The organism is Nocardia carnea (assembly GCF_029868325.1).
In the GTDB taxonomy this organism is placed as follows: domain Bacteria; phylum Actinomycetota; class Actinomycetes; order Mycobacteriales; family Mycobacteriaceae; genus Nocardia; species Nocardia carnea_C.
Genome location: NZ_JARWNW010000192.1, coordinates 55,387 through 106,995, shown reverse-complemented (window position 1 = coordinate 106,995; position 51,609 = coordinate 55,387). Strand labels below are relative to the sequence as shown.

The 51,609-nt window shown below is 66.7% G+C and carries 52 protein-coding genes and 1 pseudogene (1 of these 53 only partly in view); 21 read left to right on the top strand and 32 right to left on the bottom strand.

Translation table 11 applies throughout. The annotated features are described in order from the left end of the window. A pseudogene (locus tag QH196_RS15875) lies at positions 1-132 on the top strand (succinate dehydrogenase/fumarate reductase iron-sulfur subunit); the annotation flags it as partial. Positions 133-421: 289 nt separating this feature from the next. On the opposite strand, the gene QH196_RS15870 reads toward QH196_RS15875, so the two are convergent. The 7 genes from QH196_RS15870 to QH196_RS15840 all read right to left on the bottom strand — a co-directional run bounded on the left by QH196_RS15870 (position 422) and on the right by QH196_RS15840 (position 5,759). After that, entirely contained in the window at positions 422-871 is a 450-nt protein-coding gene (locus QH196_RS15870) for a VOC family protein (RefSeq protein ID WP_280416563.1), read from the bottom strand. A gap of 62 nt (positions 872-933) precedes the next feature. Further along, a complete protein-coding gene (locus QH196_RS15865) occupies positions 934-1,851 on the bottom strand; it encodes a biotin-dependent carboxyltransferase family protein (protein ID WP_280416562.1) in 918 nt (305 codons plus the stop codon). Further along, on the bottom strand, positions 1,848-2,480 hold the full coding sequence (locus QH196_RS15860; protein WP_280416561.1) for a 5-oxoprolinase subunit B family protein: 633 nt from the start codon (positions 2,478-2,480) through the stop codon (positions 1,848-1,850). Before QH196_RS15860 ends, QH196_RS15865 begins: the two co-directional genes overlap by 4 nt. Next, positions 2,477-3,259, bottom strand: a complete 783-nt coding sequence (locus QH196_RS15855) for a LamB/YcsF family protein (protein WP_280416560.1) — start codon at positions 3,257-3,259, stop codon at positions 2,477-2,479. Before QH196_RS15855 ends, QH196_RS15860 begins: the two co-directional genes overlap by 4 nt. Then, positions 3,259-3,951 (bottom strand): GntR family transcriptional regulator, encoded by a 693-nt coding sequence (locus QH196_RS15850; RefSeq protein ID WP_280416559.1) that lies wholly within the window; start codon positions 3,949-3,951, stop codon positions 3,259-3,261. Before QH196_RS15850 ends, QH196_RS15855 begins: the two co-directional genes overlap by 1 nt. 414 nt (positions 3,952-4,365) lie before the next feature. Further along, positions 4,366-4,863, bottom strand: a complete 498-nt coding sequence (locus QH196_RS15845) for a MarR family winged helix-turn-helix transcriptional regulator (RefSeq protein ID WP_280416558.1) — start codon at positions 4,861-4,863, stop codon at positions 4,366-4,368. Between the two features lie 569 nt (positions 4,864-5,432). Then, positions 5,433-5,759 (bottom strand): hypothetical protein, encoded by a 327-nt coding sequence (locus QH196_RS15840; protein WP_280416557.1) that lies wholly within the window; start codon positions 5,757-5,759, stop codon positions 5,433-5,435. Between QH196_RS15840 and QH196_RS15835 the strand changes: the two genes are divergently transcribed. Continuing rightward, positions 5,752-6,117: a hypothetical protein gene (locus QH196_RS15835; protein ID WP_280416556.1), complete on the top strand. Its 366-nt coding sequence runs from the start codon at positions 5,752-5,754 to the stop codon at positions 6,115-6,117. The genes QH196_RS15840 and QH196_RS15835 overlap by 8 nt on opposite strands. Positions 6,118-6,490: 373 nt before the next feature. Here the strand turns inward: QH196_RS15835 and QH196_RS15830 are convergent, their stop codons facing one another. After that, positions 6,491-7,111 (bottom strand): hypothetical protein, encoded by a 621-nt coding sequence (locus QH196_RS15830; protein WP_280416555.1) that lies wholly within the window; start codon positions 7,109-7,111, stop codon positions 6,491-6,493. A gap of 340 nt (positions 7,112-7,451) precedes the next feature. On the opposite strand from QH196_RS15830, the gene QH196_RS15825 reads away from it, so the two are divergent. Further along, a complete protein-coding gene (locus QH196_RS15825; protein ID WP_280416554.1) occupies positions 7,452-8,783 on the top strand; it encodes a M20/M25/M40 family metallo-hydrolase in 1,332 nt (443 codons plus the stop codon). Between the two features lie 240 nt (positions 8,784-9,023). Here QH196_RS15825 and QH196_RS15820 read toward each other — a convergent pair whose 3' ends face one another. From QH196_RS15820 to QH196_RS15810, 3 genes are all read right to left on the bottom strand, one after another. Beyond that, positions 9,024-9,956: a DUF5996 family protein gene (locus QH196_RS15820; protein WP_280416553.1), complete on the bottom strand. Its 933-nt coding sequence runs from the start codon at positions 9,954-9,956 to the stop codon at positions 9,024-9,026. 96 nt (positions 9,957-10,052) lie between these two features. Continuing rightward, the gene (locus QH196_RS15815; protein WP_280416552.1) at positions 10,053-10,493 is read right to left on the bottom strand and encodes a DUF2267 domain-containing protein; all 441 of its coding nucleotides are present in this window, start codon (positions 10,491-10,493) and stop codon (positions 10,053-10,055) included. Between the two features lie 106 nt (positions 10,494-10,599). Then, entirely contained in the window at positions 10,600-11,361 is a 762-nt protein-coding gene (locus QH196_RS15810; protein ID WP_280416551.1) for a DUF1542 domain-containing protein, read from the bottom strand. A 208-nt stretch (positions 11,362-11,569) separates the two neighbouring features. Between QH196_RS15810 and QH196_RS15805 the strand changes: the two genes are divergently transcribed. Both QH196_RS15805 and QH196_RS15800 read left to right on the top strand, forming a co-directional pair. Then, complete coding sequence (locus QH196_RS15805) at positions 11,570-12,325, top strand: class I SAM-dependent methyltransferase (protein ID WP_280416550.1); 756 nt, start codon at positions 11,570-11,572, stop codon at positions 12,323-12,325. A 120-nt stretch (positions 12,326-12,445) separates the two neighbouring features. After that, positions 12,446-13,420: a DUF2804 domain-containing protein gene (locus QH196_RS15800; protein WP_280416549.1), complete on the top strand. Its 975-nt coding sequence runs from the start codon at positions 12,446-12,448 to the stop codon at positions 13,418-13,420. A gap of 13 nt (positions 13,421-13,433) precedes the next feature. Here QH196_RS15800 and QH196_RS15795 read toward each other — a convergent pair whose 3' ends face one another. From QH196_RS15795 to QH196_RS15780, 4 genes are all read right to left on the bottom strand, one after another. Further along, on the bottom strand, positions 13,434-14,798 hold the full coding sequence (locus QH196_RS15795; RefSeq protein WP_280416567.1) for an MFS transporter: 1,365 nt from the start codon (positions 14,796-14,798) through the stop codon (positions 13,434-13,436). Positions 14,799-14,912: 114 nt separating this feature from the next. Next, positions 14,913-15,119 (bottom strand): heavy-metal-associated domain-containing protein, encoded by a 207-nt coding sequence (locus tag QH196_RS15790; RefSeq protein ID WP_280416548.1) that lies wholly within the window; start codon positions 15,117-15,119, stop codon positions 14,913-14,915. A gap of 39 nt (positions 15,120-15,158) precedes the next feature. Then, the gene (locus tag QH196_RS15785) at positions 15,159-16,571 is read right to left on the bottom strand and encodes an MFS transporter (RefSeq protein ID WP_280416547.1); all 1,413 of its coding nucleotides are present in this window, start codon (positions 16,569-16,571) and stop codon (positions 15,159-15,161) included. Positions 16,572-16,651: 80 nt separating this feature from the next. Further along, positions 16,652-17,575, bottom strand: coding sequence for a hypothetical protein (locus QH196_RS15780; RefSeq protein WP_280416546.1), 924 nt, complete (start codon positions 17,573-17,575; stop codon positions 16,652-16,654). 498 nt (positions 17,576-18,073) lie between these two features. Here QH196_RS15780 and QH196_RS15775 point away from each other — a divergent pair, with 498 nt between their 5' ends. From QH196_RS15775 to QH196_RS15760, 4 genes are all read left to right on the top strand, one after another. Then, positions 18,074-19,462 carry a hypothetical protein gene (locus tag QH196_RS15775; protein ID WP_280416545.1) on the top strand — a complete coding sequence of 463 codons (1,389 nt, stop codon included), beginning with the start codon at positions 18,074-18,076 and terminating at the stop codon, positions 19,460-19,462. 225 nt (positions 19,463-19,687) lie between these two features. Beyond that, on the top strand, positions 19,688-20,932 hold the full coding sequence (locus QH196_RS15770) for an AAA family ATPase (RefSeq protein WP_280416544.1): 1,245 nt from the start codon (positions 19,688-19,690) through the stop codon (positions 20,930-20,932). Next, on the top strand, positions 20,929-22,164 hold the full coding sequence (locus QH196_RS15765; protein WP_280416543.1) for a vWA domain-containing protein: 1,236 nt from the start codon (positions 20,929-20,931) through the stop codon (positions 22,162-22,164). The genes QH196_RS15770 and QH196_RS15765 overlap by 4 nt, the downstream gene beginning before the upstream one ends. A gap of 215 nt (positions 22,165-22,379) precedes the next feature. Beyond that, the gene (locus QH196_RS15760) at positions 22,380-23,441 is read left to right on the top strand and encodes a fatty acid desaturase family protein (protein WP_280416542.1); all 1,062 of its coding nucleotides are present in this window, start codon (positions 22,380-22,382) and stop codon (positions 23,439-23,441) included. Positions 23,442-23,487: 46 nt separating this feature from the next. Here the strand turns inward: QH196_RS15760 and QH196_RS15755 are convergent, their stop codons facing one another. Further along, the gene (locus tag QH196_RS15755) at positions 23,488-23,976 is read right to left on the bottom strand and encodes a nuclear transport factor 2 family protein (protein WP_280416541.1); all 489 of its coding nucleotides are present in this window, start codon (positions 23,974-23,976) and stop codon (positions 23,488-23,490) included. 193 nt (positions 23,977-24,169) lie between these two features. Here QH196_RS15755 and bphC point away from each other — a divergent pair, with 193 nt between their 5' ends. Next, the gene (bphC, locus tag QH196_RS15750; RefSeq protein WP_280416540.1) at positions 24,170-25,081 is read left to right on the top strand and encodes a biphenyl-2,3-diol 1,2-dioxygenase; all 912 of its coding nucleotides are present in this window, start codon (positions 24,170-24,172) and stop codon (positions 25,079-25,081) included. A 174-nt stretch (positions 25,082-25,255) separates the two neighbouring features. Here the strand turns inward: bphC and QH196_RS15745 are convergent, their stop codons facing one another. After that, entirely contained in the window at positions 25,256-26,800 is a 1,545-nt protein-coding gene (locus QH196_RS15745) for an acyl-CoA carboxylase subunit beta (RefSeq protein WP_280416539.1), read from the bottom strand. 200 nt (positions 26,801-27,000) lie between these two features. Between QH196_RS15745 and QH196_RS15740 the strand changes: the two genes are divergently transcribed. After that, positions 27,001-28,494, top strand: coding sequence for an alpha/beta hydrolase (locus tag QH196_RS15740; protein WP_280416538.1), 1,494 nt, complete (start codon positions 27,001-27,003; stop codon positions 28,492-28,494). A 57-nt stretch (positions 28,495-28,551) separates the two neighbouring features. Next, on the top strand, positions 28,552-29,274 hold the full coding sequence (locus QH196_RS15735) for a MerR family transcriptional regulator (protein ID WP_280416537.1): 723 nt from the start codon (positions 28,552-28,554) through the stop codon (positions 29,272-29,274). 179 nt (positions 29,275-29,453) lie between these two features. Here QH196_RS15735 and QH196_RS15730 read toward each other — a convergent pair whose 3' ends face one another. The 7 genes from QH196_RS15730 to kdgD form a co-directional block, all read right to left on the bottom strand. Further along, the gene (locus QH196_RS15730; protein WP_280416536.1) at positions 29,454-29,918 is read right to left on the bottom strand and encodes a RidA family protein; all 465 of its coding nucleotides are present in this window, start codon (positions 29,916-29,918) and stop codon (positions 29,454-29,456) included. 80 nt (positions 29,919-29,998) lie between these two features. After that, positions 29,999-31,648 carry a M24 family metallopeptidase gene (locus QH196_RS15725; RefSeq protein ID WP_280416535.1) on the bottom strand — a complete coding sequence of 550 codons (1,650 nt, stop codon included), beginning with the start codon at positions 31,646-31,648 and terminating at the stop codon, positions 29,999-30,001. Positions 31,649-31,702: 54 nt separating this feature from the next. Beyond that, positions 31,703-32,482: an ABC transporter ATP-binding protein gene (locus tag QH196_RS15720; protein ID WP_280416534.1), complete on the bottom strand. Its 780-nt coding sequence runs from the start codon at positions 32,480-32,482 to the stop codon at positions 31,703-31,705. Between the two features lie 19 nt (positions 32,483-32,501). Continuing rightward, positions 32,502-33,527 carry an ABC transporter substrate-binding protein gene (locus tag QH196_RS15715; protein WP_280416533.1) on the bottom strand — a complete coding sequence of 342 codons (1,026 nt, stop codon included), beginning with the start codon at positions 33,525-33,527 and terminating at the stop codon, positions 32,502-32,504. 20 nt (positions 33,528-33,547) lie between these two features. Next, positions 33,548-34,405 (bottom strand): ABC transporter permease, encoded by an 858-nt coding sequence (locus QH196_RS15710; protein ID WP_280416532.1) that lies wholly within the window; start codon positions 34,403-34,405, stop codon positions 33,548-33,550. A 223-nt stretch (positions 34,406-34,628) separates the two neighbouring features. Next, positions 34,629-36,203: an aldehyde dehydrogenase (NADP(+)) gene (locus tag QH196_RS15705; protein WP_280416566.1), complete on the bottom strand. Its 1,575-nt coding sequence runs from the start codon at positions 36,201-36,203 to the stop codon at positions 34,629-34,631. A 77-nt stretch (positions 36,204-36,280) separates the two neighbouring features. Next, complete coding sequence (gene kdgD, locus QH196_RS15700; protein ID WP_280416531.1) at positions 36,281-37,207, bottom strand: 5-dehydro-4-deoxyglucarate dehydratase; 927 nt, start codon at positions 37,205-37,207, stop codon at positions 36,281-36,283. A gap of 115 nt (positions 37,208-37,322) precedes the next feature. On the opposite strand from kdgD, the gene QH196_RS15695 reads away from it, so the two are divergent. Next, positions 37,323-38,231, top strand: coding sequence for a LysR family transcriptional regulator (locus QH196_RS15695; RefSeq protein WP_280416530.1), 909 nt, complete (start codon positions 37,323-37,325; stop codon positions 38,229-38,231). Positions 38,232-38,247: 16 nt separating this feature from the next. Here QH196_RS15695 and QH196_RS15690 read toward each other — a convergent pair whose 3' ends face one another. Beyond that, the gene (locus QH196_RS15690; RefSeq protein WP_280416529.1) at positions 38,248-39,192 is read right to left on the bottom strand and encodes an SDR family oxidoreductase; all 945 of its coding nucleotides are present in this window, start codon (positions 39,190-39,192) and stop codon (positions 38,248-38,250) included. A 285-nt stretch (positions 39,193-39,477) separates the two neighbouring features. On the opposite strand from QH196_RS15690, the gene QH196_RS15685 reads away from it, so the two are divergent. Beyond that, positions 39,478-40,317, top strand: a complete 840-nt coding sequence (locus tag QH196_RS15685; RefSeq protein ID WP_280416528.1) for a helix-turn-helix transcriptional regulator — start codon at positions 39,478-39,480, stop codon at positions 40,315-40,317. Between the two features lie 38 nt (positions 40,318-40,355). On the opposite strand, the gene QH196_RS15680 is transcribed toward QH196_RS15685, so the two are convergent. Then, a complete protein-coding gene (locus tag QH196_RS15680; protein ID WP_280416527.1) occupies positions 40,356-40,514 on the bottom strand; it encodes a hypothetical protein in 159 nt (52 codons plus the stop codon). Between the two features lie 423 nt (positions 40,515-40,937). Between QH196_RS15680 and QH196_RS15675 the strand changes: the two genes are divergently transcribed. Together QH196_RS15675 and QH196_RS15670 are read left to right on the top strand one after the other, a co-directional pair. Next, positions 40,938-41,675, top strand: coding sequence for a hypothetical protein (locus tag QH196_RS15675; RefSeq protein WP_280416526.1), 738 nt, complete (start codon positions 40,938-40,940; stop codon positions 41,673-41,675). Positions 41,676-41,831: 156 nt separating this feature from the next. Then, positions 41,832-42,707, top strand: a complete 876-nt coding sequence (locus QH196_RS15670) for an alpha/beta fold hydrolase (RefSeq protein WP_280416525.1) — start codon at positions 41,832-41,834, stop codon at positions 42,705-42,707. An 86-nt stretch (positions 42,708-42,793) separates the two neighbouring features. Here the strand turns inward: QH196_RS15670 and QH196_RS15665 are convergent, their stop codons facing one another. Then, complete coding sequence (locus QH196_RS15665; protein ID WP_280416524.1) at positions 42,794-42,949, bottom strand: hypothetical protein; 156 nt, start codon at positions 42,947-42,949, stop codon at positions 42,794-42,796. Between the two features lie 137 nt (positions 42,950-43,086). Here QH196_RS15665 and QH196_RS15660 point away from each other — a divergent pair, with 137 nt between their 5' ends. The 3 genes from QH196_RS15660 to QH196_RS15650 all read left to right on the top strand — a co-directional run bounded on the left by QH196_RS15660 (position 43,087) and on the right by QH196_RS15650 (position 45,802). Further along, the gene (locus QH196_RS15660; protein WP_280416523.1) at positions 43,087-44,604 is read left to right on the top strand and encodes an FAD-dependent monooxygenase; all 1,518 of its coding nucleotides are present in this window, start codon (positions 43,087-43,089) and stop codon (positions 44,602-44,604) included. Further along, the gene (locus QH196_RS15655) at positions 44,601-45,164 is read left to right on the top strand and encodes a TetR/AcrR family transcriptional regulator (RefSeq protein ID WP_280416522.1); all 564 of its coding nucleotides are present in this window, start codon (positions 44,601-44,603) and stop codon (positions 45,162-45,164) included. Before QH196_RS15660 ends, QH196_RS15655 begins: the two co-directional genes overlap by 4 nt. 197 nt (positions 45,165-45,361) lie before the next feature. Continuing rightward, entirely contained in the window at positions 45,362-45,802 is a 441-nt protein-coding gene (locus QH196_RS15650; protein WP_280416521.1) for a DUF6069 family protein, read from the top strand. Positions 45,803-45,882: 80 nt separating this feature from the next. Here the strand turns inward: QH196_RS15650 and QH196_RS15645 are convergent, their stop codons facing one another. The 4 genes from QH196_RS15645 to QH196_RS15630 form a co-directional block, all read right to left on the bottom strand. Next, positions 45,883-47,115 carry an MFS transporter gene (locus QH196_RS15645; protein ID WP_280416520.1) on the bottom strand — a complete coding sequence of 411 codons (1,233 nt, stop codon included), beginning with the start codon at positions 47,113-47,115 and terminating at the stop codon, positions 45,883-45,885. Positions 47,116-47,457: 342 nt separating this feature from the next. After that, positions 47,458-47,946: an FBP domain-containing protein gene (locus QH196_RS15640; RefSeq protein ID WP_280416519.1), complete on the bottom strand. Its 489-nt coding sequence runs from the start codon at positions 47,944-47,946 to the stop codon at positions 47,458-47,460. A 100-nt stretch (positions 47,947-48,046) separates the two neighbouring features. Beyond that, the gene (locus tag QH196_RS15635) at positions 48,047-48,616 is read right to left on the bottom strand and encodes a VOC family protein (RefSeq protein ID WP_280416518.1); all 570 of its coding nucleotides are present in this window, start codon (positions 48,614-48,616) and stop codon (positions 48,047-48,049) included. Then, positions 48,594-49,559: an AraC family transcriptional regulator gene (locus QH196_RS15630; protein WP_280416517.1), complete on the bottom strand. Its 966-nt coding sequence runs from the start codon at positions 49,557-49,559 to the stop codon at positions 48,594-48,596. Before QH196_RS15630 ends, QH196_RS15635 begins: the two co-directional genes overlap by 23 nt. Before the next feature lie 113 nt (positions 49,560-49,672). On the opposite strand from QH196_RS15630, the gene QH196_RS15625 reads away from it, so the two are divergent. Both QH196_RS15625 and QH196_RS15620 read left to right on the top strand, forming a co-directional pair. Next, positions 49,673-50,074: a nitroreductase family deazaflavin-dependent oxidoreductase gene (locus QH196_RS15625; protein ID WP_280416516.1), complete on the top strand. Its 402-nt coding sequence runs from the start codon at positions 49,673-49,675 to the stop codon at positions 50,072-50,074. A gap of 166 nt (positions 50,075-50,240) precedes the next feature. Continuing rightward, positions 50,241-50,792: a hypothetical protein gene (locus QH196_RS15620; protein ID WP_280416515.1), complete on the top strand. Its 552-nt coding sequence runs from the start codon at positions 50,241-50,243 to the stop codon at positions 50,790-50,792. A gap of 491 nt (positions 50,793-51,283) precedes the next feature. Here the strand turns inward: QH196_RS15620 and QH196_RS15615 are convergent, their stop codons facing one another. Next, positions 51,284-51,609 carry the 3' portion of a hypothetical protein gene (locus QH196_RS15615; RefSeq protein WP_280416514.1) on the bottom strand. 43 nt of this gene lie beyond the right edge of the window, so only the last 326 of its 369 coding nucleotides appear in the window; its start codon lies beyond the right edge, outside the window; its stop codon occupies positions 51,284-51,286.

Here is a 51,609-nt window from a genome sequence, read left to right as displayed (position 1 = left end):
GGCTACTGCAATATCACCAAATGCTGCACGGAGGTGTGCCCGGAGCACATCAAGATCACCGACAATGCGTTGATTCCGATGAAGGAACGGGTCGCCGATCGTAAGTACGACCCGATCGTGTACGTCTCGAGCATGACGGCCCTGTGGCATCCGCGGTGCCCGCTGGTGCACGCCGACCTGCCACCGGCGGGCGGTAACGACGGCTACGTTCTCGGCGAGGCCGCCACCGAGGCGGGTCTGCCGCCGGGCGTGCTGAACATCGTGGTGGCGGGGCGGCGGGGTGTCTTCTATTGCTTATCGATTCCCGGTTCCACCCCCGTGCGGGTCATCGGCTGTATTGCGACTCCTCCCTATGACCACGGCGGACGAGGCACCACATGGATGGTGCCGCACAGGACTGTCCGGAAGCGAAGCCCGTGGGTCAGACAGCGAACAGTTGTTCGAGATCGGCGAAGGCCTTGAACTCGAGCGCATTCCCGGCGGGATCGAAGAAGAACATCGTCCACTGCTCGCCCGGTTCGCCTTCGAACCGGACGTAGGGCTCGATGACGAATTCCGTGCCGATCGAGGTCAGTTTGTCCGCGAGAGCTTTGAATTCCTCCACGGGGAGTACCAGCCCGAAATGCGGGACCGGTACATCGTGTCCGTCCACCGGGTTCGTCCCGGCCACCCCGTCGCGGGCGGTCTCCGGCTTCCCGTCACCTACCTGATGGGTGACGACCTGGTGGCCGCGGAAGTTCCAATCGATCCACCTGGTGTCGGATCGACCTTCGGCGAATCCGAGGACGCCGCCGTAGAACTTGCGGGCAGCCTCGATATCGTCGACGGGAATGGCCAGGTGGAACGGGACGAGGTCGGTCTGAGCGGTCATGGAGATACCTTTCTCGGCGTATAGATGCTCTGTTCGGGGCGGGTATTCGAGTCGTGTCCGGGTCAGGCGCCCCCTCTGGGTAGGGCGGAGAATCGCACCGGGGTGCCCGGCCGGGCCTGGGCGAGCCGGTCGACGGCGCGTTCGGTGACCACACCGATCACCGGGTAACCCCCGGTGACCGGATGATCGGCCAGGAACACGATGGGCTCACCCCCGGGCGGCACCTGAACAGCTCCCAGTGCCATTCCTTCGCTCGGGAGATCCACCGACCCGATGGTCAGCGGGCTGCCGGCGAGGCGGACCCCGACACGGTCGCAGGAGTTGCTGACCGACCACCGCCGCGTGGTGAAGGCCGCGCGGTCCTCGGGCGAGAAGAGCCGATCGCGGGGCCCCCAGTGGAAGTCCAGGACCAGCGGCCCTGGATCCGCCCGGGGGGTGACCAACTCCAGCGGCACCTCCGGCGGTGCTCCGTACGGCTCGCCCAGCGCCAGACGATCCCCGGATCGCAGTGGCCGAGTGCCCAGTCCGGACAGGCAGTCGGCGGAGGCAGACCCGAAGACGAGGTCTGCCTCGAAACCGCCTTGAACAGCCAAGTAGGTACGCAATCCCCAGGTCGAAAGCCCCAGGCGGAGTCGTTGCCCGGCCCGCAGCAGGGCCCGGGGTTCGGCCAGCGGCCGGTCGTCGATCCGCACGTCCGCCGGCGCTCCGGCCACCGCGACCATCCGGTCGGCGGACAACACCACGGTCAGCCCACCGAAGGTCGACTCGATCACCGGCACCCCGCCGGGATTTCCGACCAGGCGATTCGCCAGCGTCAGACTCGACCGGTCCGCGCCACCCGATGTCGTGATGCCGAGGTGTGCGAAACCGGGCCGGCCGAGATCCTGCAGAGTGGCTGCCGGGCCGGGGTCGAGGATCGTCACCACTGCGGAACAGTCCGCGGGAGGTGAGCCGGCGTGGTCGTCCAGGACGGCGGTCATCGCGTCACCGGCCGGAAAATCACCCGGTCGCCCACCGACAACCGGCTCGGCTGATCGGACTTCGGATCCCACAGGATCTCCGATGTCGACCCGATCAGGTGCCAGCCGCCCGGCGTTCCGCCCGGATAGACGACGGTCTGTGTTCCGGCGATCGCGACCAGTCCACGATCGACTCGGGGACGCGGCGAACTGCGGCGCGGGAGTTTCAAGGATTCGGGCAATCCATCGATATAGGCGAACCCCGGTGCGAATCCGAAGAATCCGACGCGATGTTCCGCATCCACATGCGCCGCGACGACCTCGTCAACGGTGCGGTCGAGGCTTCGTGCGACACCGGGCAGGTCCGCACCGTCGTAGCGCACGGGGACGATCACCGGATCGCGGTCGGACACCACCCCGGGTTCGGTACCGGCGGAGTCGAGCAGATATCGGATCCGGGTCGCCAGGCGGTCCATATCTGCGGAATCATTCGCGCAGAAAAGGATCGACCGTGAGGCCGGGATGATGTCCTGTACCAGGTACGACCAGTCCTGAACGCGCGCGGACCGCACCACGGGGGCGACCCGCTCCGGCTCCAGATCCACCATCCAGCCCCGGTCACCGGCACGCAGCAAGGCCGGGCCGGTCATCGCGCCGGTCCGATCGGGGCCGGCGAGGAACCATTGCGTTCGAGTACCTTCCGGGTTTCGCGGGCGATCTCCACGGCGCCGGGAGTATCGCTGTGCACACAGAGCGCCACCGCCGGGGCCTGCTCGGGTAGCACCGTGGTCCGGACGCCGCCGACCGAGACCACGCTTGCGGTGCTGACGATCTCCCAGGCTCGCGCCGCGGCCACGCCCGGATCGGTGAGCAGGGCATCGGGATGACTGCGCCCGACGAGCAGTCCCTCGTCGGTGTACCCGCGATCGACGAATACCTCTGCGTGTGGCTGCAAACCGGCGGATAGCGCGAGTTCCCACACCTGGGTTCGGTATTGGCACAGCACCGGTAATGCCGGGTCGACCAGTCCGACCGCCTCGACGATCGCCCACGCGTGTCCCTCGTGGCGGGCAGCGGCGTTGTAAAGGGCACCGTGCGCTTTGACGTAGGTGACCTCCGTACCGGAGATCCGCGCGAACGCCTGGAGAGCCCCGATCTGGTACACGAGCTCGTTGACGAGGGTGGGTGGCGGCACCTCGATGAACCTGCGGCCGAAGCCCGCCAGGTCGCGATAGGACACCTGAGCACCGATGGAGACGCCCAGCTCGGCGGCGGTATCGCAAGTGCGGCGCAGGATATCCGGATCGCCCGCGTGGAACCCGCAGGCGACATTCGCGGCCGTGACCTCCGCCAACAAGGCCGATTCGTCCACGATGCCCCAGACACCGAAGCCCTCACCGACATCGGTGTTGATCGACAGCACGGTCATCAGGCGCGCTCCGCCCAGTAGGAACGCATCTCGTCGCGCGAGTTCTCCCAGGCCCGGTGCAGGCCGGTCTGGCCGCCCTCGATATGGGCGAGGATCTGCGTGGCCAAGGTCTCGGCGTCACCGTCCACGAGTGCCTGCACCATGGCCTTGTGCTCGTGCTGCACCCGGTCGTACGCGCAGGTCCGGTGCACATAGAACCGGGAATACGGCTCGAGCCGGTGATACATCTGGGCGATGGTCTCGTACCGCAACGGCAGCCTCGACAGTCGATACATATCCAGGTGGAACGCCAGGTTGGTGCGGGACCAGGAGTCGGCCCCGGTCTCGGCCACCCTGTCCATCTGCTCGGCCATCGCCGCGAAACGGGAAATATCCCGGCGCGATACCCGTTCGGTCACGTGCTCCGCGAAGCTGGGTTCGATCAGCCGGCGCAGATCGTAGATCTCGTCGATCTCCTCGATATCGAGTGCGGTGACGAAGGTGCCGCGGCCGGGGAGCGACCGGAGCAGCCCTTCCCCGACCAGGGTGCGCATGGCCTCGCGCAGCGGGATACGAGACACCCCGAAGCGGTCGGCCAGTTCTTCCTGCACCAGGCGGTGACCTGGAGGGTAGATGCCCTCGACGATCGACATCCGCAGGCGGGACGTCAGATCCTCGCCCTCGGCTTCGAAGTCATGTGACGTAGGCGACATATCCACTGTATACACTGAATGCAGTCGCAGAATCCAGCCCACCCGGCGAATCCACGAGATCGTTTACACGAACGACCCCGGGCGTAACACCTCGTCGCGCTCCGATGCCGGCCGGCAGGCGCCGGGCCGGTCTCTTGCCTTGGGTGGTCGATCTCCGCTCAGTCGCCGTGATGGCACCGGGCCCGATCGTCACCACGGGCCACGTGCTGAGGCCGAAGGTCGCGGTGGAATCTTCGCGGGCGGCGACGCCGAGCGGTAACGGAAGCCGCCCGACCAGCACGCAGTGAAACAGCATGGGGATGAATGCGGTCGCGATCCACTCGCGGACAAAGAATTCCACAGGCAAGTCCGGCCGGTGAATTTCGAAGCGCCTCGGATTTTCGCTCGAACTTATGTAAGGCTTCGTAAAGTTTTTCAGGGTTTCGAGTAGGGGTCCACGTCCCGCAGCCGTTGCCGGTGGATTTGTTGCAGTTCACCCGCCCGGATGAGAAAGTCGGCAATTATGTCGAGTTCGGCGGAACTGTACGTGCTCAGCAACATCTTGTAGCTTTCCACGATCATGGGTACGACGAGTTCTTGTATGCGATGGGCCGCGAGTTCGGTGGCCATCACAATCACCCGACGACGATCGGTCGGGTGCAGTGATCGGGCGATGTAGCCTTGCTTCTCGAGCCGGTTGAGCATGATTGTGACGCCGGCTGCGGTGAGGCCGAGCCGTTCGGCCAGTATTCCCGGCGTCGTGGCCTTCTTGTCCTCGAGCAGGACGATCTCCAGTGCGCGCCGATCGGTTTCGTTCACGCCCAATACTCTGATCAATTCGCGGATCAGATCCTCGACGGTTCCGTGATAGAACTCCAGGGCCCTTTTGAGCTCGACCGAGATCCGGGCGGGCTCGGTGGTTCTCAGGCACATAGGACTTCCCCTTGATCACTCGAAACATTGGACGGCTCAGCGGGATTCGCCGATCAGGACGCGCCGGCACCCCAGCGTCCTGTTCTGTCCGGGGAGTCAGGGGGATCGGTGGATTCGATGAATGCCGCAAGGGGTGGTAGCGCAGTGGAGATCGGAGGGAGCCGGTCGATCACGCGTGAATGCCGATATTTTCGCTGCGTGCGGTAGAGATTGCCGCCGAGTGTTCGAACCGGACATGTGGGCTCCTGTCAATCGATTGGCCGGCAGCTCGAACCGGGCTGACGACCATCACGAAATCGGGCACTGCTCCGGCCGTCGAAGCGACCGTGGCTGTGTGGGATATGCACTGTACGACACAGCAGCCGATGCCGTGCCGTGCTTTTCGTTTTTCGGCCGAAGTGGCTGGTAATACACCGAATTCGAAAGGATGACCGCCGGCCGGAACGGATCCGCACCCGCTCCGGCCGGGAGACCCGGACTGGGCTGCTGGGGCAGCCCGGTCCGGGCATGTTCACCACCGGCCACCGGCGCGGGCGCAGGTCATTACGCCGTGGTGCCCGTCCGCAGGCTCAGCTGACAGTTGTGGTGGTGAGGGTGGGGGACGGGTCCGGGAAGCACGAGGTCGCGACATTGCCGACCAAGGCGACGTTGGTCGTCATGGTCATGCCCGGATCGGAGTAGCTGGTTCCCGCGTACTTGCTGGTAATCGGTGTTCCGGCGGCGCCCGCGGTGACGTTGATGGTCACCGCCGGCGGGGTGAAGCTGGTACCGCCGTCGATCGGACCCGGTACGGTCAGAACGACATTCCCACCCGATGTGGAGACGGTGCCGTCCACGGTACCCCCGGAGACGTCAGCCGAGACCAGTGTCGAATTCGCCGGGGTCGGAATGGTCATCTTCAGGTTGCTGATGTTGTTCACGGTGAAGCCGGACGCCGAACTGGGAACCGACGAGACACCCGGTGTGATGGTGATTGCCACCTCGGAACCCGATGCCGCCGAGCTCGGCGCGGTGCCGGTGACCGATGTGGTCATGGTCGAAGTCTGGCCGATACCGAGGATCGTGCCCTGGCAGCTCCAGTTCACGCTGACGGGGGCGGCGTTCGCCGGTGCGGTCGAACAAAAGACGGTAGCGATGGCCACCGGGGCAAGAATGCTTGCGCGAAGCAGGGACGAGGTAGATCTCATGGCTATCTCCAGGAAATGTCGAGCAACGGTTCGACCGGATGTCGGACCCTCTGAAATGGGTGTTTAAAATATAGCCTGTTCGAATCTCTTCGTGGACGAAACCATGAAATTCGGCAGGCCCGAAATTTCATTATCTGCGATTAAATATTCGACTTCGATAGTTAAGTTCGGCAAGATTTCCTGCTCGAACAGGCAATGTCTTTGCTGCATATCGGCGGATCCGTCACGGTATCTATATGCCTGCAATTTTCTGGAATATGAGCCCGACCTGAGATTATATCCGCTTGCGCCGATCGTCAGCTTTCATATAGTTACCGTTCACGGAATTCTCACCCGCCTGGCTGTCCAGAAGTATGCTTCGCCGCGGGCAAGATGCCGACCATGGCTCAGAACTCGGCGATCGCGTCGCCGAACCCGGCGGCGCGGCTGCCCGGCAGGGGTTATGCGGCAGCCATGAGTCGGGTGCCGAGCAGATCGCGGCCCGATTCGATCAGCTGCGCCACCTCGGCAGCATCGTAGTAGACGGCGTAGGGGTGACCCGCGGCCGCAAGCTCGGCGAGCAACAGCAGATCGAGCAGAGTCCGGGACAATCGATGGCAGGCCCGTTTCGCCGAGGTTTCGGCCGCAGCGGTGGCCATCTTTCCCGGCGCGTCCGTCACCTTTTCCCGGATGAAGTCCGGGTTGTCCGCCAGACCCGGATCGCCGACGAGCCGGTCGGCCGCGGGCTGCGCCGCGGCGTCACCACGATCACGCAGCAGGCGGGCCTCCAGCGCGTTGGCTGCCGCGACCGGGCACCAGACGTTGTAGTCGATCGTGCCGTCCCGTGTCCGTGGTGGCTCGGTGATCACAGTGGTCACCGAGCGCAGGACGGCGAGAGCCTCCTCGGAACGGTCCACTGCCCACAGATAGGCGGATAGGTCGACGATCTCGTACAACTCGGTCATACGGGTCAGCGACCAACGTTCGACCAGCGACGACTTGAACTTCAGGAGGTAGCGGTTCTCCTCGCCATCCGGTCGCGCGGCGATCGGCGGTAGTACTTTCGCGGCGGTCCGGGACATCGAGGCATCGTATCGATCTGCGGCATCCTGTTGCGATTCTGTTGACAAATATGATCGCAGGCCCTCCTGTGGCGGGCGGTATCACCGCCCGAATGGTGCTGACGCATACGACCGGGCTCCCGAACCGATTATTCGAAGTTCTTGCGCGGTGCCCTACTCGCCGGCGAAGGCCTCGACCGGCCACCCGCGATGCGATGTTCACCGCGTCCGGAAGCGCGGATCACGGCGGTAGCGACCGTATAGCGATCGGTGAGGTAGCCCGATATCACGCCGCGCGGGCGCTAGGCTGCGAACAGGGCTTCACACGCCAGCCATGCATCTTCTCCCGGGAGGAACCGGTATGCCGGACGTCGCCACCGATATCGATCTCGCAGTGCGGCGATTCGTCAGCCTGCTGCAGATTCCCACGGTGAGCACACCGGACGGCAGCGACACCGATTGGGCCCGGTTCGCCGCCTTTCGCGATGCCCTGGACAATCTGTATCCCCTGGTAGCCGCGAAATTGCAGAAGCAGATCTTCGCCGGCCACACCCTGCTCTACCACTGGGCGACCGGATCCGCCGACGATCCGATTGTGCTCATGGCTCATCAAGATGTCGTTTCGCCCGGGGATCCCGACGGCTGGGCCCATCCGCCGTTCTCGGGCGCCGTCGCCGACGGGGAGATCTGGGGCCGGGGCGCCATCGATGACAAAGGCCCACTGGTGTGCATTTTCGAGGCGGTCGAAAATCTGCTGGCACAGGGTTTCACACCCGACCGTGATGTTTATCTGTTGTTCGGTCACAACGAGGAAGTCGCGGGTGACGGGGTTCCGGCTGTTGTCGACTATTTCCGGCAGGAAAAGATCGTGCCCGGCCTGGTCGTCGACGAGGGCGGCGGGGTGGCCGGCGATATCTTCCCGATCCGGGAGAAGGTCGCCGTGATCGGCACGGCCGAAAAGGGCATACTCGACCTGCAGTTGACCGCCGTCGACCCGGGCGGCCACGCCTCGATGCCGGGGAAGCATCCGGCCACCACTCGTCTCGCGCGTGCCCTGGCGAAGGTCGGCGACGGCGGTTTTCCGGCCACTGTCACCCCGCCCATCATGGATATGCTCACAACCATCGGCGCCCAGGCGGGTGGTCCACTCGGTGCGGTTCTTTCCCGCGCAGACAGTTTGCAATGGCTGATCACAACCCTTATGCGCCGTTCCGGGCCACTGTTGAACGCGATGGTCCGCACGACCGCGGTGCCCACCGTGCTCGAAGGTAGTAAGGGCAACAACGTCATGGCCGAATCCGCGCGTGCGGTCATCAATATCCGCATTCTCACCGGCGAAACGGTCGCCGGAACCGTCGAGCGCATCCGCAGGGCCATCGATGATCCCGAGGTCCGGCTCGAAATCCTCACTTCCTCCGAGCCGACCCCCGTATCGCCCGCGGCGGGCCCCGCGTTCGCCCGAGTCGAAAAGGCCGTCGCCGAAACCTTTCCCGGATCGATCACCTCGCCTTATCTCGTCGTCGGCGCCAGCGATGCCCGCCACCTCGCGCAGATCAGTGACCACGTCTACCGCTTCTACCCGTTCGAGATGAACGCCGAGGCGCGCGGTCTGCTGCATTCCACCGACGAGCGGCTCGGTATCGACGATCTCGAACGCGGAATCCGCTTCTACACTTCTGTATTACGCGGATAGCGTCGACCCGGACGGCGCCGATCCAGCGTTGTCGCCTATGCGACATTCGACGAGGTCTGCCGGTGTGTGCGCCACTATTCCTGCGTCGACCTGAATATCGGCGGCGACGGCGCCGCAACGACACCGACCACCACCACGACCCCCGCACCGGCCACACAGGGTCGCGGCGCCGGGAGTATGGGAGTGGTAGCGCGGTGCGATACCACCCTCACCCGGGCGCCCGCCGTGCGTTCGGTGTGGTCAGCGGGCGCTCGCGCCGCGGGTGGGGTGCACTTCCAGGTTTCCCCGGTCCCAGCCGCCGGCGGCGGCTTCGTAGGTGGATTGGAGGAACTCCAACACGGTGGCTTCGGGTTCGTCGGCGGTGCGCACAGCCTCGTAGGGAAGCAGGAACTCGTGGATCGAGGCCTCGTAGTAGCCCGCCGGTGGCCGGATCGCGGTATCCGCGTAGCCGTCGGGTTCGGGGTAGGCATAAGCGTAGAAACTGCCCTCGGCCGAGCCGCCGGGCCAGAAGCCGGCACTGGCCAATTCGTGTGAGTAGCCCTCGACCATGACCCAGTCGGCGCAGTTCGGGGCCCCGCCGGGATGAGGTGGGGCGGGGCGCCCGGAAAAGCGGGTATAGGCCAGGTCCATCGCCCCCCAGAAAAAGTGCACCGGGCTGGCTTTGCCGACGAACTGCCCGCGGAACCGGTTCAGGACGCGGTCGGCCGCCACCAACTGGCGCCAGAAGGCGTGCGCGTGGTCCCGGTTGTAGGAGGCATGTGTGGTGTCCTCGGCGAACGGGATCGCGGTTTCGACTTCGACCGGTCTGGCCAGGATCGTGATGTCGATACCCAATGCATGCAGCGCCGCCATGACTTCGGCATAGAAGGCGGCCACCGACTTCGGTTCCAGATTGATCCGGTGCCGTGCGCCGGTACTGGAGCGGATGTGGAGCTGGTGGTCTATGAAATCGAACTCGATATCGAGGACGCCCCGATCGTAGGGAATGGCCGAGGTCGTCAAACCGTGCGCGGAAACGTACAGGGGGACATGCCACCAGTGATTGGCCCTCGGAGCCTGGGCCAGCCGTAGTTTGCCCACGATCTGTGTCCACATGTGCAGGGTGTCGCGGCTCTCGGTCCACTCGTCCACTCGTAAGGCCGGCCAGAGTTCGTTCCGGGATGTGCTGGGCATACTGCTCCCTTCGGCCGTGGTCCTCGGTCGGCGAAACTCGCCCGGAGAGAACCATGGGACGGTCGGTTCGATTCCGGACCACAGAACTCCGGCGTCTCAGGCTCCGGCGAGCAACTCCTTACCGCGGAGCACGCTGGTCAACCGGTCCGGGAACACGGCGAACACGTGGTCGAGCTGGCCGGGTGACATCATCCGGTCCAGCGTGGAGGTCACGCAACCTGCCGTGAACGCGACATCGCCGACGGAGATACCGGCCCGTTCCGCGAACTCTTCGACGAAGTCCGCGATACCGTGTCCTCCCGGTACCCGACTCGGTACCCAGCCCTCGTACCAGATGCCCCGCAGGAAATCAGGTAGCTGAGCGGTGAGATGTGCGGAATTGGCCACGCTTATCCGGTCGCGGACAGTGTGCATCCAGGCGCGCAGTGCGCGCAGGGCGAACGTGAGATCTTCGGTGCCCAGATCGTCGGCAACCGCATGCAGCCAGGTATGGGCGTTGTGGGTGCCGGCGGCGAGGGGATCATGGTGGTGCGTCATTGGTTTGCCTGCCTTCCAGGTGGCCGGTCCGATGCGCTGGTGTATGCCACAATTCTACGGCCGTAGCCGCACCCGTCACCATCGTTCGAACGCCGGGCAGGGCCGGTCAGAAGTCGAATCCTCCGGCGTCGAAACCACCCCAGTCGCCGCCTGTGTCGCCGCCCCAGCTGTCACCCCCGCCGGCGTCCGCGCCCTGGTCACCTGCAGAGAGTCCGTCCTGAAAACCTTCGCCGTAGCCGTTCTCGAAACCCTGGGCGCCGTAGCCGACGCCGGCCATCCCGGTGAACAACGACGTGAACAGCAGTGTCGAGCCGATCCCCCAGGCGCCGGCGATCATGGCGGGCCGCCACCACGGTTCGGAATACCAGCCGGCCGGTACCGGGCGGCCGGCCACGCGGCCGCCGGGGTAGTAGTTCGGTGTCGTGGACGAGGGGCGGGGTGAGGCAGCGATCCGGCGGTTCTCGAAGTCGATTTCCCGGTCTTCGCTCACTTCGCCCGCGCTCGCCCGGCCCTCCAGTTCGGGCACCGCGGGGCCGGGGTCCATATCCATGGCGATACGGGCGGCACGAATGTAGTACAGGCCTTCGACGGCGGTCTGTTTCGCCAGGTGCGCTTGGACAGCAGACTCGGCCTGGTCGAGCTGGCCGCCGGCGGCGTTATGGCGTTCCGCGGCGTCGGCGAGCGCCTGTTGTGCGGCGGTGTTGGTACCGGTCAGGTTGTAGATCTGCCCACCGAGGCGTTCGTTGGTGCGGCGGGCGTCGGCGAGGGCGTCGGTCAGCTCGATCGCGCGCTGTTCGCGCTGCCGGGACCGCCACACGAGGATCAACGCCACCGCGACGACCGCCACGGCAAGGAGAAACCACTCCATCGTTGCGCACTCCTTCGGTCGACGGAGCACAGTGCTGACCAGCCTACTCGCGCCCGCGCCCGCGCCCGCCGGCGGACTCCCGGAAGTCAGCGGGTGCCGAACGCCCTGGACGCGATCGCGTCGTGAGTCTCCAGCCAACTGTCCGGTGTTCACTCGGAGGTCGGAAATCGGTGGATTTCGGACAGCCCGGCAGGAAGGCTCGTCCCCTATGGATCGCACCTATCAGGACCTCGTGGAGGAGGCGGCGTCGGTATCGGTGGCGGGCTGGGATTTCTCCTGGCTCGACGGGCGGGCCACCGAAGCGCGGCCGTCGTGGGGTTACCAGCGGCTCATGAGTGCGCGGTTGAAATCCGCGACCGCGGCCTTGGACATCCAGACCGGTGGCGGTGAAGTCCTCGCCGGAGCCGAGACCTTCCCGCCGACCATGGTGGCCACCGAATCGTGGCCGCCGAATATCGCGAAGGCCACCGCGCTGTTGCATCCGCGGGGCGCGGTCGTCGTCGCCACCCCCGACGAGGCTCCGCTGCCGTTCGCCGACGCGGCGTTCGACCTGGTCACCTGCCGGCATCCGGCGACCATCCGGTGGGACGAGATCGCCCGGGTGCTGCAATCGGGCGGGACCTACCTCGCCCAGCACGTCGGGCCGGCGAGCGTATTCGAACTGGTCGAATATTTCCTCGGCCCGCAACCAGAAGCGCGGCGGGCCCGGGACCCGGCCGACGAGGCCGCCGCTGCGCGCGCGGCCGGGCTCGAGATCACCGACCAGCGCACCGAACGGTTGCGGATGGAATTCCACGATATCGGCGCCGTGGTGTATTTCCTGCGGAAGGTCGTCTGGATGGTTCCCGGGTTCACCGTCGAAACATACGATGACCGGCTGCGCCGGCTACACGACCGGATTCAGCAGCAGGGGCCCTTTGTCGCGTACTCCGCCCGGACCCTCGTCGAGGCCACCAAACCCTGATCACGCCGGCCGGTTCGGGAGTCATGGCACCCGTGGATCGTGTCGCCGGTGCGGCGGGCCCGGCCGAGTAGTGTCCTCTGCTGCGAATGGATGCCGAGTCGTGAGGAGCTGCGGGCAGGTATGGCAACGGAACGCGAAATCACCGAACCCGTCGACCTGTGCCGCCCGGACGGCCGGCTCGAGCCCGCCGCCGTCGGATGGACGCGGCGGCCCCTGCACCGCGGGAACCTGCGCGGGTGGGGTCGCCGGAAACGCTGGGAGTACTGGGGCATCGTCACCACGGAACATATCGTGGGGATCGTCGCTTCCACCCTCGATTACGCCGGAGTGCACGGCATCTATGTGCTGGACCGGGAAACGGGTGAAGAGACCACGCGGGACGCGGTGGTGCCGTTCGGGCGGGGAGCGGTGCTGGGGGAGCGCAGCGGAGAAGGGGTGAACTCGGTGCGTGGCGGGGGCATCGAGATCGAATTGGCGAACGACGCGGCGGGGACCGTGATCGAGGCCCGCGCGACCGGTGTGCGGATATCGGTCCGGGCGGAGCTGCCGCCGGGCCACGAATCCCTGGGGGTGGTCGTGCCGTGGAGTGCTCGGCGTTTCCAGTACACGGTCAAGGATGTGGGCCGGCCGGCTTCCGGGACTCTGACGCTGGGGTCACGGGAGTACGTATTCGACGACGCCTTCGCGGTGCTGGACCACGGCCGCGGGAAATGGCCGTATGCCATCAGCTGGAACTGGGCCGCCGGTTACAAGCCAGGGCTCGGGATCCAGTTCGGTGGTAAATGGACCGAAGGTACCGGCAGCACCGAGAACGCTCTCCTCGTGGACGGCCGGGTCCACAAGATCAGTGACGAATTGCGCTGGGACTACGACCGCGAGAATTGGTTGCGGCCCTGGCATATCACCGGTGAACGGGTCGAAGCCGAATTCCGGCCGTTCCATACGCGCACGGCCAAAACCGATCTGCTGGTGCTGGCCAACGACGTCCACCAGTGTTTCGGGACTTTCCACGGCCGCGCCCGCACCGACGAGGGCCGCTGGCTGGACCTCGACGGTGCGGTCGGCTGGGCGGAGGAGACACGTAACCGCTGGTGAGCGCGGCCTCGGGTCATGCGGCCGGCGCATGGTACCGGGCCGGCCAGCGGGGATGTTCGGCGTCGATGACGTACACGTGCGTGTGCTGGTAGAGGCGATCGTTCAGGCGGACGGCGTCGGTCAAGCGGGCGGGATCGATGGTTCCGATCTCGTGGAGGTGGGTCAGTTCGGCGGGATCGTGGCGCGGCCACAGGCGGACCGCGACGGCGGCCGCGCCGGTGGCGAGGACGGCGAGAACAACCCAGGTCGTGGTGAGCCCGGCGGTGGTGGTGAGCCAACCGGTGAGCGGGTAGGTGGCCAGCCAGGCGACGTGGGACAGCGAGAACTGGGCGGCGAAGAGGGCCGGGCGATCCGCGGGATGCGACGAGCGTCGCAGCACCTGCCCGGTCGGGGTGAGGACGGCCGCGGTGCCCGCTCCGATGATCGCCCAGACGACCGGCGCGGCCATCCGGTGCCACTCCCCGGTCTCGGTCGCGGCGAGCGCGACGGCGGCCGCGAGTCCGGTGACCAGGACGGCGGCGCCGGTGAGCATGACCGGACGGGCACCGGCACGGTCGAGGATCCGGGGTAGTACGAGCGCGACGACCATGGTGCCGAAACCGTTGGCCGCCAGAAGTTTGGCCACATCGGCCTGATCGCCACCCAGGGTGTCACGGGCGTAGTTGACGGTGTTGACCATGACGATCGACCCTGCGGCCGCGATGACAAGGTTGAGCGCGAGCAATCCGCGCAGCCGAGGTGTGGCCAGGAAGATCCGCATGCCTACCGCGATGCGTTCGCGGAAAGACCCATCCGCCGCGCCGCCGGCATCCGGGATGCGGGTACTCACCACGAGTACGGCAGAGACGACGAAACCGATCGCGGTGCCCACGAACAGCCAGTGGAAACTGATGAGGGCCAGCGCGGCAGCCGCCAGCATCGGACTGAGCAGGGTTTCCATGGTCGCGGCCAGTTGCGCGGCCGACAGTGCCCTCGTGTAGTCGCGTTCGTTCGGGAGGATATCGGGGATAACGGCCTGATAGGTGGGGGTGAAGGCGGCCGAGGCGGTTTGCAGGACCGCGATCAGCACGTAGATCTGCCAGATCTGGTCGACGAACGGCAGCACCGACACCACGCCCGCTCGAATGATGTTGAGACCCACCAGGAATGTCCGGCGCGGAATGCGATCCGCGTAGGCGCCGACGACAGGTGCCACCGTGACGTAGACGACCATCTTGATGGTGAGCGCGAGACCGAGGACGGCCGCCGCATCGGCGCCGGCGAGCTCATAGGCGAGCAATCCCAGGGCCACGGTGGTCAATCCGGTGCCGAACAGTGCCGAGATCTGGGCGATGAAGAGTCGTAGGTAATCGCGGTGGGCGAACAGTGAGGTGATCATCGGATCCTCCGGGAGGCTCGCGCCGCTCACCACGATACCTCTGTGTACGAGGCCGGCGGTTCGGGCGGACCCTCCGTGGAGGGCCCGCCCGGTGTGGTGTCGTCGCGGCGGGTGTTATTCGGTGACGGTGTATCCGGCCCGTCCGATCGCGCTCGCGATCAGGTCGGGGTCGATAGGGGTGGTGCTCTCGGTGCTGACTGTCCCGGTGCCGAGGTCGACGGCGACGGCGGTGACGCCGGAGACTCGCTCGACCTCTTTGCGCACCGAGGTGGCGCAGCATCCGCAGGTCATTCCGGAGACGGTGACGACGGTGGTGTTCATGATTTCTCCTGTTCCGATTCTTCGGTGGTGCCGAGACCGTCAGCGGGTGGCATCGGTGGCCTTCGGTGACGACATGGTGGCGGCGGCCAGTCCCGCGCCCACGAGTGCGATGGCGCCCGCGCCGAGGAACGCGGCCGAGTAGCCGTCGGTGAGTTGCGGCAGATCGGTGAGCTGGTCGGCGCCGAACGCGGCGGCCAGTGCGGTCATCGCCGCCAGGCCGATCGCCGAGCCGATCTGGTAGCTGACATTGACGATGCCGGAGGCGAGTCCGCCTTCTTCGGGCCGCGCCGCGCCGATGGCGGTACCCAGCGAGGGGATGAACGCCAGCGACATCCCACCGGCTGCGACCAGTGAGGCGGGCAGGACGTCGATCCAGAAGCTGCCGGTCGGCCGGATCAGGGACATGAGGCCCAGGCCGAGTCCGAGGACGGCCAGACCGGCCACGATCATCGGTTTGGCGCCGAACCGCTGCATCGCCCGGGGAGCGAGCACGATCATGCCGAGCATGATCAGGGTGGTCATCGGGAGCAGTGCCGCGCCGGACGGGAAGGCGCTGTAACCGAGGACCTGCTGCAGGTACAGGTTCAGGAAGAACCACATGGGCACCCATGCCGCGCCCAGGAGCAGCTGTGCGAGGTTGGCCGCGGCCAGATCCGGGGCACGGAAGATGCGCAGGGGCATCAGCGGTTCGCGGCGGCGGGCCTGCAACAGTACGAACCCGGCGAGTAGCGCGGCGGCCGCGCCGAGTACGGCCCAGGTCTGCACCGAGGCCCAGCCGACCTCGGGTGCGCGGACGATGCCGTAAACGGCGGTGGCAAGCCCGGCGGTGGCGGTGGCCGCGCCGAGCAGATCCACCGATCCCGGACGTGCCGGTGCGATGGGCATCAGAACCGGAACCGCGATCAAGGCCAGGATCGCGATCGGGACATTGATGTAGAAGACCCAGGGCCAGCTCAGGTATTCGGTGAGCACACCCCCGAGAAACACCCCGGCGGTACCCCCGGCCGGCGCCGCGGCACCGTAGACGGCCAGCGCCTTCGTCAATTCCTGTGGGGAGGACCCGAACAGCGTCATCAGCAGGGTGAGAGCGGCCGGCGCGATCAGTGCCGCACCGGCGCCTTGAACCGCCCGCCCGGCCAATTCGGTACCTACGGTGCCGGCCGCACCCGCGACGACCGATCCGGCGAGCAGGATCACCCATCCGGCGGCGAATATCCGGCGGGCGCCCAGGAGATCGGACAGCCGCCCGCCGAGCAGTAGTAGTCCACCGAATGCGATGACGTAGGCGTTGAACACCCAGGTCAGGTCTTCCGGGGAGAAGCCGAGGTCGGATTGCATGCGCGGAAGAGCGATGCCGATGATCGAGGTGTCCATGATGACCATGAACTGGGCGGCGGCGATCACCGCCAGTGCCCACCACTTCCGGGTCGTGGGACGTGTCTGCGTTGTCATGACGGTTCCTTACTCTACCCGGGTAGGGTATTGAGAGAGAGCGGTCGGCCGTAACTCCGGGCGATCACCGAGGGGGTCGGTCAGTGAGTGGCCGGTGATGCGTTCAGGGTGAACGCCGCGGTCCGCACGATCCCGCGGTGGCGGAAATCGAGGAAAAGCCGGTACGTACCCGGCCCGGGCGCCACGGTGTGGAAGTCGATTCCGGGCCCGGCCGGGGTGATCCCGTCCCCGGGTTCGCCGCTGGGATGGACGTGGACGTAGGCGAGGTCGCCGGCGCGCAGAACGACGAGGTGCCCGTATGCGCCGAGGTAGGGGTCGAGGTCGGTGACCGGTGCGCCGTCCTTGTGGATGGTGAAGTTCACAGTGCGGCCTGCGCCGGGAATCAGGTCGCCCTCGACGGTGACCTGGTAGTCGTCGACCGTGATCGTGCGCTCTGTGGTGGGGGTGTGGCGGGGGTCGTAGTTCCCCGCGACGGCGAGATCGGCGCCGAGGGTGAGAGTGCGCCCGAGTGCCCGGGGCGCTATATCGGTGAACACGCGGTACGCGCCGGGTTCGGTCAGGTCGAGGCGAATCGACCAGATGCCCTGCTCGTCACGTACCGGGTGTACGTGCTGAAAGCCGTTCAGTTCGCGGCGCGCCACGATCAGGTGTAGTTCGCGCTCGTGGATGGGGGCGAAATCGGTGACCACCGCGCCGTCCGGGCCGAGGATCCGGAACCGGAAGTCGATCTCACCGGCGTCGGCGATCGGGGTCTCGAGCGCCAGGGTGTAACCCGCTTCGGTGATCTGCAAACCGCCCGGGGTCGTACCGGTGTGCCCGCCGTGGGGGTCCGGGGCGTGGTGTGTGTGCCCGCCGGGGGTGTGCGGCGTGTGGTGGGCGGGGGTTTCCGGGGCCTGGTGTGTGTGGGCGCCATGGGCTTCTGGAGCGTGGTGGGCGTGCCCGCCGGGAGTGCTCGGGGTGTGGTGTTCGTGCGCGGTGTGCTGGGTATGGGCGGTGGCGTTCATGGCGGGCCTCCTGGGTCCTTCTCGGTTCGACATGGGGAACATTAATACCCCTAGGGGGTATGCGCAAGTGTTGATTTCTCTGGTTCGATACGAGCGTCGCGCAGCTGTCTTCGAAGTGATCGGCGCGGCGCCAGGCGGCCGGGTAGCTGCTGGGCCGGTCCGGCGCAATGGCCGCCGATGTGGTTCCGTTGCGGGTCCCGCGGCCGGGCGTAGCGCTGGTGTCGTGCGAGGTGCCGGATCGGTCGAGCCTGGGCGTCCCTCTTGATGTGGTCGCGACATGGGTGGCCGTTGTGGTGCCCCGGCTCCAGGGTGGGGCGATCTCGCGGCTACCCCCGGAGCGGGCGACCGGCCGGCTCTCGGCTGGTGGCCGGCCAGACCTCGGCTGGGCGGCCGCCCCGGATCGGAGCGTGTGTGGCCTGGGCCGGCTCCGAACGTTATGATCAACTCCGTGATGACTCGTTCCGAGCAAAGATTGGGGGTCCCCTTCGTGTCAGGTGAGTGCTGATGCGCACTCCGAACACGAATGGGAACGATTCCCGCCTTTCCTTCTGGCTGCGCGTACGTGAGTTCGCTGTGCCGCCTTCCATGATCGAAACCGCGACTGCCCGCCGGACGGCCGGCGATTGGGCAGGGGCATGTGCCGCAGCGGGTTTCGATGTCGATATCGATTTACGGACGCTTTCGCGAAGACGCGGCCGTGAGGTCGCAGACCGGGTGCGTGCGGATCTGCGCCATCTGGCTCCCGATCTGTTGCGCTGGCACCTGCCCCGGGTTGCTCCGGACGGTTTGCTCCGGCCGGGCACCACCGTCGCGCTGGCCCGATACGATCCGCCGGATTTTCGAAGCCCTTGTGGTGATACCGGTTCGGTCCATCTCGTCGCCCGGACCGCCCCGGCTTGGGCGGAGGCCGGTCAACGGATCGGTCTCGCACTGTGGGAGGGGTCCCGTGCCGGTCCCTATCCGCATCCGCGGCCCGACCGGCGTTTCCGGCTCGACCTCCACCGTCACCTGTGGGACGCACGAAGGTCGGGCGAGCTTCGAATACGTTCGGAGAACGCGGATTTCGCAGGCAGTGGACGCGTCGATCCCGAGCTGGCGGATACCGTGCCCGAAGGCTGTGCCGTGGACAGATGGGCGGCCGAGGCGGCAATACTGTTGCGCGCCGAAGGCCGGCCGGACGGACCGCTGCGGGTGCGCGCCGGTTGGCGGCGCCCACTGGTCGTCGAGCTTTCCGCGGAACCCGGCCCGCCCGCGTTGCGGATCGCGGAGTCCTACCCGCGTGGCGCGGTGTCCGCGCTGCCGGTGCTGCCCGATGCGGCGACATGGACGCTGCCCGATCTGGAACTGCTCCGGGCCGGCGCGATAACAGCGGACCGGCTGCATCCGCTGGTTGCCGCCGCACTGGTACCCCAGTGGACCCCGGCCGCACCACAGCGGTCCGCCGACCCGGCCGACCGGCCGTACTTGGTGGAGTGTCGCGGCGAGCAGCATCGCATCGGGTTGCTCGACGGTGTGCTGGCGGCGCTCGATCACGATCCCGCGGAGATCCGGCGGGAGGAACTGCTGGTCGCGCTGACCGGCACTCCGCTGCCCTGCCTGCGGGCCATCGATCGGGCCCACCGGCAACCGGATTGTCTTGCCGGTGTCCGGGAACGTCTGGATCACGGCGATACCGCCGGTGCGCTGGCCGTTGTCGAAGGTCTGCTCGGGGCCGGCGCCGTATTGCGCGACGGCCCGCTCCGCGACGCACTGGCGGCATCCGCGCAACGGCGGATCACCTATGGGTTGTTCCGGGCGGGGTTGACCGGATACGTGCCGCCACGTGGCCGGTCCGATCGCCGACCCGGTGATCGCCGCGCCCACCCCCGTAACGCAAGCCTGCGCTGACCCAACAGCATCCCATCGGCCCTGTTCCAGCCCGACGCAATCCCGGACACCGCCGGCGATAGGGGCGGCGTGCCGGTCCGCGTGGGTCCGGCCCGGCCACCGTTCGGCGCAGGTCCCTATCGAGCGGATGGCTCCGGCCCGTCCACTGCGCTCTGCCCCTATCCGCCCAGTCCTGCACATCCTCGCTCCACTGTGAATACGACGACAACACAAGGTGATTCGAATATGACTGCACTTCTTCCTGCGCCGAGCTCCGGCCGCGCCCGCCCCACCGAACTCGATATTGCCGGTGAACTACTGGCCATGCTCGGCGACGTCACGACCGAACCGCGACCCGACAACCAATTGGAGGCCTTGACGCTGGCCGTCGCCGCCGACCTTCCGGTGCTGCTGTGGGGTGAACCGGGAATCGGCAAAACCGCGGCCCTGACGCAGCTCGCCGAATCGCTGGATCTGCCGCTGACCACGGTGATCGCGAGCGTGCACGAACCGTCGGATTTCTCGGGTCTGCCGATCATCGGCGAGGATCCGGCCGAGCACGGTGTGCCGATGGCACCGCCCGATTGGGCGGTCCGGCTCGTGAAATCCGGCCGCGGGCTGTTGTTCCTGGACGAACTGTCGACGGCACCTCCGGCGGTGCAGGCCGCCTTGCTGCGCCTGGTTCTGGAACGCCGGATCGGTGCCCTGCAACTGCCGCCCGGTGTGCGTATCGTGGCCGCTGCCAACCCGCGCTCGTCGGCGGCCGACGGCTGGGAGTTGAGCCCACCGCTGGCCAACCGCTTCGTGCATCTGCAGTGGACCCACGACCATGAGGTGGTCGTGCGCGGGCTCGGCGGAACCTGGCCGCGGGCGACCCTGCCTCGGCTGGAACCGGAAAAATTCACGGAAGCAGTGGCTTTCGCCCGCCGCGCCGTATGCGGGCTGCTCGCGGCCCGCCCCGCGCTCGTCCATCAGCTGCCCGGTAGCGAGACCCGCCGCGGCGGCGCCTGGCCCTCACCGCGGAGCTGGGATATGACAGTGCGGCTGATCGCCTTCGCCACCGCGGCCGGGTCTTCGAAAGATGTGCTCTCCCTGCTGGTCCGGGGCGCTGTGGGCGACGGGCCCGGTTTCGAACTGCTGGCGAGTATGGACCGGATGGACCTCCCCGATCCCGAGATGCTGCTCGCCGATCCGGTCGCCGCCGAACTACCCGAGCGCGGTGATCTGCGGCAGGCCGTGCTCGACGCGGTGGTCGCGGCGGTGCGCCGGCAACCGTCGGAGGCCCGCTGGGATGCGGCCTGGTCGTTGCTGGTGCGGGCGGTGGAAACGGGGGCGCCGGACCTGGTGGTCGTGCCCGCGACCACTCTGGCCACCCTGCGCCGCGATGAGTGGGTGGTGCCGGCGGCTATCGAGGAGCTCGCCGGAATGGTGTCGGTATCCCAGGGAGCCGAGCGCGCCGCGGCCCGGGTCGCCACGAAGGTGGGCCGATGACCGAGGTCGCGAAACTCGATTCCGGCAAACTGTTCGCCGCCCGCCTGCAAGCAGCCCGGGCCCGGCCGTATCTGGCGACCGCCCTGTACGCGCTGCATATCGTGGAGTCACGCGAAGCGCGGACGATGGGCGTGGACCGGTACTGGCGGTGCTACATCTCGCCCGCATTCGTGGACTACACCCCCGTGGAAGAACTGGCTTCGGTACTCGTCCACGAGGTCTCCCATCTGCTCCGCGACCACCACCGGCGCAGCGACCGGTTCGCCCGCACACACGAGCTCACCGGGCCGGCGGAACGGTTGCGGATGAATATCGCCGCGGACGCCGAGATCAACGACGACGCGTTCGGCGACGGGTTGGTTCAACCGGCGGGCGCGGTCCTGCCGGAGACTCTGGGTTTGTCCCGCGGCGAACTCATGGAGGACTATCTCCGGCAATTCCGCCTCGGCCCGCGCACCCAGGAGCTGGCCTGGCTGGACTGCGGTAGCGGCGCCGACGGATCCGACCGCGAATGGGAGCTGGGCCCCGACGGTGCGGACGGTCTCAGCGAACAGGAACGCGAACTGGTGCGGTTCCGAGTGGCCCAGGGTATTACCGGCCGTCCGGGCACTGCTTCCCGAACGTGGCGCCGCTGGGCGGAGGAGGCGTTGCATCCGCCGCAACCGTGGCGGGACCTGCTGGGCGCGGCCATCCGTTCGGCGGCTTCGGCCCCCGGTATCGGCGCGGACTACACCTACGGCAGACCTGCCCGGCGCTCGGCCGGTGTCCCGGGGGCGGTACTGCCGAGCCTGCGGCGCGTACCTCCCCGGGTCAGCGTGATCATCGATACGTCGGGGTCGGTCAGCGATGCGGAGTTGGGTAGCGCGCTGCTCGAGGTTGCCGCCATCAGTCGCGCCGTCGGCGGGCGGCGCGATCTGGTGACCGTATTGTCGTGTGATGCGGCGGCACGTATCGCGCACCCGCTGTGCCGCGCGGAGGGAATACCGTTGGTGGGCGGCGGTGGTACGGATCTGCGTACGGGGTTCGCCAAGGCGTTGCGCGCGCGGCCGCGCCCCGATGTGCTGGTCGTACTGACCGACGGACAGACTCCCTGGCCGAGCAGCCGGCCGCAGTGCCGGACGGTGGTCGGGCTGTTCCGCCGGGAACGAGGCTGGAGCGAACACAGCCCGGATTACGTTCCGGACCGGCCACCGGCCTGGGCGCGGGTGGTGGAGATCGCGACGGCGGCCTGACACAGCCGCCGGCCATCTCACACCGGAGAGCTACTTCGTTCCGGTACCGCAGGGTTACCCGCAACGAGATTCCGGCCGATAGGTTCGGGGTATCGAATTCGTCACCCGTCCCGACGCACCGAGCAGTACTACCGGTTCCGAACTCCGATCGCTTGCGGCCGTTCGGAACCGGCGCAGGCGTAGGTGGGTTCCCGTTCCGACTTTCAGGAAGATCCATGACCACACCTGCCTTGGTTGAAAAACCCGCTCCACGATCATCGCGGCGCGGTGCCGACGGTGATTACGGCCGCTTGCTGCGCCGGATATCCGCCGCCGGACTGATGGAGCGGCGACCCGGCTACTACGTCGTCCGGCTCGCCGCCGTCGGATTCGCCTTCGTGGCGGGCTGGGTGGCGTTCGTCCTCGTCGGTGATTCGTGGTGGACGCTACTGATCGCGGCGTTCATGGCCGTGACCTTCGCTCAGGTCGCGCTCGTCATGCACGATGTCGCGCACCGTCAGGTCTTCCGGTTGCGGCGGCCGACGGAGATCGTTGGCCGGGTCGTCGGCAATGCCGGTATCGGCCTGGGCTACGGCTGGTGGCAGGACAAGCACACCCGCCATCACGCCAATCCCAACCACGAGGAACTCGACCCCGATGTCGCGCCCGATGTTCTTGTGTGGTCGCAGCGGCAGGCCCGGGCCAGCCGCGGGCCGGCTCGGCTCATCGGGCGGGCACAGGCGTTCCTGTTCTTCCCGCTGCTCATGCTGGAAGGCCTGAACCTCCATCTGGCAGGCGTGCGGGCGCTCAGGAATCGGTCGATCAAGCACCGCGTGCTCGAGGGCGCGCTGCTGTTCGGCCATTTCGCTGTGTACCTGGGGGCGCTGTTCGCGGTCCTGCCGGCCGATAAGGCCCTGGTGTTCTTCGCCGTCCACCAGGCGTTGTTCGGGGTGTACATGGGTTGCATATTCGCCCCGAACCACAAGGGCATGCCGACCCTGACCGGTGACGACCGCCCCGACTACCTGCGCCGCCAGGTGCTCACCTCGCGCAATGTCCGGGGTGGCGTGCTGACCGATATCGCCCTCGGCGGGCTCAATTATCAGATCGAGCACCATTTGTTCCCGAGTATGCCGTCGCCGAATCTCCGTCGCGCCCAGGTGATCGTCCGTGACTACTGCGCCGAAATCGGAGTGCCCTATCACGAGACCGGGCTGATCGCCTCGTACGGTGAGGCGTTGCGGCATCTGCACCGTGTCGGTGTACCCCTGCGTACCGGAGACCGGGCACCCGCATGAGCGCCCGGCCACGGGGGAGCGGCCATTCGCGTTCGAGGGCAGTGACCTAGTGCCGGCCGGCCCGCCTGAGCAGTTCGCGGGCGGCCGCGCTGCCGTCCAGGACCCGGGCGGTGCGACGTTCGATGAGCCATGTGCCCTCGACACGGACGAGGTCGAAACGGTTGGCGGTGACCCGCCACACCCGGAACGAGTCCGCATCGAGGTTGCGGCGCAGCAGTAGCGAATGGCAAGTGGCCACAGCGGTATCGCCGTCGACGCGGATATGCACGGGATCGAGCAGATGTCCGCAGCCCTCGGCGATGTAGTCCTGATGCGGTGCCGTGCGCACCATCTCGGTGATCGCGTCGCGGCCTTCCATCACCCGGATATCGATGTCGTATACGGCGTTCTCCGCCCACAACCGGCCGACTGCGTCGGCGTCACCGGCATCGACCGCCGGGCCGTAGGCGGACAGGACCTCCTGGATGGCGGCCTTGTCCTCGAGCACCCGCACGCGCTCGAGCAGGGAAGCCAGCAAAGCCTCGGTGTCGGTCATATCGCACCCTTCCCCTGGTTCGGGCATGTGTCTGCCGTGCCGTCGTCACTGTTCTACCGGTGCCGGGCGGTCCGGAACTCGCACGGTTCCGCTGAACGAGACCGCGGATGTATCGGCATCTCGGCACTGGGAATGTTGGTCACACCACCGCGCGCTACACGGCTGCCGAATGGCGCTTTCGAGGGAGACAACAATGACAGAACTACGTGGTCTCGGCTATCTGCGAGTGCAGACCCAGGATGTCGCGCGCTGGCGTGAGCTGCTCATCGACGGTCTCGGAATGGCCGTCGGTTCCGGCCCCGAACCGGATGCGCTGTATGCGCGGGTGGACGAACGCCGCGCCCGGCTCGCGATACTTCCCGGTGATTCCGACAGGGCGCTGGCCGTGGGCTGGGAGGTACGCGACGAGTTCGCGCTCCGGCGGGTACGTGAGGCGGTGGAGAAATCCGGGCGGACCGTCGAGGTGCTGTCGCGGAAGGAAAGCGCCTATCTCGATGTGGAGCAGGCCATCGCATTCGACGATCCCGCCGGCACCCGCCTGGAGGTGTTCTACGGCCCGGTTCTCGATCACAGCCCGCTGGTGACACCGTTCGCCGGGCGCTGGGTGACCGGTGCGCACGGACTCGGCCATGTGGTGCTGCCGAGCGCGAAGTTCGCCGAATCGTACGAGTTCTATACCGAGGTACTGGGTTTCCTGCCGCGCGGTTCGATCCGGCTCGACGAGGAAGGGGTGAACCGGGTGCGTTTCCTCGGCATCAATCAGCGCCATCACAGCCTCGCCCTGTGTCCGGCGCCGCCCACGGAGGAGCCCGGCCTGGTGCATCTGATGACCGAGGTGGACACCCTCGATGCGGTGGGCCAGGCCTTGGATCGTGTCAACCGGCAGGAGTTCTCGATCTCCTCCACGCTGGGCCGGCACACCAACGACAAGATGATCTCGTTCTACGTCCGCGCACCCGGCGGCTGGGACCTCGAGTTCGGTACCGAGGGCATGCTCGTCGACGAGCGGTATTACACATCCGAGGAGATCACCGCGGATGCCTATTGGGGCCATGACCAGTCGGGGTCCGAGCCGTTGAAGGCCTTCATCCCGCCGGCCGGCTGACCCGCGAACGCGTACACCCACACCGAGAAGCTCCGCGACACCTGTCGCGGGGCTTCTCGGTGTCTATCTCGATGATCGGATGGTGCCGCACAACCCTCGATGTGGCGGGGGCCGCGCGAATTCAGCCCAGCGGTAGGGGAATTCGTAGGCTCCTCGAGCCGGTACTCGGCCGAATCACAAGGGCAGCAGATGATGCTTACGCGGGTAGCGGATGACTTTCTTGTCGCGGAGCAGGTGCAAGGCCCGCCGGAGCTCCAGCCGCGTGGCCGACGGTTCGATCACGGCGTCGATATAGCCGCGCTCGGCCGCGATCCACGGGGTGGCGACGGTGGCGTTGTAGAAGTCGATCATCTGCTGCCGGAGCGCGGTGCGCTGATCCTCCGGGGTGGCGTCGAGGATTTTGCGCTGGGTCAGGCCGACGGCGCTTTCCGCACCCATGACCGCGATCCGGGCGGTGGGCCACGCCAGATACACATCGCAACCGAGCGCCTTGGCCCCCATCACGGCCCATCCGCCGCCGTAGGCCTTCCGCACCACCACGGTCACCTTGGGCACCGTGGCTTCCACGTAGGCGAACAGGAATCGGCCGCCGCGTTTGATGACTCCCTGCTTCTCCTGTTCCACCCCGGGCAGGAACCCCGGAGTGTCGACCACCAGCACCAGCGGGATCTCGAAGGCATTGCAGATATGGATGAAATGCGCGGCCTTGTCGCCGGCCTTGGCATCGAGTGCACCCGCCAGCACGGTCGGCTGATTGGCGACCACCCCCACCGGCCGGCCGTCTACACGTGCGAAACCGGTGATCAGGTTCGTGGTGGCGGCCGCGCCGATCTCGTGGAATTCACCGTCGTCGAAGATTCGCAACAGCACGTCGTGCATATCGTAGACAGCGTTGTCCGAGTCGGGGACCAGCGTGTTCAGCGACAGATCCGATTCGGTGACCGCCGGTTCCAGACCGGGATTCACGACCGGCGGTAGCTCGGAGAAGCTCGACGGCAGATAGCTCAGATAGTTGCGGACCCAGGCGAACGCTGCGGCCTCGTCTTCGGCGATGTGATGGATATTGCCGTACGCGGCCTGGTTGTAGGCCCCGCCCAGCTCCTCCATATCCACCTTTTCGCCGAGTGCGTCCTCGAGGACCTTGGGGCCGGTGACGAACATATGCGCGCTCTCGGTGGCGACCACGACATCGGTGCAGATCGGCTGATACACCGCACCCGCCGCGCAGTTGCCCAGGATCAGCGAAACCATCGGCACCGCACCGGAAAGCGGTTCCATCATGGTCGCCAATTCGCCGTACCAGCGCAGCGAGGTCACGGCCTCCTGGACACGCGCGCCACCGGAATCGTTGATACCGATCAGCGGGCAGCCCATCTTCCCCGCCAGGTCCATGATTGCGGCGACCTTGCGGCCGAACATCTCGCCGATGGTGCCGCCGTACACGGTTTGATCATGAGAGAACACGGCGACCGGCCGCCCGTCCACCAGGCCGCGCCCGGTGACCACACCGTCACCGTAGAGAGCTTCGGGATCGGTGGGATTGCGTACGAGAGCACCGATTTCGACGAAAGTACCCGGATCCAGCAGCATCTCGATGCGATCGCGGGCGGACGGTATGCCTTTACGCGCTCGTTTGGCCGCCCCCGCCTCGCCGGCCGGCTCCTGCGCGATCTCCAGCTTCTTACGCAGGTCGGCAAGTTTTTCGGCGGTTGAATTCATCGATGACATCCAGAGTGCTCAGCAGGAGAACCACACCGTGATCGGGGGCGATAGCCACCGTACCCGGACTCGCGGGGGTCCGGGGTTGTGAGCTTTCACCGAGGCTCGCCGCCGCGACCTTGACCCTGCCCCGAGGGCACGGTGTGCAGTGGTGGCCGGCAAGGCAGTTCTTGTCGCACCACATTCGGGGAGGTTTGGTTATGGTCCGGAAACGGAAGGTCGTCCGCGGGGCGACCCTGATGGCTGTGCTCGGTCTGACCGGCGCGCTGGTGGGGGCGCCGCCGGTGGCGGCCGAACCCGCGGCGCAGAGGCAATGGGACGCCTGTCCCGCGGACGTGCAGGCCGCCCCACCGCAGTTGGAGTGCGCCACCGTGCCGGTGCCGTTGAACTACGGCGAGCCCGAAGGTGCGCAGATCGAGATCATGATCTCCCGGCTGGCGAGTACGAAACCGGATAAGCGTCGCGGCGTGCTGTTGCTGAACCCGGGCGGCCCCGGTGGGACCGGTCTCGACCAGCCCGGTTTTCTGGCAGCCCGGGGGCTGCCGGCCGATGTGCTGGACAGCTACGACCTGATCGGAATGGATACTCGTGGAGTGGGGCATTCGGCGCCGGTGAGCTGTGGATTCACCGATGACCAGGCGTACTTCGGCAATATTCCGCCCTACGCGGTGGACGATGCGGCGGTCACCGCGCAGGCCGCAGTTGCTCGGGGAGTTGCCGAGCAGTGCGCGGCCAACGACCACGAAGGCAGACTGAGGCAGCTGTCGACGGCCAATATGGCCCGGGACCTGGACCGGATCCGTGCCGCGCTGGGGGAGGACAAGGCGAGCTTCCTCGGCTACTCCTACGGCACCGCGCTGGGTGCCGCGTACGCTTCGATGTTTCCCGAACGTGCCGATCGGATCGTGCTCGACAGCAATATCGGCGACACCTTCCTCGACCACGACGGGATGCGCAGATACGGCCGGGGTATGGAGGAGACCTTCCCGGACTTCGCGAAATGGGCTGCCGCGCGGCACGATACCTACAGGCTGGGCCGAACTCCCGAGGAGGTGCGCCGGACCTATTTCACTCTCGCCGAGCGACTGGACAAGAACCCCGTGGACGGGATGGACGGCGGTCTCTTCCGGTTCGGCACCTTCTTCACGCTCTACCGCGAGGCGTTGTACGAGCCCGCGGCGGAAAGTTGGCGGACGCTGCTCGAAACCGGGACGGCAGGGCCGGGGGCCGGCCGCCCGCCGGGTACCGGTGCGCCTTCGCCCAGCGATAACGGCTGGTCAGTCTTTCTCGCCGTGACCTGCAACGACGTCGAATGGCCCGAGGCCGTTCAGTCCTACCGCCGCGCCGTCGCCGAGGACCGCGAGAAGTACCCGCTCTACGGGGCGGCGGCGGCCAACATCACGCCCTGCGCCTACTGGCAGCTCGGGCCGTCGGAACCACCGGTGCGGATCGACTCCGCGGGCCCGGCCGATGTTCTCATCCTGCAGAACCGGCGCGACCCGGTCACCCCGCTGCGCGGCGGTGAGTTGCTCGACGAGAAGTTCGGTGAGCGGTCGCGGCTGGTAACCGTCGACGGAAGCGGGCACGGCGTCTACGTACTCGGCACCAACCCTTGCGCATCGGAGGTGGCCACTGCCTACCTGGTCGACGGCACCATGCCAGAGCAGGACGTAGCCTGCGAAAAAGCGGGCTGAGCGCTACGAGAAAAGTTCCGGAAAAGCCGCACGATCTGGTTGGACGAGGAGGTAGCAATGGCGTGGAGTACCCGCCGGCTCGCCGAACTGGCGGGTTCGACCGTGAAAGCCATCCGCTATTACCACGAGATCGGCTTGCTCGATGAGCCGGAACGCAGGTCGAACGGCTACAAACAGTACGAGGTCCCGCATCTGATCCGGCTGCTGCAGATCAAGCGATTGCGCGAACTGGGCGTCCCGTTATCGCAGATCCCGGCGGCGGGGCAGGCGGACGACGAGTCGGACCAGGCGCTGCGCGTGCTGGACGCGGAACTGGAAGCGACGGTCGACCGGCTGAACCGCATCAGGGCAGAGCTGGCAGTGCTCATGCGCCATCGCGCACCCGCCCATACGCCGCCGGCTTTCGCGCCGACGATCGCGCAAGGCGTCCCCGAGGCGCACCAGTCGATGCTCATGGTCTATTCGACCGTTCTCAGCGAACGTGCCCTGGCCGTTCTTCAGGAGATGCTCGCCGAACGCGACTCGGTCGACGTCGAATTCGAGAATCTGCCCGCCGACGCCGATGCCACCGCTATCGAATCCCTCGCCGAGCGGATGGTGCCGGCGGTCCTGCGGAGCAGGGAGAAGTATCCGGAGTGGAAGGACCTGGCAGCGGATGCGCCGGGTGGCGCGCAGAACGCCGAGGACACCATCGCGCAGGCGATGTTCTCGCTGTACAACATGGCGCAGCTCCGGGTTCTGCACGAGCTGAATATCCGGCTCGTGCAGTACTCGAAGTAGCCGACCCAGCGGTTCACCGGTCACCGTGGTCCGCCTGACCACCATCGGCCGTCGGGTGCCGGTGGCGGTACCCGACGGCCGGCGAAGAAGGCCCCGGCCGCCCTCATCCGGCCGGGACCTCGACAGGGACCCGCCACGCTCCCGGTACCTGGTCATATGCAGGTGATGCCGTGCTGCAGTCAGCCGGCCCGCACGGCCACCGTCGCGTCGAGCTCGACCAGCGCGCCCTGCGGCAGTACATGGGCCGGCAGTGCGGTGCGCGCATGCCTGCCGGCATCACCCAGCACTGTGCCCAGTAGGCGCGACGCCCCGTCGGCCACGGTCGGTTGGTCCACAAACTCCGGCGAGCTGGCGATATGGATATCCAGTTTGAGAATCTGCTGGATATTCTCCAGTCCCACGGCGTCGTTCATCCGCGCCAGCAGGTTGAGGGCGGCTGTTTCGGCGGCGGCGATACCCTCCTCGACGGTCGCGGTGTCACCGAGGCGGCCGCGCAGAATATCGCCGGTGGCGGTGCGGGAGATCTGCCCGGAGACCCAGAGCATATCGCCCCAGCGTGTAGTCGCCTCGTATGCGTAGCGGGGTGCACCGAGAACGGGCAGCTCGAGTGACAGTGTCTCGAGTCGTTGTTTCACATCAGTCATGAGGATTCCGATTCGATGAAAGGGCGCATGAAGCGCCGAAGTGTGGGAACCGTTGTGCGGGAAACGGGGCTCCGGACACGTCATCGCTTGCTGACGATGTAGGTGCGATCGCGCCCGATGTACCACAGATCCTCGGTGCCGATGGCCGCATTCTCGTAGCGCCAAGGGATCTCGGCGGCGCCGTAGGAGCCGATATCGAGCACATGCTTGTAGCCGGGCCGCAGCTCGTTCGCGAACGATTCCTGCTTGCCCATGAGATGCCCGACGTTACGTTTGCGGTATTCGGTATCGAAGTCGATATCCGTTCCCAGCATGCCGATCTCCACCATGCGGTCCAGATGCGGAGCCAGGTAGCGCAGCGTCCCTTCGTGGACGTCCTCACAGATCACACCCGGGGCCAGTTGCCCGATGATGCCTTCGCGGACCACATCGAAGAAGAAGGCATAGGCCTCCTTCGCCGCCGGAGTGCGCGGTAGCGAACGGGCCATATCGGAGGTGGCCACCGTGACTCCCTCGCAAACGATACGCACCCCGGCGTCGAGCTGGATGCAGGTCGTCTCCGCATTGATCGGGTAGTCGACGGGCGGCCCGGGGAACAGCATCCGGTTGGACGAGTGCAGATTGGTGAAATACGGTTCCACACCGACCGGGATCTCGTTCACCGTGCGGAATTCGGCGATCTTGTCCAGATAGACGGAGTAGATATCGAGTTCGGAGAACGAACGCCCCGCATCCAGGCCCGCTTCCGCCCAGGCCAGCGCCTCCTCGATCGCGAAGACGCTCGCCCGCGCGGCGATCACCTGGAACGCGAGATCTTCGTGATCGCGGATATCGCGCCAATGCCCCAGGTCACGCGATACCGGCACCAGCTCCGCCTGCTCACGTTCCAGTTCGCGGGCCAGGCCGATACCGATCCACTCGTCTTCCACACCGGTGCGCGGGCCGCGGGCGAGTTCGCGTACCGCCGCACCGACGGAGGCGAATCGCCCGATCGGTGCACCGAGTGCGGCGGCACCGCCTTCGGGAATCAGCACCAGCAGTTTCTCGGAGCCGGCCAGCCATACGGCGACCGCACCGTCCGGTTGCGCGAACCCGGTCGCTTCGGTGAAGTTCGGGGGCGCAGCGAGCAGTAGCGCATCCAGCGAGCGGTCGTCGGAAAGCGAGCGTAGCGCCGAGTACCTGCTGTCCTCGGTGGTGGTGAACTCTTTTTCCAGGCCCGCGAGATGCTCGACGCCGTCGATGAGCCGCCGTGCGGTCTCGACTCCGGTCGCGCGCCACGCCGCGAACCGGCCGAGTACTTCGTCCGTATCGATCTCGTACGCGGTTACCGGGGTGGTGGCCTGGTCGGCAACAGACAGGTCCACCGCCCCGGCCAGCGCGAGGTAGTGGCTGTAGACGACATCCGCCGCCAGCTGCACTCCCGAACCGGCTGCCAGCTCCCGGACCAGATCGGTGAGCGAGGTCGCGGCGGGAGTATCGGCGATGATCCGGGGGTCGATGGTCACCCACGGGGCGTAGAACTTGATCCGGTCCTTCGGGACCCCGGCCGATAGTGCGTTGCCCTGCTCCTGCTGGCGTACGAGCAGAAACTCCTCGTCGTCCGTGCGCGCGATCAGTGGGGCCACGAGCGGATAGGAATCGAGGCGGATCGCGGAGAAGAGCAGGCTCTTACGTGCCTCGAGCCCGTAGGTTCGCACGACCTGTCCGGCGTCGGCGGTGATACTCAGCATTGCTTCCCTCATTCTCTCGGGATTCGTTATGGGAGAAAGGTTTCGGAGCGCGGGTCAGCTGATACCGGTGGTGACCCCGATATGGGATTCGATCTCCGTGACGTAATCGGAGAAAACCGGGGAGAACCGGTGCTCTTTGCCGCGCGGCCGCGGCAGGTCGATCGCGATATCGGCGACGATCCGGCCCGGCCGTCCGCCGACGACGACCACCCGGTCGCCGAGCCAGACCGCCTCGGAGATGCTGTGCGTCACGAACAGGACGCTGCATCCGGCGGCCTGCCAGATACGCTGGATCTCGAAGTTCATCGAATCGCGGGTCATGGCGTCGAGCGCGCCGAACGGCTCGTCCATCAGCAGTAGTTCGGGCCGCGAGACCAGGGCGCGGCAGATCGCGACCCGTTGCTGCATACCGCCGCTGAGCTCGTAGGAGTATCGGGTGGCGCGATCACCGAGACCGACCATCTCGAGGAGTTCCTGGGCATAGCGGCGCGATTCGTCGGTGCGGGTGCCGCGGAATTCCAGTGGTAGCAGCACATTGTCGATGTTGTTGCGCCACGGCAGCAGTACCGGGCTCTGGAACACCATCGCGATATCTTCCAGACCGTCGTTTATCGGCCGCCCTTTGACCAGGATTTCGCCCGCGGTGGGCTGCTGGAGTCCCGAGATCGTTTTCAGCAGGGTTGTCTTCCCGCTGCCCGACTGACCGACGATCGAGACGAATTGTCCCGGCTCGACATGGAAGTCGAGTCCTTCGAGAACGGTGTTGTCGTGTCCGTCCCGGGACCGGTAGGTCATACCGATGTTGTTGACCGAGATGGCGTATTCGTTGTTCATAAGGCCCTCTGTCCGGCTGTTACGGCGCTTGAACGGTCTCGTCGCGGTGGAGCGGCGCGAGAAACTCGTTGGTGTAGATATCGGCTGGGGAGAGGTCGCTGTCGGCCGGCAGACCCAGGAACTTCCGGGAGATATCGATCATTTTCGTGACACCCGCGTCGTCCATGACCCCGAAGTTGTTCGCGGCCTCCCCGGTACCCCAGTTCAGGGAGCATTGTTCGCGGATGGCCAGGGTGACGGTCTCGGTTTCGAAACCGCTGACCTCGTTCCGGAAATCCTGTGCTGCCTCCTCCGGATGCGCGCACGACCAGAGAAAACCCTTCTGCATCGCCCGGTTGAATTTGCGCACCTGTTCGGGGTTGCCGGCTAATTTCTCGTCGGATACGACGATGCCGTTGCCGTAGAGGTCGATGCCGATATCCGCCCACTTCAGCACGACCGCTTCACGGCCGAGCGCGTCGATGGCCGGTTCGTCGGAGACATACAGAGCGAGGTTGGCATCCCACTGCCCGGCCAGCAGCCCGGGAATCTTCGACCCGCTCGAGGCGTGTACGACATTCACATCGCCTTCGGCGAATCCCAGCTTGCTCATCGCGTACGGCCACATCGCGGTCATTGCGCCTGCGCCCTCGGTGGCGAGGGTTTTACCCCGCAGGTCGTCCCAGTCGTCGATGCCGGTATCGCCCAGGGCGACGACCGCGTAGGCGGACCTGGCCTGTAGCAGGTTGACCTGTTTCACCGAAGCTCCCCGGCCCTGGCTGATGATGGTGCTGCCGAAATCGGCGAAGCCCGCATCCACCTTGCCGGTCTCGACCGAGGTGACCGTATTGGTCGAACCCGATCCCGGCATGATGGTGACGTCGAGACCTTCCGCGGCGAAGAAACCACGCTCGACCGCCGCGAAGAACGGCGCGTGCTTCGGCAGGTAGCCGACGTCCATCATGAGAGTCATCGAGTTCTCCCCACCACCGCTCGCGCAGGCCGGCAGCGTGGCGACCATGATCGCTCCGGCGATCGCGGCAAGTATTCGCCTCGAATTCCGCATCCGCATCTCCGATCCCCTGGTCACTTTGCGTGGTTCTTCCACGGGACGAGCTTTCGTCCCGCGAGATCGACGATGAAGAACAGCGCCAGCGCGATAGCGGCGAGAACGATGAACGCCGCGAACATCGAGGGCAGATCGACCTGGCTGTTGGCCAGCAGGATCACATATCCCAGGCCCTTCGATCCGGCGATGAACTCACCGACCACCGCGCCGCCCACGGCGAGTGAGATGGAGATCTTGGCGCCGGAGAAGATCGAGGGCAGCGCATAGATCATTTCGATCTTCGTCATCTTCTTCCACGAGGAGGCCTTGTTGATCCGTGCCAGTTCCTGCAGTTCGTTGGGCACCGAACCGAGTCCGTCGTAGGTATTGATCACCAAGGGAAAGAACGCGATCGCCATCGCGACGAAGGCCTTCGATTCGAAACCGAATCCGAACCACACGATGAACAGCGGTGCGAGCGCAACCTTGGGAATCGTGTCGATCGCGACGAGTGCCGGGTAGAGGAAGCTGCGAATCGTCGCGGAATAGTGCAGCGCCGCGCCGCACAGAACACCCAGCGCCGTACCGAGCGCGAAACCGGCCAGTGCTTCTTGCAGGGTGACGAAGGTGTTCGTCGCGAAGTACTCGGGGCGTTCGATCAGCTCGGCGAACGCCGAGACTGGGCCGACCAGCAGGAACTCCGGTGGGTCGAAAACGATCACCAGCAGTTCCCAGACGACGAACAGCGCGGCGATACCCGTGACCGCTTTGGCCGCGGTCACCAGCGAGTCCCGCCCGAACATTCTCGATTTGGATCGGGCTACCTGCGCGGGCCGGGACGCCTGCTCGGCGGCGGGCGGGCGCACGGTTTCCGTATCGACCTCAGGAACGGTCATCGCGGGAACTCCCCTCGAGAGATGTGCAGGGTGCGGAGATCGCCGCGGACCGTTTACCGCCCGGTCCAGGACGGGACAGCGAACGTCGCGGTGGTGCAGTGGTGGGACGAGGCGATCGGCGATGGCGGGGTGCCGGTGACAACAATCGAGATTTCATGTGGATCCTCACAACATTGGAAGGGTGCGATAGCCGCCGGCGGCGGTGTACCGGCGGATCGGTTCGTCAGCCGGTGGCCGGCTTGTCCTGTTCGACTTCGCCGTCGACGCGTCGCCATACGCCGAGCGGATTGTCGTCGCACACCTCGGCCGGCAACAGCGCCGCCGGCACGTCTTGATACGCGACCGGACGCAGGAAACGTTCGATCGCCAGCGTCCCGACCGATGTGCTGCGCGGATCGGTCGTGGCGGGGAAGGGTCCGCCGTGCACCATCGCGTATCCGACCTGGACCCCGGTGGGCCAACCGTCGAACAGGATACGGCCGGCCCGTTCCTCCAGCAGCGGCAGCAAGGTGGCAGCCAGCGGCCGGTCGGCGGTATCGGCGTGCACGGTGGCGGTGAGCTGGCCTTCCAGTGCCCGGACGGCCGCGGTCAGTTCGGTTGTATCCGCGCAGCGGACCAGCAGTGATGTCGCACCGAAGACCTCGGTTTGCAGTTGCGGGTCCGCGAGGAATGCGGCGCCGTCGACCGTCAGCAACCGGGCGCCGGCGCCCGCCGCGTCGTCGGGTCGCGCACCGTGAGCCAGCTCCGTGACACCGTCACGCGCGGCCAGGGCCGTACCCGCGGCGGTGTAGTGGCCGGCGATATCGCCGGTGAGCATGACGGCTCCGGCGTTCGCGGCGACGGCCTCGGCCGCCGCCGTGGTGAACGCGTCGAGTCCGGGGCCGTCGACGGCGAAGATCAGCCCGGGATTGGTACAGAACTGTCCGGCGCCCAGTGTCAGCGATTCGACGAACGCGCCCCCCAGCGCCGCGCCACGTGCGGCCAGGGCGGCCGGTAGCAACAGGACCGGGTTGATACTGCTCATCTCCGCGTACACCGGGATCGGTACGGGTCGCGCCGCGGCCGCGGCCGCGATCGCCAGCCCGCCGGTGCGCGAACCGGTGAACCCTACGGCCCGGATCCGAGGATCGCTCACCAACTGTGTGCCGATCTCGTGTCCGGTACCGACGAGCTGGGAGAACGTCCCGTCGGGCATATCCGTCGCGGCGGCCGCGTCGGCGATCGCCCGGGCCACCAGTTCCCCCGTGCCCAGGTGTGCGGGGTGTGCCTTGACCACCACGGGACAGCCCGCGGCCAGTGCGGAGGCCGTATCGCCACCGGCGGTGGAGAAAGCCAAGGGGAAGTTGCTCGCGCCGAACACCACGACAGGGCCCAGCGCGATCCGGCGTTGGCGGATATCGGGACGGGGGTTGTCGCCGGTCCGCCCGGGGTCGATCCGGGCGCCCTGCCAGGTTCCCGCCCGCAGCTCGGAGGCGAACAACCGCAACTGGCCGGTGGTGCGACCGACTTCGCCGGTGAGCCGCGGCCGAGGAAGTGCAGTCTCGGTATGTGCACGCTCGACGAGCGCGTCGCGGCGCTCGTCGAGCAGGTCGGCGATGCACTCCAGGAACTGGGCCCGCCGCTCGGCGGGCAGCGCCCGGAACTGCGGGAACGCCCGTTCCGCGAGGGTGCACGCCCGGTCGATCTGCTCATCCGAGGCCGCGCGGTAGACCGGTTCGACAACCTCGCCGCTGCGCGGCTCGTGGGCCTGCACCACCTGTGCTCCGGTGCCCAGGACGAGTTCGGTTCCGATGACCATGGCGCCGGTGGGGTGGGGCTGGGAGCGGTCGGGCACGGGGGCCTCCTTCGAATTCATCACTGATCGCAGGCGGAAAATCAGACGGTGACGGCGCGCGAGGCCTCGACGACCTCGGTCAACATCGCCATCTCGGTATCGTCCAGGTCGGTCAGCGGCGGCCGCACCGGACCCGCATCGTGCCCGGTGAGTTTCATACCGGCTTTGACCACGCTGACCGCGTATCCCGCCTTCCGGTCCCGGATCGCGGTATAGGGGAGCACCACCTCGTCGAGCAGGCGGCGTACAGTACCCCGGTCTCCGGCGCGGACCGCGCCGTAGAAGTTCAGCGCGAATTCGGGCAGGAAATTGAAGATGGCCGAACTGTAGGTGGTCACACCCAGTTCCAGGTAGGGCAGCGCGAAGGTCTCCGCTGTCGGCAGCCCGCCGATATAGACGAGCCGGTCGCCGAGCCGGGAATGGATGCGGGTGATCGCCTCCAGGTCACCGATACCGTCCTTGTATCCGATCAGGTTCGGATGGGAATCGGCGAGTTCGGCGAGTGTTTCCGGTGTGTAGACCGCATTGGCCCGGCCGTAGACCACCACGCTGAGCGAGGTGGCCTCGCAGACCGCGCGCACATGATTGCGCAGGCCGTGCGCTGAGGATTCGGTGAGATAAGGCGGGAACAACAGCAGGCCGTCGGCGCCGGCCGCTTCCGCGTCCCGGGCCATTTCGATGGCCTGGGCGGTGCCGTATCCGGCCGGGGCGAGGATCGGGGTGGACTCCGGCGCGCTCTCGGTGGCCGCACGTACCACCCGTCCGACCTCCTTCGGCGTCAGGGAGAAGAACTCTCCGGTGCCGCCCGCGGCGAACAGGCCGGCCACCTCGTGCTTGCCGAGGCGGACGATGTTCTCCCGGTAGGCGGGCTCGTCGAACGCCAGATCCCCGGTGAAATGGGTGACCGGGAACGACAACAGACCGGAGCCGAGCTGTCGGGCCAGTTCGGTCGGTGTGAGGGCGGACATCAGGGGTTCCTCCTGCGCATAACGGCTGTTCGTCAGTGAATGCGACCACAGTAAGAAACCCGAGTGATGCATGTCCAACACTCTTTCCGCATGCATCAATACCTATTATGGATCGGTGTTTACGCTGAATCAGCTGGAAAGCTTTGTCGCCGTGGCCGAAACCCTGCACTACGGACGTGCGGCGGAACGACTGTCGATCAGTCAGCCGCCGTTATCGCGCCGGATCCAGTTGCTCGAACGCGAGCTGGGAGTCGAATTGTTCGACCGAACCGGCCGCGCTGTCCGGCTCACCACCGCGGGGCAGTCCTTCCTCGGCGATGCCCGGCGCATTCTCGGGCTTTCGGAACAGGCGACGCTGACGGTGCGACGGGTTCCCACAGGCGAGACCGGAACAGTGGCAATGGGGTTCACCGCGTCCTCGGCGCATTCGGTGCTGGACGCCTTCGTGGCGGCCGCCCGCACCCGGTTGCCCGGTGTCGACCTGGTGCTTCGGGAAAGGGTCTCCGGAACTCAACTCGAGGAATTGCGTTCCGGAGAACTCGACCTGGTCCTGGTACGGCCGCCGGTCCGCGGCACCGAACTGGTGCATCGCCGGCTTTACCGGGAACCCTTGCTGGCCGCGATACCCGCCGAGCACCCACTCGCCGCACCGGGCCACACGCTGCATGTGCACGACCTCGACGGCGAACCTTTCGTCATGTACTCACCGGCGGAGGCGCGCTACTTTTACGAGGTACTCGTCGGCGTTTTCCGCAGTGCCGGAATCGCGCCACGGTATGTCCAGCACCTCAGCCAGGTGCACACAATCCTGGCCTTGGTGCGCGCCGGGCTCGGGCTGGCGCTCGTCCCTCGGGCAGCCGAGGCATTCGGTCTCGACGGTGTCGTCCTGCGCCCGGTGCACGGGATCGACGGCGAACCGGTCGAACTCGTCGCCGCCTGGCGCGCCGACGACGACAACCCCGCGTTGCGCGCCATCCGGGAATTGCTGCTGGAGGTGGCCGATCACGGATTCTCGCGCAGGTGAACTCCGGTGCGGTCCTTCAGGTGGTGGCATAGGCCGTATCGGTGAGCTGTTCGGAGATCTCCCAGATTCGTGCGGCGTCCGCGGTACTGCGCAGCGGCGGATACAGCTTGTGTTCGGCGGGCGGGCCGCCGAGGTGGCCGGGGCCGCTGGGGCCGTAGAGCCGGCCGGCTTCGGCGGCGGGGTCGGCGGCGGCCATGAGGGCGGGTAGTGGAGCGGTGTCGACCGTGCCGAAAAGGATGCCGCGGGCGGAGAGCGCGCGAATCAGGCGGACCCGGGGAGTGTCGCGGTCGCGGCCGAGTTCGGGGCGGGCGGCCAGCAGGTTGGTGGGGGCAACCCCGGGGTGGGAGAGGTTGCTCGTGATACCCCAGCCGTGGGTCTTGCTGCGGCGGTCCAGTTCGAGACCGAACAGCCCGACCGCGACCTTCGACTGGCTGTAGGCGCGCTCCCCGTCGTAGCTGTGCTCCCAGTTCAGGTCGTCCCAGTTGATCGTGCCCCGCCGCGCGGCGACGCTGATCTGCGAGGTCACGCGGGCGTGGCCGGCGCGCAGCAGCGGAAGGATACGGCCGACGAGGGCGAAATGGCCGAGGTGGTTGGTGCCGAACTGGAGCTCGAACCCGTCGGCGGTGGTCTGCCGCTGCGGCGGGGTCATCACGCCGGCGTTGTTGACGAGGAGATGGATCGGTTCACCCTCCTCGCCGAGGGTGCGGCCGAGGGCCGCCACCGACGCCAGCGACGAAAGGTCGAGACTGCGCAGCGAGACCGTCGCGTCCGGGTGACGCTGCCGGATCCGCGCTACCGCCGCCTCGCCCTTACGGGGATTACGGACAGGCATGATCACCTCCGCGCCGGCCGCGGCCAGTCGCGCGGCCATCACCGCCCCCATTCCGTCGCTGGCGCCGGTGACGAGCGCGCGTTTCCCGGACAGGTCGGGCACGGTGATGTCGACGGGTCGGCGTGGCATTGTTCTGCTCCTCGTGGTGGGATGGCGCGTCGGTAACGGGCGGGGAGTTCGTCGGCCCCATGTCCGGGCACGTCATAAGCCTGAGCCGAGGGGAAGGGGATATCCAGGACCTCCCGATCACAGGCTCGGCGAGTCGCCTCTCGGCCCGGTCCTGGGCGGGCCGGCAACGCCGCTGCGTCCGGCCCGTATCGGCCTGGGCCGGGCGTACCGGGGGATCGGCGATCCGTGGATACCGCTGCTCGCCGACGGTAGAAACATGGCAGGAACCGAGAAAGAAGGAGCGCCGTGATCGATCGCACCGGGCTGGCGGAATTCCTCCGCAATCGGCGTGCGGCACTACAACCCGAAGACGTCGGTCTTCCCCGCGGCCCGCGTCGCCGGACCGAGGGACTGCGGCGCGAGGAGGTCGCGGCACTGTGTCATATGTCGGCCGACTACTACTCCCGGCTCGAACGGGAACGCGGGCCGCAGCCGTCACCGCAGATGCTCGTATCGATCGCCCAGGGCCTGCACCTGTCGCTCGACGAACGTGATCACCTGTTCCGTCTCGCCGGGCACAACCCACCCACGCGGGGTGTGATCAGCGAACACATCAGCCCCGGCCTGCTGCGCGTTCTCGACCGCCTGAACGACACACCCGCGGAAATCGTCACCGAACTCGGCGAAACCCTGCGGCAGTCACCGATGGGTATCGCGCTCACCGGCGACCTGACCCGCTACACCGGCCCTGCCCGCAGTATCGGCTACCGATGGTTCACCGATCCCGCGGCCAGGCAGCTCTACGCGCCGGAAGAACACGCGTTCCTCACCCGGATGTACGCCGCGGGACTGCGCGAGATCCTCACCCTCCGGGGCCCCGATTCCCGCGCCGCGGAACTCGCCGACCTGCTGCTGGCCCGCAGCGAGGAGTTCCGGCGGGTATGGGAGCACCACGAGATCGGGATACGTCCCCGCGATATCAAGCATTTCGTCCACCCCGAGGTCGGCGCCCTGGAACTGAACTGCCAGCGGCTGGTAGACCCGGGTCGGGCGCACGCACTACTCGTCTACACCGCCGTCCCCGGCAGCGAAAGCCACGACAAACTGCATCTGCTGTCTGTGATCGGTGCGCAGTCGCTCGGCTGAACCGCGGTTCTTCGCCCGGCATCGTGACCGCCCGTGGGTCAGGACCCGCCGATCTGCCTGGGGCGGCGGCGGCCGGACTGGCTTTTTATTTTTTCTGACGTATGGTCGAAGTCAGTCGGATGGAACTTCGGGAAAACAGGAGCGACAGTGGCTGACAAATCGCGCGGAAAATCGCTGAAGAAACCTTCGTCGACCATGAAGGAACGGCGGGCCGAGAAGCGCGAACGGCAGGAGAACTCGACGGTAGTCGTGCGAAAGAGGAAGCGTTGAGGGGTATTTCGAGGGATCGACGCGCCCGCGTTCGGCGCCGGTACTGAGTGGCTTCGGGGCGGAATTACGGTGAGATCCCCTCCTGGGGGAGGTGGCGCGGGACATTTCCGCGGCTTTCCGGGTAACCGCATTTTCATTACAGGTCGTGTGTTCCATTGTGCAACACTGCGCAGTTCGCGGCGATCGGCTGTGCAATTTTTATTTCGGGAGTAAAAGCATGAATGCATCGGGAATTGTGGACCGAAGAAACGGCCGGGAATCCGGATTCAGCACGGCCGAGATCAAGTCTCGAATCGAGGCGATGTTCGATGACCCGACCTACCCCACACCGGCAGACAGGTGCGACAGTCGTGATCGCGACGAAGAAGAGCCCTGAGGAACGGACCGCACTCCGGCCGTGGCGCCGCGCATTCGACGTTCCGGAGTCCGGCCGGTCGCTGGTCACCGAACGCCCGGCGGCCCTGGCCGAGTCGATCCTCACCGAGGTCAATCGCCGCGGTATTCCGGCGAGTTACGCAGCGGCACCGCATATTCCGCGGACCCCGCTCGGGCCGCCCGCGGTTCCGCAGCCCATCACCGTCGGGAGGCGGTCCGGTGCGGAAGCGATCGTCGTCGTGATCGATCGGTCGCTGGTCGGCTTCCTGTTCGGCAGGTCCGGGGATGGCCGGCCGAACAGGTGGTCGCCGCTGCGGTCGGCACGAGCGCGATCGTACGAGAACCGGTTGTGCGAGCGCGTGATCGAGACGGCTACCGCTGTCGATGCCTGCCGCTTGCTCATCCTGTGCGATACCGAGCACACCTCCGGTCCCGAGCGAACGCGGGCGATCCGCTGGGTTCGCGAAGTGGCATACCGCATGGGCTATGAATGCTCGATCAACGGCCTGCTCGACCTCGGCGCCTCGTATCTCGTTCTGGTCGCCGATGTGGAGGCCGGCGCGGCCGCACGGTCGGTTGTCGATTGGTATCGGACCGGAAAGGTGCGGTGCGCCCGCCTCAGTGACAGAAGGGATTCCGGTGCCGTCGTCGTCGACCTGCGGGCGGACGAAGTAACCACGGCAGCAGCCGGCCGGCGGGTGCGGGTGGTGTAGTGTGCGACGCATGCTTTTGTTCTTCGTGCGCCTGCGCCCCGAATAGTCGGCGCACTCCTCCGGCCCCTCCGGGCCGGACTCTATTCCGAAACCGCCGAGAGTTGCGGGTAGACGTGTCGCCGACGGGTAGTGAACATTCCCACGAAGGACTTCACCATGTCTGCGTATTCCTCTGTAACCTCCTCCGCGACACCTACTTTCGTTCTCGTGCACGGATCCGGCACGAGTTCGTTCATGTGGGCTCCGCTGCAACGTGAACTGGCGCTGCTCGGGCACCGCTCCTACGCCGTGGACCTCCCCGGCCACGGTCTCGAAGCCCAATACTCGGTGGCGTATCAGGCACCGCAGGACCTGGACGTGCTTGCCGATACGGCGTCGACACTGGCCGGGGTGACCCTCGACGATAACGTGGACCGCGTCGCCGACGTGGTCTCCCGGTTGCACGAGCACGGGCCGGTGATCCTGGTGGGCGCCAGCCTGGGCGGGGTCACGATCACCGCCACGGCCGATCGTGTGCCGCAACTCGTCGACGGGCTGGTGTACATCTCGGCGTGGGCGTGCACGACCCGGCCGAGCCCGGTTGCCTACATGTCCGAACCCGAGTTCGCGGACAGCCTGCTACCCGGCCTGGCTCCGTTGAACGTCGGTGATCCCGCCGTTCTCGGCGCCGGTCGTGCGAACTACCGGACGGCGGATCCGGAAATGCTGCGCGCGTTGAAGGAAGCCACCATGGCCGACCGATCGGATGCGGAATTCATGGCCTTCCTGAACATCCTGCAACCCGACGAGTCGATCGAAGTGATGGTCGCGCACGCCGCCGCGAACCCGGCGACCTGGGGCCGCATCCCGCGGACGTTCGTGCGGCTCACCGCAGACAGGTCCCTGCCGATCGCGATGCAGGACCGCATCATCGCCGATGCGGACGCTCTGACACCGGATAACAAGTTCGCGGTGCACACCCTGGACACCAGCCACGCCGGATTCATCCACCACAGCGCGGAGGTCGCGCGGATGCTGACCCAGGCACACTGACGGGTGAGTGTGCGGTGCGGTCCCGGACCGCACCGCACACACTCGTTACCTGATAGCCGGTCGGTGGCTCGGGAAACTACCGGCCGTCAGAGCGCCCGGCCCGGGTGCCGGGCGTGGAACTGCGCCATGGCGTGGTGCGCATGGTCGGGCAACCGGTTGTGCCTGCCCGGCTCGGCGCCTTCGATCGGGCGGGTGTGGTCTACCCGCGGCCACTGTCCTCCCGCGCGTTTGAGATGTACCATTTGGTACATAGGAGTGGGGTGGTGATCGAAACCCCGCTGCCGGTCCGGTCATGACGCGAGTACGGCACCGATCCGGCCACGCGAGGGAGTGCCGCCTGTGGTCCCTGCACGGGCTACGAGACAGGAAGTGTCAGGTTATGGGTGTTCTTATCGCCGGCGCCGGTCCGACAGGGATGGTCGCCGGGCTCGTCCTCGCCGCGAACGGGGTGGCGTGCCGCGTGCTGGAGCGGCGCGCGCAGCCCGGCACCAGTTCTCGGGCGCTCGGATTGCAGGCGCGTTCGATGGAGCTGCTGGCAAGTCTCGGGCTTGCCGGCGAGATCGAACGCGTCGCCTACCGTCTCTCTGGCGCCTCGATGATGCGCGGTGATACCGAACTTTCCCGGTTCATCTGGGTCCCACCGCAGAGCCCGTACCCCTACACCTACGTGCTTCCGCAGTCGGGGTTGGAGGATATCCTGCGCGACAGCTTACGCGCGGCGGGCGTCGAGATAGAGGCCGGCGCCCAGGTGCAGACCGTGACCCAGCATGAAACCGGTGTAGAGGTCACGCTCGCCGATGGCCGCGAGACGGCGGCCGAATGGCTGATCGGTGCCGACGGGTCACGCAGCCGGGTGCGCGCGGAACTCGGCATCGAACTGGCCGGCCGGGAAACCGGCGAAACCTACTATCTGGCCGATGTCGTTCTCGACAAGCGGCCGCCCTTCCAAGACAGTGCCATGTGGCTGGGACCGGCCGGCCCCTTCATGCTGATGCGCCTTCCGGGCACGGACGAGCTCTGGCGGATATTCGCCGATATGACCGATACGCACTCCCTGGCCGAGCGGCCCGGACCGGGCATTGCCGAGCTGCAAGCACTTCTCGACGAACGCGGCCCGAGCCGGATGCGGATCACCGAAGTGCAGTGGACGTCGATCTATCGCACCCGGGTGGGTCTCGCTACCGGATACCGCCGGGGGCGGGTGTTTCTGGCGGGCGATGCCGCCCACGTGTTCCCGCCCTTCGGGGGCCAAGGGATGAATCTCGGTATCCAGGACGCCGTCGATCTGGCGTGGCGGCTGGCGGGTGTCGAACACGGCGCGCCCGCGGATCTGCTGGCCGCCTACGAAACCGAACGGCGCCCGGTTGCCGCGGCAACCATCCGCGATGTCGAGAGCCGGCGGCGGCTGTACGCACTGCGCAACCCGGTTGCCCGGAAACTTCGTGATGCGCTGCTCCGGTACGGGTCTCGCGTCCCGGGCGCCGCGCGCAAGGCGAGCCTGCAGAATTCGCAACTGGACGTCGGCTATGGCCGCGGCGGGGGATGGCCGCTCGCGCGTGGCCCGCGGAGCGGGGAGCGGGCGCCGGACGCTCCGCTGGCCGAGGGAACGGTCCACGACCGGCTCGGTGTCGACCATTTCACCTTGCTCGTTTTCGGCGCCGCATCTGCGGCCGGAGAACGGTACGGGGTAACGGACACCGCGTATTCGGCAATGGGGACAGTCGAGGTGCGGGTCGACGACGATACGGACACGACCGGTTCGGCACGCGACAGATACGGTCTGCGGCGCGGATATGTGCTGATCAGGCCGGACGGATACGTGGCGTACCGGGGCAGTGACGGCGCCGCGGCGCGTCGGGTGGCCGCCGCCTGCACCGGCGCCGGGCAGAACGCATGAGCGCCGCCCGCGAAGCTCTGCTGGAACGAGTGGTCGCCTGGTTCACGGCCAACGGTGTCGGAGATACGAGTATGCGTACCGTGGCCGAGGGCATCGGTACGAGTCACCGAATGTTGAACTACCACTTCGGTTCTCGTGACGGCCTCTTGGAGGCCGTGGTGGCTGCCACCTGGGGCCGGCAGAACCTGGTGCTGGCCGAACTGCTCGACGCCGACCCCGATCCTTACACGGCGGCGTACGCGTTCTGGGACCGGATCGCCGGCGAGGCAACATTGGTGGCGCCGCTGTTCTTCGAGGTGGCGGCGGCGGCGATGCAGGGAAGACCGTGGGCGGTGCCGCTGCGGCAGTGGGTCGAGCAGTGGCGGGAAGTGCTGACCACGCTGTTCATCCGGGCCGGGCACGAACCGCGCGAGGCGGCGTTGCAGGCGCAGATGGCGCTGGCCATGGCACGCGGACTGCTGTTCGAGCTCGCGATCACCGGTGACGAGGGGCGTGTGGCGGCGGATACCGCGATCCGGACCTTTCTCGAGTCGACCAGAACTGCCGGGCAGGGAGCGTGAGTGGCTCCGGTGGGGGAGTCGCCCGACGGCCCGATTCGGCTGCCCGGCATATGGCACAGCGGGGGCGCCCGCGGCTGCGAGGGTTCGACTTCGACGGTGAGTGACCTCTGTCACTGCGACGCCAAAAGGATTGACCTGAATAATTGTTGAGGTTTCAGGATGGTCTCACCCGAACTTCACAGCTCCAGGAGGTCATCATGAGCACTACGAGCACTACCGCCCGCCCCGCCGTCCGCATCCCCGCAATGAACCGTCCCGTCGCCCTCTTCGGCGCGATCGGCGCGGCACTGCTGGCCAATATCGTTGTCTGGCTGATCGGCGCAGCCGCCGGCGGCACGTTCGAGGCGACCAACGCGGGGCAGGTACAGAGCGTGGCCCCCGGCGGCATCATCATGCTGACCGTGATTCCGATGCTGATCGGCCTCGGCGCGGCAGTGCTGCTGTCCTACAAATGGATCGGTGTGCTGCGCCTCGCCGCGGCGATCGGATCGGTGATCGCCGTGGCCACCATCGCCATGACCGTGAGTGCCGATTTCGACACCGCCTCCACGGTCGCGCTGTCGGTCACGCACCTGACGCTGGTCCCCGCTCTGGTCATCGCTGCCGAGGGATTGCGCCGCAAGCTGATCGAAGCGTGATCTGCACGAACCGGAAGGGCCCGCATCCGAGAGGTGCGAGCCCTTCCGGTCGCCGAAGGCAGGGGAGATGATTTCGACGCTCAGGGGACAGAGGTCGCCACGGTGCCGGTCGTCCGTCGGCCCGAGCCCAGGGATGTGATCACGACGATCACGGCGGCGATCCCGATGGCAGCCGCGGCGAGCGAAGCCGTTGCGGCCCAGCCGAACCAATCGACAACCGCCGCTCCGACGGCCGAACCGAGACTGCCGCCGACGAAATACACGAGCATGTACGCGCTGTTGAACCGCGCCGGCGCGGTGGGGTCGATCGCGAGCACCGTGCTCTGGTTCGCCACCTGTGCAGCGAAGAGGCCCGCGTCGAAAAGTGCCAGGCAGACCAGCGTCACCACGGTGTCGGTGAGCGTGAACGCCATGATGGCTGTGGCGACTCCGGCCAGTGAAAGTCCCACCGGGATCACCCGGCCGGAGCCCACCCGGTCGGTCCAGGCTCCGGCTACCCGGGTCGCAAGGATGCCCGAGAGCCCGGCCGCCGCGTACAGGCCGATCTGCTCCGCGGTGTACGAGAACGGGGGCTTCGAGAGCGCGACCGCGAGCCCCGCCCATACCGCGCAGAACGCGAAAAACCAGATCGCGCCGCATATCGCGGCAACCCTGAGCTGGGCGTACCGCACGAACAGCCCAGGCAGCGAGCGGAGGGTTTCGACATAGCCACGCCCGCCCACACCCTGCGCGGCCGGCAGTACCAGCACGCAGGCCGCAGCGAGTACGGCACAACCCACCGCGAAAACGAGAAGCACGCCACGCCAGCCGATCTCCTCGGCAAGCCAACCGCCGGCGATCCGGCCGGCCAATATTCCCGCCGATATCCCGGCAGTGACAATGCCCAGGATCGTCGCCCGCCGCCGCGGCGGAGCGAATCGGCCGGCCACGGAGCTCAGGCCCGCGCCCACCGCCGATAATGTTCCGACCACACCCGTCAACATTCCCAGCGCCCAGACCGCACTCACCGCGGCACACGCCGCCAGCGCACCCGACATGACCGCGAACTGGATCGCGAGCACCCGCCCGGGCGGGAAGCGATCCACCAACGGTACGAGCAGGCCCAGCCCCGCCATGTATCCGGCGGGTCCGCACGCGAGCGCAAGACCGACGGCGGCGATCTGTGCGCCCAGAGAGTGCGCCACCTCTGCTATCGCGGGCTGCAGTAGATAGATCGTGGAGGTGCCGAGCGCGGCGGCGAGCGAAAGGAACAGTACTACGGAGCCCGGCAGTCGATTGCCGGCGTGTGGTTCTGTGGTGGGTTCGGTTCTCACATCGACCGACGGTATGAAGCCGCAGGTCCCGGAGCTGGCGGGATTGCGACCTCACCGTCGCGGCGACATAGCGGCAACTCACCGCGGGCCGGGCAGCGCCTCGCATTCACGTCAGCGGGCCCCTCCTACGAGGATCTCGCCTCTCGATCAAAGGTCGAACGCTGCGCTCCTCCTCGGCCGGCACGGACCGTTCGGGGCCGGTCCGTCCCGGCCGGGGAGGAGAGGGACAGCTCCGGATTCTCCTGCCCGGGCGAAGAATCCGGAGTCGCCCGCGAATTCGGTCTCGAGTGTCGGCGCATGGGCCACAACCTCTTTCTCTCGTTGCGCATCGTCAGGCGGTGATCAGGCGCGGACCCGGCCGAGGAACGCGGTCACGTTCTGCCGGATCTGGTGGATGCGGTCGGCGGGGTCGTAGTCGTCGCGGTAGGCGCGACCCAGCGCCGGCGTCATCACATGCCGCGCGTACAGCGAACAACAGAGGTCACCGCACATATAGGTGCCGGTGGAGTTCCCGCGCCGGCCCGCCTCACCGGCCTTGCGGGCGGTCATCAATACGACTCCACCGTTGGTGTGGGTGGTCGAACAGACGGTGCACATCTGCGTCCGGCGCGGCCCGCCGGTCTCATAGCGCAGCGCGATCCCGGCGAGACCGTCCGCCTCGGGCAGCACCAGATACGCGCGACCCGGTAACCCCGGATCGGTCCAGCCCAGGAAGTCCAGATCGTCCCACGGGCGGGTCGCCAGGTCGGGCGGGACCGTCAGGCGTTTGGCATCTCCTTTCGAACAGTTGACGAACGACGCTCTGATCTCTCGTTCGGTGACAGGTTCCATCGGTTGTCCGGCTCCTTCGAATCGGATGGGCAAAACCGCGACACCCTATCGACCGTCCCGGAGCCCCGGCAACGCTATTTCCGCAGCCGGTCGGCCAGGATCAATGCACGCAGAATTCGTTGCCCTCGATATCGGTCATGGTTACGAAGTATTGGCCGCGCTCGCGGCCCGTCCGCTGCGCAGTGCCACCGAGGCCGCGCAGTTCGGCCACCAGCGTGTCGACCCGCTCGATCCTACGAGCGGGCGAGTCATCCGGAAACGTCGCCTGAATGTCGAGATGCAAGCGGTTCTTGACGGTTTTGGATTCCGGCACCCCCAGGAAACTCAGCCGCTCCGGCCCTTCCGGGTTGTAGATCGCGGCAAAGCGGACCCTTTCGTTCTCCGCGAACCCCTGACCTATCTGGTAGTCCATCCAATTGTCGTAGTCGTCCGGAACCGGATCGACCCGGTAGTCCAGGGCCGCAGACCAGAAGGCGGCCATTCGATCCGGATCGTGGCAGTCGATGACAACCTGAAACTGTCGAGACATGATCGAGAGGGTGCCTGGCCCGCCACCGTCGGTAAACCCCGGCTTCCCAGAGCAGATTGTTCCTGTGCCGCCGCGCCTGTATCGCCTGCGCAGCAGCAGCCCGGCGGCGCCGCCTACATCATTGGTCGGTGACGCCGCCATGCGTAGGTATCGGGACGCGCCCGTTCGCCCGGACCGCTGTTCGGAACTGCCCCGGAGCCTGCGAACGTGTCCGGCGGAAAGCTCGGCTGAACGCATAGACCGAGGTGTAGCCGACCGAGCGGGCGATGCTGTCGAGGGTGTCGTCGGTGTCGCGCAGGCGGACCGCGGCCAGATCCATCCGCCACTGCGTCAGGTAGTCGGCCGGCGCGGCGCCGGTCACGGCGCGGAATCGCCGCGTCAGCGTGCTGCGGGAGACCGTCAGCTCCGCAGCGAGTGACTCGATGGTCCAACCCCGGGCGGGCTCCCGATGGAGCCTGGTGAGCGCGTCGCTGACCACAGGGTCGGCCAGCACGCCGAGCCAGGATCCGCGCGCCTCGTCCGGGCGTTTCGCCGACCAGACCCGCAGCAACTGCACCAACAGGATGTCGACCAAATGGTTGAGGACGAATGCGGTCGCGATCTGCGGGTAGGCCAGCTCCCGTGACAGCAGCCGGACGGTGTCGTCGAGGCAGGTGCCGCCGTTGTCGGCCCTGATGTGCAGAACCTGCGGTAACGAGGTCATCACCTGCGTCGACACCGTGGGGTCGTATTCGTAACCCGCGCCGAGGATATGCGTCTGTACTACACCGGCACCCAGGCGCAACACACTGCCCTCCGCCATCGCCGCATCGCCACCGCAGTCGCCGCACGGGGCCAGCGGCACGCCGGGTGCACTGCTCAGCCCGTGCTCGACACCGCTCGGCAACAGCACCACATCGCCGGGCATCAGCTGTTGTGCTTCCTCGCCGGGCAGACACAACCATGCGGTGCCCGAGGTGACGGCATAGAAGGCCGCAGTGCAGCGTGCGCCCCAGGAGATCCCCCACGTGCCGCCCGCCTCGATGCGCGCACCCGCGCTACCACGGACACCGCCGATCGCGAGGATGTCCGCAAGAATGTCCATACGATCGATGATAGTGCGACAAACAGATATGTTTCTGGCCAATTCAGCTATCGAACCATTCAACGTGTACCGCATATGGTCGAACCATGCCAGATGCGAACGAGATCATCGAGATGAACAGCCAGGTCATCAGCGAGTTCCGGGAGAAGGGCGGCACCGTCGGCGGCACCTTCGAAGGGTTTCCGCTCATCCTTGTGCATCACATCGGCGCCAAATCGGGTATCGAACGCATCGCGCCGCTGGTTCCCTATGTCGAGGGCGACCGGATCTTCGTCTTCGCCAGCCTGGGTGGCAGCCCGAAGCATCCCGCCTGGTACCACAACCTGACGGCCAACCCGAACACCACCGTCGAGTACGGCACTGAGACGTTCCCGGTTGTCGCCCGTGTACTGCCCAGGGCCGAGCGTGATGAAATCTATGCCAAGCAGGTCGCCGTGCAGCCCCAGTTCGGCGAATACCAGCGCAAGACCGACCGGGTCATTCCCGTTGTCGAATTGCAGCGGATCGGCCTCTGACGCGGGTGCTGGAAGATGCTATCCGGTAAGTGCCGCAACAATCGAGGAATAACACCCGGGTCCAATGCCCATGACCGACATAATGACTCGGTGGAGAAATAGGTTCTCGCCGAATTCTCGGGTCCCTCGACCCGTCAGCAAGTGGCAGAATCTATAGACCGGCCCGGTGTTTATTACCCAGTCGGCAGCTCCCGTAAACAAAGTTGATGGGATCGGTTATCGCGGAATGTCGGCCGCGGTGAATCCGGCCGGTGGCGGGGGTGGCGTCGAGGTGACGTGCGAGTTCGCCGTTCTTACTGTCAGCACGACATCTGTTGGCGTAGAAGGGGGTAGCTCGCGCCGGATATCTGCTCTCCAGTTGACAGAAGTCTCCGGGAGCCCGCAGGATCATTCCGTGTCGAATGAACATTTTGTGTGGAAACCATTCGTTTCGAAAATTGTTGCAGTGGCGGCCTTCGTTGCGGCCGGTCTCGGTATGGCGACCGGCACTGCGTCGGCCGAAAGAGGCGTAGACGATTGCATTGCCTACTCGTACGAAGAGGGCATCATGCATACCACGGTCTATTTCCACAACCGCTGCAATTCGACACAGGGTGTGACGGTGTATCCGGCGGAGAACGGGTGCGGTAATTGGACGACCAGGCTCGCCCCTGACGAGAAGAGCAGCCACGAGTTCGGCCGATGCGGAGTATCGGCTGTGAGCAATGTAGACGGCTGACCGGGCACAACGGACGAGCGGGCGTAGCCCGAGGCTTTCGATGAATGCCGTTACGCCCGCTCGGGCGGCGCGCCTGCACTCCCACGGCGCCGTCTCCGCAGCCCTGGCGCTGTACAGCGATCACGGGTTGCGTGAACTCGTGGATGCGGCGGTGCCGATGGGCGCCGGTATCGGCGGGAAGCCGGCGCTGTTGGAGGTCGCAGGAACTGGCCGCCGGCATCGCGTTCCTGAACGGCCGTGGCCTGCTGCACCTCGGCGCACATTTCGAGAACATCCTGACCGACGGTCGCCGGCCAAACCAGCCGGAGTGCACCGTTTCCGGACGAGGAGATCGGCCGCCTGTCGGGTGGGCCGGCCCATCATCGCGGCGCGGTTCGGAACGGGATTGCCGGATCGGCGTGAGCGGCTGTCCGCCGGCAAATCCGGCATGCGCGGGCCGATATCAGGTTCCGCCGATCGATGACCACGGGGTTCACCGATGCCGCCTACGTTCAGTACCGATAGATCTTGACGTAGGCGTTCGTGCTGGTTCCGATCGTGATGGGGCCGAGGCACGAAGCCGAGCCGTGTCCGGACGGGCTGAAAGAACCGCTCCACGAGCCCTGGTAGTGGCCGAAGGCCGGTAGCGGAAAGGCGAACGGCTGGGTGTGCAGGCCGTAGCACTCGACTATGAGCGAGTATTCCCGCCCCGCGGGTTCGTTGTAGTCGCGGCAGGTTGCCGTCGCGCCGAACAGATCCCGCGTGACCGTACAGTCCTCAGGCGCGGCGTGGGCCGCACCGGCGCCGATCGCGGTGGCGAAAACCGAAACCGAGGCGG

Coding starts and splice junctions, on each gene's coding strand:
- QH196_RS15870 (WP_280416563.1), bottom strand. CDS start 871: ATGACCGCTCAGACCGACCTCGTCCCGTTCCACCTGGCCATTCCCGTC.
- QH196_RS15780 (WP_280416546.1), bottom strand. CDS start 17,575: ATGAACGCCACCGCCCATACCCAGCACACCGCGCACGAACACCACACC.
- QH196_RS15630 (WP_280416517.1), bottom strand. CDS start 49,559: ATGGACATTCTTGCGGACATCCTCGCGATCGGCGGTGTCCGTGGTAGC.
- QH196_RS15680 (WP_280416527.1), bottom strand. CDS start 40,514: ATGGTCGACGAAGGTTTCTTCAGCGATTTTCCGCGCGATTTGTCAGCC.
- QH196_RS15865 (WP_280416562.1), bottom strand. CDS start 1,851: ATGACCGCCGTCCTGGACGACCACGCCGGCTCACCTCCCGCGGACTGT.
- QH196_RS15805 (WP_280416550.1), top strand. CDS start 11,570: ATGGATCGCACCTATCAGGACCTCGTGGAGGAGGCGGCGTCGGTATCG.
- QH196_RS15640 (WP_280416519.1), bottom strand. CDS start 47,946: ATGGAACCTGTCACCGAACGAGAGATCAGAGCGTCGTTCGTCAACTGT.
- QH196_RS15740 (WP_280416538.1), top strand. CDS start 27,001: ATGGTCCGGAAACGGAAGGTCGTCCGCGGGGCGACCCTGATGGCTGTG.
- QH196_RS15850 (WP_280416559.1), bottom strand. CDS start 3,951: ATGTCGCCTACGTCACATGACTTCGAAGCCGAGGGCGAGGATCTGACG.
- QH196_RS15705 (WP_280416566.1), bottom strand. CDS start 36,203: ATGGTCATCGGAACCGAACTCGTCCTGGGCACCGGAGCACAGGTGGTG.
- QH196_RS15795 (WP_280416567.1), bottom strand. CDS start 14,798: ATGATCACCTCACTGTTCGCCCACCGCGATTACCTACGACTCTTCATC.
- QH196_RS15745 (WP_280416539.1), bottom strand. CDS start 26,800: ATGAATTCAACCGCCGAAAAACTTGCCGACCTGCGTAAGAAGCTGGAG.
- QH196_RS15655 (WP_280416522.1), top strand. CDS start 44,601: ATGAGCGCCGCCCGCGAAGCTCTGCTGGAACGAGTGGTCGCCTGGTTC.
- QH196_RS15735 (WP_280416537.1), top strand. CDS start 28,552: ATGGCGTGGAGTACCCGCCGGCTCGCCGAACTGGCGGGTTCGACCGTG.
- QH196_RS15800 (WP_280416549.1), top strand. CDS start 12,446: ATGGCAACGGAACGCGAAATCACCGAACCCGTCGACCTGTGCCGCCCG.
- QH196_RS15755 (WP_280416541.1), bottom strand. CDS start 23,976: ATGACCGACACCGAGGCTTTGCTGGCTTCCCTGCTCGAGCGCGTGCGG.
- QH196_RS15660 (WP_280416523.1), top strand. CDS start 43,087: ATGGGTGTTCTTATCGCCGGCGCCGGTCCGACAGGGATGGTCGCCGGG.
- QH196_RS15670 (WP_280416525.1), top strand. CDS start 41,832: ATGTCTGCGTATTCCTCTGTAACCTCCTCCGCGACACCTACTTTCGTT.
- QH196_RS15690 (WP_280416529.1), bottom strand. CDS start 39,192: ATGCCACGCCGACCCGTCGACATCACCGTGCCCGACCTGTCCGGGAAA.
- QH196_RS15635 (WP_280416518.1), bottom strand. CDS start 48,616: ATGGCGGCGTCACCGACCAATGATGTAGGCGGCGCCGCCGGGCTGCTG.
- QH196_RS15765 (WP_280416543.1), top strand. CDS start 20,929: ATGACCGAGGTCGCGAAACTCGATTCCGGCAAACTGTTCGCCGCCCGC.
- QH196_RS15815 (WP_280416552.1), bottom strand. CDS start 10,493: ATGACGCACCACCATGATCCCCTCGCCGCCGGCACCCACAACGCCCAT.
- QH196_RS15720 (WP_280416534.1), bottom strand. CDS start 32,482: ATGAACAACGAATACGCCATCTCGGTCAACAACATCGGTATGACCTAC.
- QH196_RS15785 (WP_280416547.1), bottom strand. CDS start 16,571: ATGACAACGCAGACACGTCCCACGACCCGGAAGTGGTGGGCACTGGCG.
- QH196_RS15810 (WP_280416551.1), bottom strand. CDS start 11,361: ATGGAGTGGTTTCTCCTTGCCGTGGCGGTCGTCGCGGTGGCGTTGATC.
- QH196_RS15845 (WP_280416558.1), bottom strand. CDS start 4,863: ATGTGCCTGAGAACCACCGAGCCCGCCCGGATCTCGGTCGAGCTCAAA.
- QH196_RS15835 (WP_280416556.1), top strand. CDS start 5,752: ATGGTCATCTTCAGGTTGCTGATGTTGTTCACGGTGAAGCCGGACGCC.
- QH196_RS15665 (WP_280416524.1), bottom strand. CDS start 42,949: ATGGTACATCTCAAACGCGCGGGAGGACAGTGGCCGCGGGTAGACCAC.
- bphC (WP_280416540.1), top strand. CDS start 24,170: ATGACAGAACTACGTGGTCTCGGCTATCTGCGAGTGCAGACCCAGGAT.
- QH196_RS15860 (WP_280416561.1), bottom strand. CDS start 2,480: ATGACCGGCCCGGCCTTGCTGCGTGCCGGTGACCGGGGCTGGATGGTG.
- QH196_RS15725 (WP_280416535.1), bottom strand. CDS start 31,648: ATGCTGAGTATCACCGCCGACGCCGGACAGGTCGTGCGAACCTACGGG.
- QH196_RS15710 (WP_280416532.1), bottom strand. CDS start 34,405: ATGACCGTTCCTGAGGTCGATACGGAAACCGTGCGCCCGCCCGCCGCC.
- QH196_RS15715 (WP_280416533.1), bottom strand. CDS start 33,527: ATGCGGAATTCGAGGCGAATACTTGCCGCGATCGCCGGAGCGATCATG.
- QH196_RS15830 (WP_280416555.1), bottom strand. CDS start 7,111: ATGTCCCGGACCGCCGCGAAAGTACTACCGCCGATCGCCGCGCGACCG.
- QH196_RS15790 (WP_280416548.1), bottom strand. CDS start 15,119: ATGAACACCACCGTCGTCACCGTCTCCGGAATGACCTGCGGATGCTGC.
- QH196_RS15820 (WP_280416553.1), bottom strand. CDS start 9,956: ATGCCCAGCACATCCCGGAACGAACTCTGGCCGGCCTTACGAGTGGAC.
- QH196_RS15840 (WP_280416557.1), bottom strand. CDS start 5,759: ATGACCATTCCGACCCCGGCGAATTCGACACTGGTCTCGGCTGACGTC.
- QH196_RS15770 (WP_280416544.1), top strand. CDS start 19,688: ATGACTGCACTTCTTCCTGCGCCGAGCTCCGGCCGCGCCCGCCCCACC.
- QH196_RS15760 (WP_280416542.1), top strand. CDS start 22,380: ATGACCACACCTGCCTTGGTTGAAAAACCCGCTCCACGATCATCGCGG.
- QH196_RS15855 (WP_280416560.1), bottom strand. CDS start 3,259: ATGACCGTGCTGTCGATCAACACCGATGTCGGTGAGGGCTTCGGTGTC.
- QH196_RS15825 (WP_280416554.1), top strand. CDS start 7,452: ATGCCGGACGTCGCCACCGATATCGATCTCGCAGTGCGGCGATTCGTC.
- QH196_RS15625 (WP_280416516.1), top strand. CDS start 49,673: ATGAACAGCCAGGTCATCAGCGAGTTCCGGGAGAAGGGCGGCACCGTC.
- QH196_RS15730 (WP_280416536.1), bottom strand. CDS start 29,918: ATGACTGATGTGAAACAACGACTCGAGACACTGTCACTCGAGCTGCCC.
- kdgD (WP_280416531.1), bottom strand. CDS start 37,207: ATGTCCGCCCTCACACCGACCGAACTGGCCCGACAGCTCGGCTCCGGT.
- QH196_RS15650 (WP_280416521.1), top strand. CDS start 45,362: ATGAGCACTACGAGCACTACCGCCCGCCCCGCCGTCCGCATCCCCGCA.